The sequence below is a fragment of the Thiohalorhabdus sp. Cl-TMA genome, assembly GCF_041821045.1.
Taxonomy (GTDB): domain Bacteria; phylum Pseudomonadota; class Gammaproteobacteria; order Thiohalorhabdales; family Thiohalorhabdaceae; genus Thiohalorhabdus; species Thiohalorhabdus methylotropha.
Genome location: NZ_JBGUAW010000004.1, coordinates 1 through 54,512, shown reverse-complemented (window position 1 = coordinate 54,512; position 54,512 = coordinate 1). Strand labels below are relative to the sequence as shown.

55 protein-coding genes, 1 pseudogene and 2 riboswitches (1 of these 58 running past the window's edge) are annotated in these 54,512 nt (G+C 68.8%); of the genes and pseudogenes, 40 read left to right on the top strand and 16 right to left on the bottom strand.

Annotation, left to right across the window (positions count from 1 at the left end; translation table 11 throughout):
• The 19 genes and pseudogenes from purE to cobJ all read left to right on the top strand — a co-directional run.
• On the top strand, positions 1-388 hold the 3' portion of the coding sequence (gene purE, locus ACERLL_RS06425; RefSeq protein ID WP_373655248.1) for a 5-(carboxyamino)imidazole ribonucleotide mutase. 107 nt of this gene lie to the left of the window's left edge; 388 of the gene's 495 nt are visible here — the last part of the coding sequence; its start codon lies off the left edge, out of view; the stop codon is at positions 386-388.
• Position 389: 1 nt separating this feature from the next.
• Entirely contained in the window at positions 390-1,475 is a 1,086-nt protein-coding gene (locus ACERLL_RS06420; protein WP_373655247.1) for a 5-(carboxyamino)imidazole ribonucleotide synthase, read from the top strand.
• A gap of 89 nt (positions 1,476-1,564) precedes the next feature.
• Positions 1,565-1,780: riboswitch (cobalamin riboswitch) on the top strand.
• Between the two features lie 113 nt (positions 1,781-1,893).
• Positions 1,894-6,351 carry a cobaltochelatase subunit CobN gene (locus ACERLL_RS06415; RefSeq protein ID WP_373655246.1) on the top strand — a complete coding sequence of 1,486 codons (4,458 nt, stop codon included), beginning with the start codon at positions 1,894-1,896 and terminating at the stop codon, positions 6,349-6,351.
• A complete protein-coding gene (locus ACERLL_RS06410; RefSeq protein ID WP_373655245.1) occupies positions 6,344-6,796 on the top strand; it encodes a MotA/TolQ/ExbB proton channel family protein in 453 nt (150 codons plus the stop codon). The genes ACERLL_RS06415 and ACERLL_RS06410 overlap by 8 nt, the downstream gene beginning before the upstream one ends.
• Positions 6,783-7,124: a DUF2149 domain-containing protein gene (locus tag ACERLL_RS06405; protein WP_373655244.1), complete on the top strand. Its 342-nt coding sequence runs from the start codon at positions 6,783-6,785 to the stop codon at positions 7,122-7,124. The genes ACERLL_RS06410 and ACERLL_RS06405 overlap by 14 nt, the downstream gene beginning before the upstream one ends.
• A pseudogene (gene bluB, locus ACERLL_RS06400) lies at positions 7,121-7,771 on the top strand (5,6-dimethylbenzimidazole synthase). The gene ACERLL_RS06405 and the pseudogene bluB overlap by 4 nt, the downstream one beginning before the upstream one ends.
• 30 nt (positions 7,772-7,801) lie before the next feature.
• Positions 7,802-8,707, top strand: coding sequence for a hypothetical protein (locus ACERLL_RS06395; protein ID WP_373655243.1), 906 nt, complete (start codon positions 7,802-7,804; stop codon positions 8,705-8,707).
• Positions 8,708-8,736: 29 nt separating this feature from the next.
• Entirely contained in the window at positions 8,737-9,342 is a 606-nt protein-coding gene (cobO, locus tag ACERLL_RS06390) for a cob(I)yrinic acid a,c-diamide adenosyltransferase (RefSeq protein WP_373655242.1), read from the top strand.
• Between the two features lie 82 nt (positions 9,343-9,424).
• Entirely contained in the window at positions 9,425-9,646 is a 222-nt protein-coding gene (locus ACERLL_RS06385) for a ribbon-helix-helix domain-containing protein (RefSeq protein WP_373655241.1), read from the top strand.
• A complete protein-coding gene (locus ACERLL_RS06380) occupies positions 9,643-10,008 on the top strand; it encodes a type II toxin-antitoxin system VapC family toxin (protein ID WP_373655240.1) in 366 nt (121 codons plus the stop codon). The genes ACERLL_RS06385 and ACERLL_RS06380 overlap by 4 nt, the downstream gene beginning before the upstream one ends.
• A gap of 658 nt (positions 10,009-10,666) precedes the next feature.
• The gene (locus ACERLL_RS06375) at positions 10,667-11,968 is read left to right on the top strand and encodes a cobyrinic acid a,c-diamide synthase CobB (protein ID WP_373655239.1); all 1,302 of its coding nucleotides are present in this window, start codon (positions 10,667-10,669) and stop codon (positions 11,966-11,968) included.
• Entirely contained in the window at positions 11,965-12,789 is an 825-nt protein-coding gene (cobA, locus tag ACERLL_RS06370; RefSeq protein WP_373655238.1) for a uroporphyrinogen-III C-methyltransferase, read from the top strand. The genes ACERLL_RS06375 and cobA overlap by 4 nt, the downstream gene beginning before the upstream one ends.
• A gap of 22 nt (positions 12,790-12,811) precedes the next feature.
• Complete coding sequence (locus tag ACERLL_RS06365; RefSeq protein ID WP_373655514.1) at positions 12,812-13,921, top strand: cobalt-precorrin-5B (C(1))-methyltransferase; 1,110 nt, start codon at positions 12,812-12,814, stop codon at positions 13,919-13,921.
• A complete protein-coding gene (locus tag ACERLL_RS06360) occupies positions 13,918-14,835 on the top strand; it encodes an ABC transporter ATP-binding protein (protein WP_373655237.1) in 918 nt (305 codons plus the stop codon). Before ACERLL_RS06365 ends, ACERLL_RS06360 begins: the two co-directional genes overlap by 4 nt.
• A complete protein-coding gene (locus ACERLL_RS06355) occupies positions 14,835-15,608 on the top strand; it encodes an ABC transporter permease (protein WP_373655236.1) in 774 nt (257 codons plus the stop codon). Before ACERLL_RS06360 ends, ACERLL_RS06355 begins: the two co-directional genes overlap by 1 nt.
• A gap of 10 nt (positions 15,609-15,618) precedes the next feature.
• Entirely contained in the window at positions 15,619-17,016 is a 1,398-nt protein-coding gene (gene cobG, locus ACERLL_RS06350; RefSeq protein ID WP_373655235.1) for a precorrin-3B synthase, read from the top strand.
• Positions 17,006-17,647, top strand: coding sequence for a precorrin-8X methylmutase (locus ACERLL_RS06345; RefSeq protein ID WP_373655234.1), 642 nt, complete (start codon positions 17,006-17,008; stop codon positions 17,645-17,647). The genes cobG and ACERLL_RS06345 overlap by 11 nt, the downstream gene beginning before the upstream one ends.
• A complete protein-coding gene (locus ACERLL_RS06340) occupies positions 17,644-18,387 on the top strand; it encodes a precorrin-2 C(20)-methyltransferase (RefSeq protein WP_373655233.1) in 744 nt (247 codons plus the stop codon). The genes ACERLL_RS06345 and ACERLL_RS06340 overlap by 4 nt, the downstream gene beginning before the upstream one ends.
• The gene (cobJ, locus tag ACERLL_RS06335) at positions 18,384-19,151 is read left to right on the top strand and encodes a precorrin-3B C(17)-methyltransferase (protein WP_373655232.1); all 768 of its coding nucleotides are present in this window, start codon (positions 18,384-18,386) and stop codon (positions 19,149-19,151) included. Before ACERLL_RS06340 ends, cobJ begins: the two co-directional genes overlap by 4 nt.
• Here cobJ and ACERLL_RS06330 read toward each other — a convergent pair.
• Complete coding sequence (locus ACERLL_RS06330; protein WP_373655231.1) at positions 19,148-19,900, bottom strand: cobalt-precorrin-6A reductase; 753 nt, start codon at positions 19,898-19,900, stop codon at positions 19,148-19,150. The two genes, cobJ and ACERLL_RS06330, sit on opposite strands and share 4 nt — an antisense overlap.
• 34 nt (positions 19,901-19,934) lie before the next feature.
• On the opposite strand from ACERLL_RS06330, the gene cbiE reads away from it, so the two are divergent.
• The 3 genes from cbiE (at position 19,935) to cobM (ending at position 22,597) form a co-directional block, all read left to right on the top strand.
• Entirely contained in the window at positions 19,935-21,182 is a 1,248-nt protein-coding gene (cbiE, locus tag ACERLL_RS06325; protein WP_373655230.1) for a precorrin-6y C5,15-methyltransferase (decarboxylating) subunit CbiE, read from the top strand.
• Positions 21,179-21,568 carry a cobalamin biosynthesis protein gene (locus ACERLL_RS06320; RefSeq protein WP_373655229.1) on the top strand — a complete coding sequence of 130 codons (390 nt, stop codon included), beginning with the start codon at positions 21,179-21,181 and terminating at the stop codon, positions 21,566-21,568. The genes cbiE and ACERLL_RS06320 overlap by 4 nt, the downstream gene beginning before the upstream one ends.
• 270 nt (positions 21,569-21,838) lie before the next feature.
• Positions 21,839-22,597 (top strand): precorrin-4 C(11)-methyltransferase, encoded by a 759-nt coding sequence (cobM, locus tag ACERLL_RS06315; protein WP_373655228.1) that lies wholly within the window; start codon positions 21,839-21,841, stop codon positions 22,595-22,597.
• Here the strand turns inward: cobM and ACERLL_RS06310 are convergent.
• Both ACERLL_RS06310 and ACERLL_RS06305 read right to left on the bottom strand, forming a co-directional pair.
• Positions 22,594-22,995, bottom strand: a complete 402-nt coding sequence (locus ACERLL_RS06310; protein WP_373655227.1) for a PIN domain-containing protein — start codon at positions 22,993-22,995, stop codon at positions 22,594-22,596. The two genes, cobM and ACERLL_RS06310, sit on opposite strands and share 4 nt — an antisense overlap.
• Positions 22,992-23,228, bottom strand: coding sequence for an AbrB/MazE/SpoVT family DNA-binding domain-containing protein (locus ACERLL_RS06305; RefSeq protein ID WP_373655226.1), 237 nt, complete (start codon positions 23,226-23,228; stop codon positions 22,992-22,994). Before ACERLL_RS06305 ends, ACERLL_RS06310 begins: the two co-directional genes overlap by 4 nt.
• Positions 23,229-23,440: 212 nt before the next feature.
• Positions 23,441-23,671: riboswitch (cobalamin riboswitch) on the top strand.
• A 107-nt stretch (positions 23,672-23,778) separates the two neighbouring features.
• Here ACERLL_RS06305 and ACERLL_RS06300 point away from each other — a divergent pair.
• From ACERLL_RS06300 to ACERLL_RS06260, 9 genes are all read left to right on the top strand, one after another.
• The gene (locus ACERLL_RS06300; RefSeq protein ID WP_373655225.1) at positions 23,779-25,608 is read left to right on the top strand and encodes a TonB-dependent receptor domain-containing protein; all 1,830 of its coding nucleotides are present in this window, start codon (positions 23,779-23,781) and stop codon (positions 25,606-25,608) included.
• Between the two features lie 11 nt (positions 25,609-25,619).
• A complete protein-coding gene (locus ACERLL_RS06295; protein ID WP_373655224.1) occupies positions 25,620-26,498 on the top strand; it encodes an ABC transporter substrate-binding protein in 879 nt (292 codons plus the stop codon).
• Positions 26,495-27,499: a FecCD family ABC transporter permease gene (locus tag ACERLL_RS06290; RefSeq protein WP_373655223.1), complete on the top strand. Its 1,005-nt coding sequence runs from the start codon at positions 26,495-26,497 to the stop codon at positions 27,497-27,499. The genes ACERLL_RS06295 and ACERLL_RS06290 overlap by 4 nt, the downstream gene beginning before the upstream one ends.
• Complete coding sequence (locus ACERLL_RS06285) at positions 27,496-28,269, top strand: ABC transporter ATP-binding protein (protein ID WP_373655222.1); 774 nt, start codon at positions 27,496-27,498, stop codon at positions 28,267-28,269. Before ACERLL_RS06290 ends, ACERLL_RS06285 begins: the two co-directional genes overlap by 4 nt.
• 80 nt (positions 28,270-28,349) lie before the next feature.
• Positions 28,350-28,610, top strand: coding sequence for a DUF6364 family protein (locus ACERLL_RS06280; protein WP_373655221.1), 261 nt, complete (start codon positions 28,350-28,352; stop codon positions 28,608-28,610).
• Positions 28,607-29,125: a bifunctional adenosylcobinamide kinase/adenosylcobinamide-phosphate guanylyltransferase gene (gene cobU, locus ACERLL_RS06275; RefSeq protein ID WP_373655220.1), complete on the top strand. Its 519-nt coding sequence runs from the start codon at positions 28,607-28,609 to the stop codon at positions 29,123-29,125. Before ACERLL_RS06280 ends, cobU begins: the two co-directional genes overlap by 4 nt.
• Positions 29,126-29,256: 131 nt before the next feature.
• Entirely contained in the window at positions 29,257-30,303 is a 1,047-nt protein-coding gene (cobT, locus tag ACERLL_RS06270) for a nicotinate-nucleotide--dimethylbenzimidazole phosphoribosyltransferase (RefSeq protein WP_373655219.1), read from the top strand.
• A gap of 34 nt (positions 30,304-30,337) precedes the next feature.
• Positions 30,338-30,946: a histidine phosphatase family protein gene (locus ACERLL_RS06265; protein WP_373655218.1), complete on the top strand. Its 609-nt coding sequence runs from the start codon at positions 30,338-30,340 to the stop codon at positions 30,944-30,946.
• A 2-nt stretch (positions 30,947-30,948) separates the two neighbouring features.
• Positions 30,949-31,686, top strand: a complete 738-nt coding sequence (locus tag ACERLL_RS06260; protein ID WP_373655513.1) for an adenosylcobinamide-GDP ribazoletransferase — start codon at positions 30,949-30,951, stop codon at positions 31,684-31,686.
• A gap of 6 nt (positions 31,687-31,692) precedes the next feature.
• Here ACERLL_RS06260 and ACERLL_RS06255 read toward each other — a convergent pair whose 3' ends face one another.
• Positions 31,693-33,150, bottom strand: coding sequence for a cobyric acid synthase (locus ACERLL_RS06255; protein ID WP_373655217.1), 1,458 nt, complete (start codon positions 33,148-33,150; stop codon positions 31,693-31,695).
• 54 nt (positions 33,151-33,204) lie between these two features.
• Between ACERLL_RS06255 and cbiB the strand changes: the two genes are divergently transcribed.
• Together cbiB and cobD are read left to right on the top strand one after the other, a co-directional pair.
• Positions 33,205-34,110, top strand: coding sequence for an adenosylcobinamide-phosphate synthase CbiB (cbiB, locus tag ACERLL_RS06250; RefSeq protein WP_373655216.1), 906 nt, complete (start codon positions 33,205-33,207; stop codon positions 34,108-34,110).
• On the top strand, positions 34,103-35,077 hold the full coding sequence (gene cobD, locus ACERLL_RS06245; protein ID WP_373655215.1) for a threonine-phosphate decarboxylase CobD: 975 nt from the start codon (positions 34,103-34,105) through the stop codon (positions 35,075-35,077). The genes cbiB and cobD overlap by 8 nt, the downstream gene beginning before the upstream one ends.
• A 22-nt stretch (positions 35,078-35,099) precedes the next feature.
• On the opposite strand, the gene ACERLL_RS06240 is transcribed toward cobD, so the two are convergent.
• Positions 35,100-35,525: an EamA family transporter gene (locus ACERLL_RS06240; RefSeq protein WP_373655214.1), complete on the bottom strand. Its 426-nt coding sequence runs from the start codon at positions 35,523-35,525 to the stop codon at positions 35,100-35,102.
• Between the two features lie 191 nt (positions 35,526-35,716).
• Complete coding sequence (locus ACERLL_RS06235; protein ID WP_373655213.1) at positions 35,717-36,145, bottom strand: hypothetical protein; 429 nt, start codon at positions 36,143-36,145, stop codon at positions 35,717-35,719.
• Between the two features lie 154 nt (positions 36,146-36,299).
• On the opposite strand from ACERLL_RS06235, the gene ACERLL_RS06230 reads away from it, so the two are divergent.
• From ACERLL_RS06230 to ACERLL_RS06215, 4 genes are all read left to right on the top strand, one after another.
• Positions 36,300-36,659, top strand: coding sequence for a PepSY domain-containing protein (locus ACERLL_RS06230; protein ID WP_373655212.1), 360 nt, complete (start codon positions 36,300-36,302; stop codon positions 36,657-36,659).
• Positions 36,656-37,327: a winged helix-turn-helix domain-containing protein gene (locus tag ACERLL_RS06225; RefSeq protein ID WP_373655211.1), complete on the top strand. Its 672-nt coding sequence runs from the start codon at positions 36,656-36,658 to the stop codon at positions 37,325-37,327. The genes ACERLL_RS06230 and ACERLL_RS06225 overlap by 4 nt, the downstream gene beginning before the upstream one ends.
• The gene (locus tag ACERLL_RS06220; RefSeq protein ID WP_373655210.1) at positions 37,324-38,661 is read left to right on the top strand and encodes a sensor histidine kinase; all 1,338 of its coding nucleotides are present in this window, start codon (positions 37,324-37,326) and stop codon (positions 38,659-38,661) included. The genes ACERLL_RS06225 and ACERLL_RS06220 overlap by 4 nt, the downstream gene beginning before the upstream one ends.
• Positions 38,662-38,848: 187 nt before the next feature.
• Positions 38,849-39,187 carry a hypothetical protein gene (locus ACERLL_RS06215; protein ID WP_373655209.1) on the top strand — a complete coding sequence of 113 codons (339 nt, stop codon included), beginning with the start codon at positions 38,849-38,851 and terminating at the stop codon, positions 39,185-39,187.
• 80 nt (positions 39,188-39,267) lie between these two features.
• On the opposite strand, the gene ACERLL_RS06210 is transcribed toward ACERLL_RS06215, so the two are convergent.
• From ACERLL_RS06210 to ACERLL_RS06175, 8 genes are all read right to left on the bottom strand, one after another.
• Entirely contained in the window at positions 39,268-39,693 is a 426-nt protein-coding gene (locus tag ACERLL_RS06210) for an EamA family transporter (protein ID WP_373655208.1), read from the bottom strand.
• 139 nt (positions 39,694-39,832) lie between these two features.
• Positions 39,833-40,153: a hypothetical protein gene (locus ACERLL_RS06205; protein ID WP_373655207.1), complete on the bottom strand. Its 321-nt coding sequence runs from the start codon at positions 40,151-40,153 to the stop codon at positions 39,833-39,835.
• A gap of 24 nt (positions 40,154-40,177) precedes the next feature.
• Positions 40,178-41,611, bottom strand: a complete 1,434-nt coding sequence (locus tag ACERLL_RS06200; protein ID WP_373655206.1) for an ammonium transporter — start codon at positions 41,609-41,611, stop codon at positions 40,178-40,180.
• 246 nt (positions 41,612-41,857) lie between these two features.
• Positions 41,858-43,213 (bottom strand): FMN-binding glutamate synthase family protein, encoded by a 1,356-nt coding sequence (locus ACERLL_RS06195; RefSeq protein ID WP_373655512.1) that lies wholly within the window; start codon positions 43,211-43,213, stop codon positions 41,858-41,860.
• A 21-nt stretch (positions 43,214-43,234) separates the two neighbouring features.
• Positions 43,235-43,960 (bottom strand): GltB/FmdC/FwdC-like GXGXG domain-containing protein, encoded by a 726-nt coding sequence (locus ACERLL_RS06190; protein WP_373655205.1) that lies wholly within the window; start codon positions 43,958-43,960, stop codon positions 43,235-43,237.
• Positions 43,948-44,841, bottom strand: a complete 894-nt coding sequence (locus ACERLL_RS06185) for a class II glutamine amidotransferase domain-containing protein (RefSeq protein WP_373655204.1) — start codon at positions 44,839-44,841, stop codon at positions 43,948-43,950. Before ACERLL_RS06185 ends, ACERLL_RS06190 begins: the two co-directional genes overlap by 13 nt.
• 17 nt (positions 44,842-44,858) lie before the next feature.
• Positions 44,859-46,193, bottom strand: coding sequence for a type III glutamate--ammonia ligase (glnT, locus tag ACERLL_RS06180; RefSeq protein ID WP_373655511.1), 1,335 nt, complete (start codon positions 46,191-46,193; stop codon positions 44,859-44,861).
• Between the two features lie 526 nt (positions 46,194-46,719).
• The gene (locus ACERLL_RS06175; protein WP_373655203.1) at positions 46,720-47,391 is read right to left on the bottom strand and encodes a helix-turn-helix domain-containing protein; all 672 of its coding nucleotides are present in this window, start codon (positions 47,389-47,391) and stop codon (positions 46,720-46,722) included.
• 260 nt (positions 47,392-47,651) lie between these two features.
• Between ACERLL_RS06175 and ACERLL_RS06170 the strand changes: the two genes are divergently transcribed.
• From ACERLL_RS06170 to ACERLL_RS06160, 3 genes are all read left to right on the top strand, one after another.
• On the top strand, positions 47,652-48,350 hold the full coding sequence (locus ACERLL_RS06170; protein ID WP_373655202.1) for a sulfite exporter TauE/SafE family protein: 699 nt from the start codon (positions 47,652-47,654) through the stop codon (positions 48,348-48,350).
• 44 nt (positions 48,351-48,394) lie between these two features.
• Positions 48,395-49,351 (top strand): sigma-54 interaction domain-containing protein, encoded by a 957-nt coding sequence (locus ACERLL_RS06165; protein ID WP_373655201.1) that lies wholly within the window; start codon positions 48,395-48,397, stop codon positions 49,349-49,351.
• 140 nt (positions 49,352-49,491) lie between these two features.
• Positions 49,492-50,850 carry a phosphohexomutase domain-containing protein gene (locus ACERLL_RS06160; protein ID WP_373655200.1) on the top strand — a complete coding sequence of 453 codons (1,359 nt, stop codon included), beginning with the start codon at positions 49,492-49,494 and terminating at the stop codon, positions 50,848-50,850.
• 30 nt (positions 50,851-50,880) lie between these two features.
• On the opposite strand, the gene ACERLL_RS06155 is transcribed toward ACERLL_RS06160, so the two are convergent.
• Positions 50,881-52,233 carry a sigma-54 interaction domain-containing protein gene (locus tag ACERLL_RS06155; protein WP_373655199.1) on the bottom strand — a complete coding sequence of 451 codons (1,353 nt, stop codon included), beginning with the start codon at positions 52,231-52,233 and terminating at the stop codon, positions 50,881-50,883.
• Between the two features lie 61 nt (positions 52,234-52,294).
• Positions 52,295-54,367, bottom strand: a complete 2,073-nt coding sequence (locus tag ACERLL_RS06150) for a cytochrome c peroxidase (protein ID WP_373655198.1) — start codon at positions 54,365-54,367, stop codon at positions 52,295-52,297.
• Between the last annotated feature and the right edge of the window lie 145 nt (positions 54,368-54,512).

Here is a 54,512-nt window from a genome sequence, read left to right as displayed (position 1 = left end):
GGTCTCCGCCCATCGCACCCCGGACCTGCTGTTCGAGTACGCCAGCGGGGCCGAGGAACGGGGCCTGGAGGTGCTCATCGCCGGGGCCGGCGGCGCCGCGCACCTGCCCGGTATGGCCGCCGCCAAGACGGTTCTTCCGGTGCTCGGCGTGCCGGTCCAGTCCAAGGCCCTGAACGGCATGGATTCGCTGCTGTCCATCGTGCAGATGCCGGCCGGGGTGCCCACCGGCACCCTCGCCATCGGCCGCTCCGGGGCCATCAACGCCGCGCTGCTGGCGGCGAGCATCCTCGGCAACAAGCACCCGCAGTTCCGCGAGGCCCTGCAGGCGTACCGCCAGGAGCAGACCGACAACGTACTGTCGCGGCCCGATCCGCGGGAGGAAACCTGAGATGCGGGTGGGAATCCTCGGAGGCGGCCAGCTTGCCCGCATGCTGGCCCTCGCCGGCCATCCCCTCGGCATCGAATCCACCGTGCTGGACCCCGGGGAGGGGGTCTGCGCCGGGGCCGTGGCCACGCACCTGGTCGGCGGCTACGAGGACGCGGACCAACTGGGGCGGCTGTCCGCCGCCGCGGACGTGGTGACCTACGAGTTCGAGCAGGTGCCGGAGACCGCCACCACGGAGCTGGCCAGGCACAATACCGTGCACCCCGCGCCGCAGGCCCTGGCCACCGGCCGCGACCGTCTGAACGAGAAGCGGCTCTTCCAGGAGCTGGGGATACCCACCGCCCGCTTCGCCGCCGTGGATTCCTACGAGGCGCTCGAAGCCGCGGTGGCCGACATCGGCCTCCCCGCCGTGCTCAAGACCCGGACCCTGGGCTACGACGGCAAAGGTCAGGCGGTACTCCGGGAGAGCGGGGACATCGAGCCCGCCTGGAACCAGATCGGCGGCGTGCCGCTGATCCTGGAGGCCGTGGTGCCCTTCGGGCGCGAGGTGTCCATGGTGGCCGTGCGGGGTACGGACGGCGAGAAGCGCTTCTATCCGCTGGTGGAGAACCTCCATCGCGAGGGCATCCTGAAGGAATCCCGGCCCCGGTTCGGCGATCCGCTCCACGGCACCGCCGTGGACTACGCGGGACGGTTGCTGGACCGGCTGGGCTACGTGGGCACCATTGCCCTGGAGATGTTCCAGGAGGGCGACCGCCTGCTGGCCAACGAGATGGCCCCGCGGGTGCATAACTCCGGGCACTGGACCATCGAGGGCGCCGAGGCCAGCCAGTTCGAGAACCACCTGCGCGCCGTATTCGGGCTGCCGCTTGGCTCCACCGAGCCGGTGGGCTCTTGCTTCATGTTCAACCTGGTCGGCCACTTGCCGGATCCGGCCAGCGTCCTCGCCGTACCCGGCGCCCATCCCCATTACTACGGCAAGGCCGTGCGCCCGGGCCGCAAGGTGGGGCACATCACGCTCCGCGCCGAGACCGAATCCCTATTGGAAGAGCGGCTCGAGCAGATGCGCCGGGTGCTGCCCGCCGATTGAGGCGGCCCCTGACGGGGATGAGCAGGTTGACCCGCTCGATCCCGGTCCGTAGGCTAGTCACGCTTCCCGGCGTAAGACGCCGGGAACATTTTGTATTTTTCGCTCCAGGTGCCCCGCGCCTTCGTGGCCGGGGTGAAACGGGAAGTCCGGACGGCCCGAGGGCCGAACCGGCGCTGCCCCCGCAACGGTAAGCGAGTGAAGGACGGTCCGATGCCACTGCGTCCCCGGGACGCGGGAAGGCGACCGACCGGCGGCTCCGCCGCCAGCTCGTCAGCCCGGAGACCGGCCTGGAGTGCCGACCCCCAACGGCGTCGCGGGGTGCGACGTGCGGGTCCGGTCCCTCCGGCCGTCCCGCCTGTTTATTTTCCCCGCGCTGCCCGGAATCGCCCATACCTGAAACCGGTGCAGCGGAGGCTCCATGTTTACCCGTTTCGCGGCGCGCTGCGCTGTCCCGATCCCGTATCTGTCTACGATTCTGCTGTTGTTGGCCCTGCTGGTACCAGGGTCGGCACACGCCGCCAAGCTGGTGGGCGTGGTATCGGAGCGCTCGGCGGCCACGCTCGCCGCCGGGGCGCATCGCTATCTGGACCGGCATCCCGCCCACGAGGTGGTGCTGCGCACCCGGGCCCAGCTCGCCGATCTGACCGACGCCCAGGTGACGCGGTTGTGGCGCGACGCCGATGCGGTGTTCATGGCCGGGGTGTTCGGCGACGCGGCCCCGCGCCTGCGCCGCCTGATGCGGCAGACCCCGCCGCCGGACGGGGCACCGGTGCTGATCGTCAGCAGCACCCGCTCGGTGGTGCGGATGTCCCGCTTCGAAGGTGAGCGGCCACTGATCGGCCTCTCCGGGGACGATCTGGAGGTCATCAGCGCCGATCCTTCCGCCGATGCGGATCCCAAGGCCTTCATGGAAAAGCTGGCCGCCGAGCATCCGGAGCAGTCCGAATGGCTGCGCGGTCGGGCCTACTGGCGGGGCCGGGGAGCGGAGAACGCCGCCAACCTCATCGCCTGGCTCCTGGGCAGGGGGGGCGCGGATGTAACCGCCGACCCACCCCGACCGGCGGCGCCGCTGCGCTACTATCGGGATGGACAGGTGGTGTCCGCCGGAGGGCTGGATCTGTCCGAAGGCGACTCGGCGGTGGCGGTGCTGGCCTATGACGACGGCGACCAAGCGGGCAAGCGCGCCCTGCTGGATAGCCTGTGCAGCGCCGTGGAGGATCAGGGTCCCGCCTGCTTCGCCGTTCTGGCCCGCTGGGGCGAGGCCAGCAAGCAGGCCGTGCAGCGGTTGGAACGGGTCACCGCCCCCGCCGAGCTGGGGGCGGTGATCAGCCTGCAGAACTTCGTGGTGGGCGGCAGCGACGGGCGCAAGGCGGTGACGGAGCGCTTGAAGGGGCTGGATGTGCCCGTACTCAAGGGCATCCGCCTCACCGACCGCACCCGCCAGGAGTGGCGGGTGTCCGCGGACGGTCTGCCCCAGGATTCCATCCACTACCGGGTGGGCATGCCCGAGCTGCAGGGCGTCAGCCAACCGCTGGTGCTCGCTGCCGCCGAGCCGGAGCACACCGACCCGCGTACGGGCCTGCGCTTCGCAACCACCCGGCCGGTGGATCGGGAGGTGGCGGCAATGGCCGAGCGGGCCGCCAACTGGATCGCCCTCCGGAGCAAGCCCAACGCCGAAAAGCGCGTCGCCGTCCTGTATTACAACCATCCGCCGGGCCGGCACAACATCGGCGCCGACAACCTGGACGTGCCGCGCTCGCTCATGCGCATCCTGCGCAATCTCAAGCGGGCCGGCTACACCACTGGTCCGCTGCCCGAGTCCCACCAAGCCCTGCTCGATCGCATGCAGGACCGGGGTGTGAATCTGCCCGAGAACCGCGCCGAGCTGGCGCGCATCCATGGCAAGGTGCCCACGCTGTCGGCGGCGGATTACCGGGGGTGGTTCGAGACCCTGCCCCGGGCCATTCGTGCCGAGATGACGGACGGGCCGCTAGGGTATCTGCACGAGACGCTACGGGAGGCGGAAGAAGCGGGGCGGCCGGACCTGGGTCGGGGCCTGCTGGCGCGCATGCACGGCGACCTGCGCCACCTGCTGGAGGGTGCCGACCACCCGGCAACCGAGCGGGCCCGCGACCTGCTGGATCAGCTGCGCGCCGAGTATGAGGCCCTGCTGGCTGAAAAAGTGGACGCCAGCTGGGAGCAAGCGCAAAAGCTGGTGGCCGGCCTGCGCGATACCGGCATCGAGGGCCTCAAGGGCTGGGGCGAGGGGCCCGGCCGGGTCATGGTTCACGATGGCGATATGCTCCTTCCGGGGCTGCGCTTCGGCAACATCTGGATCGGCCCCCAGCCGCCCCGCGGCTGGGAGGTGAACGAGGAGCTGCTGCACGCCAATCTGGCCGTGCCGCCGCCACACCAGTACCTGGGCTACTACCACTGGCTCAAGGACGAGTTCGGCGCCGACGCCCTGGTGCACCTGGGGCGCCATTCCACCTACGAGTTCCTTCCGCGCCGGCGGGTGGGACTCACCGACACCGACTACTCGCGCCTCATCGCCGGCACCCTGCCGGGCGTCTACCCCTACATCGTCGATGGCGTTGGCGAAGGATTGCAGGCCAAGCGACGGGGATTGGCGGTGATGGTGGACCATCTCACCCCGCCGCTTTCCACCACGCCGCTGTACGACGAGCTGCTGCAGCTCCGCGGGCTGGTGGAGAGCTTCGAGTCGGCCGAGGGGCAGGGCAATACCCCCGCCCGCGGGCGGGCCCTGGACCGCATCCGCGACAAGATCGCCGAGCTCAACATGGTCTCCGAGCTGGAGTCCGAGCTGCGCGCCGAGCACGGCAATCCGGGGCTCAGTCTGGACGAGGTGGGCGGCGACCTCCTGGTGCACGAGGTGGGACACCATCTCACCGAGATGCAGGAGGACTTCATGCCGCGCGGCCTGCACGTCTTCGGTGCGGACTGGTCCGCCGAGGAGCGACGGATGATGCTCAAATCCATGGCCGGGGCCGGCGAGATCCGCGACGAATGGCGGCAAGAGCTGCGGCGGTCGCCCGAACGGGAGATGGAGGCCCTGCTTGCCGGCCTCGACGGTGAATTCGTCGCCCCCGGCAAAGGCAACGACCCCATCCGCACCCCGGAGGTTCTGCCCACCGGCCGCAACTTCTTCGGCCTCAACGGCAACCTGCTACCCTCTCGCGTTGGCTGGGAGATGGGCGTGCGCATGGCGGAAAATGCCCGGGCCAAGGGCAGTGGCGCGCCGCAGGGCAGCGAGGCGGTGGTGCTGTGGGCCTCGGACACGGTGCGCGACGAGGGCGCCATGGTGGCCTTCGGCATGGACATGCTGGGCGTGAAGCCCGTCTGGAACAGCCGCGGTATCGTGGAGGGCATCGAGCGGCAGTCGCTCGAGAAAGGCCGCTACCGCCGCGATGTCATGTTCACCACCTCCGGCCTGTTCCGGGACCTCTACGGCCAGCTCAACGGTTGGCTGGACAAATCCGTGCGTCTGGCCCTGGACGGCGCCAGCCAGACCATCCGCGAGAAATACCCCGAGCTGACCCCGGCCCTGGAAGCGGCGCTCAATCCTTTGGGCGAGCTGCGCAATTCCGGCACCGAGTCGCTGAAGCGCAATCTGGTGGCCGCCCATTGGGTGGCCGACGCCCGGCGTGCCGTGGAATCCGGTGCCGAACCGGCGGCGGCCGGCCAGGACGCCATTTACCGCATCTACGGGGACGCCCCGGGCAGCTACGGCGCCGGGGTCAACCGCATGGCGGAGCGTTCCGGATCGTGGAAGAAGCGGGGCCAGATCGCCGACGCCTACATGCACCGCATGGGCCATGTCTACGGTGCCAAGGCGGGCGGCGACTCCGCCCACGAGGGGCTGACGCGCAACCTGGGCCGGGTGCAGCGCACCTACCTGGGCCGGGCCTCCAATCTCTACGGCCTGCTGGACAACAACGACGCCTTCGACTACCTGGGCGGGCTGTCCATGGCGGTGGAGAAGGTCTCCGGCACGGCTCCGGACAACCGCATCATCGACCATTCGGATCCGGACAATCCGCAGATGCAGCCCCTGCAAAGCGCCCTGCTGCAGGAGCTGCGCGGCCGCTATTTGAACCCGGCCTGGCTCAAGGGCCAGATGGCGCACGGCTACAGCGGTGCCCGCACCATGGGCTCCAAGTTCATGGAGTACCTGTGGGGCTGGCAGGTCACCAATCCCGGGATCATCAACGACTGGGTGTGGGGGGAGGTGAAGTCGGTCTACATCGATGACAAGCACGACCTCCAGCTCGACGAATTCCTGGCCGAGGGCAACCGGGCGCACGTGCGCACCAACATGCTCGCCATCATGAACGTGGCCATCGCCAAGGGCTTTTGGGACGCTTCCCAGTCGACGCAGAAGGCGCTGGCCCGGAAGCTGGCCGAAGCCGTCGTGGCAAACGGGCTGCCTGGATCGGGGCATACCCGGCCGAAGCATCCGGTGTTCGACCATGTGAAGGCTCGGATCGGTGACGGGCTGACCAAGGCCCTGGACCGGAAGCTACGGGCCGCCGGCGGCAAGCAGCCGCAGGACCAGGGCTCGGCCGTGCGCTCGGTGACCGAGGTCAAGCAGGCGCAGAAAGCCTCGGAGAAGGCACCATCGGCGCAGCAAAAGGAGGCGCGGGCGCCGGATCAGGCCACAGCCGGGAAGCCCGCCAGCGCCAAGAAGCCGGATCAGAAGAACCGAACGGATGCGCAGAAACAGACCCGCAGCCCGGACAAGCCCACGCGGGACAGCCATATCCCCTGGTTCCTGTGGGTGATGGGTGGCCTGGCCGGCCTGGTGCTGATCGGCGGTTTCGCCAACGGACTGCGCAGCGGAGGCGGAAATGTTTGATGGCGTACTGGTGCAGTGGATCCACGCCGGGGTGAGCTGGCTCCTGGAGCCGGTGCTCGCCGCCCTGGCCGTATTGGTGGCCCTGGCGGTGTGGGAGGTGGGGCAGGCCCTCGGGGAGGGCCTGGGTGGCCTGGCCCGTCTCCGCCGCACCGGCGACCGCGACGCGGTGGGCCGGCTGGGCCGGAGCCGCATCGAGCGGGCCGATCTCATCGCCCGCGTGGGCCCCATGCTCGGCCTCATGGGTACGCTGATACCGCTGGGGCCCGGTCTGGCGGCCCTGGGCCGCGGCGAGCTGCAGGCCTTGGCCCAGGCGGTGACGGTGGCCTTCGACACCACGGTGCTCGGCCTGCTGGTGGGCATCGTGGGCTTCATTCTCGGCCGGGTGCGCCGCCGCTGGTACGATCACCTGCTCGATACGCTGGAGGGGGCCCATGGCCGGGCGTGACTGGGCCAAGGGGCGCTTCGACGAGGCCGACGCCGAGCCCATGGGGCCCATGGCCAATCTGGTGGACATCATGCTGGTGTTCGCCGTGGGCCTGATCGCGGCCCTGGCCGCCAGCCAGGGCGGCAAGGAGTCGCCCCTGAAGGAGCTGTCGCCCCGGGAGGTGACCGAAGGACGCGAGCTCCCCGAGGTGCCCGAGGGCGTGGGCGGCGCGGGATCCGGCTACGAGCCCATGGGCGAGGTCTACCGCGACCCGGAGACCGGGAAGCTCATCATGATCCAGAGCGGCGGCGGGCAGGGCGGCTCCGGAGCCGCGGGAGCGGCGGAATGAGCGGCTTTTCCTCGGCGGAGATCGCCGCCGTCTACCGCGCCATCGAGCAGCGACGCGACATGCGCCACTTCCGGCCCGACCCGGTGGATCCGGCCGTGCTGCGCCGGCTGCTGGAGGCCGCCCACCGGGCCCCGAGCGTGGGCTTCATGCAGCCGTGGCGCTCCATCCGCGTCACCGATCCGGCGGTACGGGAACGGATCGCCGGTTTGGTGGAGGCGGAGCGCAAGCGCACCGCCGAGGCCATGGATGACCGCAAGGCCGAGTTCCTGCGCCTCAAGGTGGAGGGCGTGCGGGAGGCGGGCGAGCTGCTGGTGGCGGCCCTCGCCGACGGCCGGGAGCAATTCGTCTTCGGCCGGCGTACGCTTCCGGAGATGGATCTCGCCTCCGTGTCCTGCGCCATCCAGAACCTGTGGCTGGCCGCCCGCGCGGAGGGGCTCGGCATGGGCTGGGTCTCCTTCTTCGACCCGGAGGCGCTGGCCCGCCTCCTGGCCATGCCCGAGGGCGGTCATCCGGTGGCGGTGCTGTGCCTTGGGCATGTGCAGGACTTCTACGACGAGCCCATGCTCTAGCAGGAGGGGTGGGCCGAGCGCGAGTCGCTGGAAGACCTGGTCTACGCCGATGGGTGGGGCAAACCCGGTTGGCCTTGACGAATTATCTTGCCTCCTAAGGGGGTGGTCGTGAAGTTTGGATTTTTGATTGATGAAAGGGTAGTAACGGTTAGAGATGTCGAAGTTCGCCCGCTCCCTCAATACGAAGGCGCTATTGAGGAGTTTTATGCAAATTTTCGAGTGAGCCGTGGGTGGGTCCTACCGCACTTGGAGCCTGCTCCGATGGAGCCCGAGGAACGGAAACGATTTAAGAAGAAGGATGGACTAAAGCCCAGATTCCCTTTTGATCTTCCGCTTACTCATGACATTCAAACTGAGTCGGCCGATCCTGAAAAAGAAAAATTCCTCATCCTTGCCTACGGGTTTTTGCAAGGGTTGTACTTGCTGCCAGAGAGTCATATATACCTTTGGCAAGTCCCGTACAAACCTGGAAAACTGACTGGCCTGATTCCTTTAGGAAAAGATTATGAAGATGGCCTTGAACAGATATCCTATATATATGATTCCCAAGGAATTGATGAAAGTTGTCAGTTATTCGGTATTATTCATTGGTTCTTGGTAGGGCAGGCCTGCCAGTTCTTGTGGGATTATTTTGATGCCCAATACAAGGTTCTTGATGCCATATGGAAATTTTCCCGATTAGAAAATGTTCCTCACTCAAAAAGGCCCGAAAAACTTGCAGAGCATTTTGGCGTTTCTGTTCCTGGATGGGCCCAGACTTATGAAAGTGATAAGGGAAAGACAGAGTCTCGGCTTTCAAAATTGCGCAACGATTTGGTACATGAAGCTCGATTCGCGGATGCTCCGCTTGGGTATGCCCTCCCTGAAGAAAATTTCCGGCTTGAATTTTCGGCTTTTAACCTGAAGTTGATTTGCGCACTTCTCGGTTTGGAAACGCCGTATAAGCAGGTGCCCCTAGGAGACCGTGGTGGCTTAGGGGCGTGGGATTTTGGAGATGGCGTGCCTGGAAATTGAATTTCTTCTTTGATCGTAAAGGCCAATAAATGAGCGAACAGCAATCCGACGTCCGCTATCGCGAGCGCATGCAGAAGAAGAAGGAGATCATGGACGCCCGCATCCGGGAGTCCAGCGAGGAGCGGGGCGTGGTCATCGTCAATACCGGCACCGGCAAGGGCAAGAGCAGCGCCGGCTTCGGCATGGCGGCCCGTGCCCTGGGGCACGGCCAGCGCGTGGGCGTGGTCCAGTTCATCAAGGGCAAGTTCGCCACCGGCGAGGAGGCCTTCTTTCGCCGCTTCGACGAGGTGACCTACCACGTCATGGGCGAGGGCTACACCTGGGAGACCCAGGACCGTGAACGGGACACGGAGATGGCGCAGGCGGCCTGGGAGCGGGCGCGGGCGCTGCTGCGGGACGAGTCGGTAAACCTGGTGCTGCTCGACGAGCTCAACATAGCGCTCAAGAAGGAATTCCTGGACCTGCCCACGGTGCTGGAAGACTTGGCCAGCCGGCCGCCCATGCAGCACGTGGTCATCACCGGCCGCGGCGCGCCTCAGGACCTCATGGACGTGGCGGACACGGTCACCGACATGCGCAAGGAAAAGCATGCCTTCGAAGCGGGAGTGAAGGCGCAGCAGGGAGTGGAGATGTAGGAGGCTGTCACCAAGGGTGCGCTTGTAGCTTCCGCCCAAATGATGCATGATGCCGTCATCAGATATCACCTAGGGGGGCATAATGCGTACGATCGTGGATCTTCCAGAAGAAGAGCTTCGAGCCCTTAAAGCCGCCGCCAAGCGGGATGAGGTCTCCCAAGCCGAAGCCATACGGCGTGCAATCCGGGCCTATCTTGCCGCTCGGCCGGCACCGGACCGTGAGTCCCCTGCCTTCGGGCTGTGGACGGACCGGCAAGAAGGGGTGGCCCATCAGCGGGCCCTCCGGGATGAATGGACCGAATGAACGCGGTATTCGATACCAACATCCTTGTGGATTACTTAAACGGTGTTCACCAAGCCGCTGAAGAGCTACAGCACTACAGCCAGCGCCTAATCAGCCAAATTACCTGGATGGAAGTCATGGTGGGCTGCCGGACCGTCGAAGAGGAAAATATAGTCCGGGGATTCCTGGAAACCTTTGATGTCATCCCGCTGGAAGCGAAGGTTGCGGAATCGGCGGTGATGTTGCGACGGGGTAACCGGCTCAAGCTACCGGATGCTGTGATTTTGGCCACGGCGGAATGCCGGCAGGCTTTGCTGGTAACGCGGGATAGTAAGGATTTTCCGGTGGACGGCCCCGGTATTCGCATACCGTACCAATTGTAAGAGGTTCCCCTCCCTCCATGGGAGGTCGGGCTGGCAATCATTCTGAGCCACCTCGCCCGAGGGCTCGCTCCATTTCCTTGATGCTCACCGGTTGTTCCGGCTTGGGAACGGTCCCTTTAAGTGCTTTTAGGGAGGCGTGCTTGGGGATCGGGTGAACGGAGCTGTCCTGCTTCATGAGGAAGATGAGCCGGTTGCCGGCGGCAAGGTGCAGTTGCTACCACAAATCTTTGGGCAGGGTGACCCGCCCCTTGCTGGTGATCGAGGCTTCCAGGGTCTTATTCACTTCGGTGCTCTTTACTAATACTACTCTGCTGGATGGGCCCCGACTCCTGTAGGAGCCCGCTTTAACGGGAGATTCCTTGGGTCGGCGAGGGGCTTTATCCAGGTCGCCCGGCAAAGCCGGGCTCCGAAGCTAGGTTGTCCCGAGGTCTTGTCTTGGACCCCGAGGGTGCGCCACGGGCTCCGGTGACAAAGTTGTACTTACCAGACGAGAGGTAAAGCCCCGAGACGATCCACAGATGCCCACAGATAGAACGCCGTTTTTGGCGGTTTGGCGTTTTCTTGGGTGTTTTGGGTCGGTGTCGGTGAAGCTCTGCTTTTGATCCTCTTAGTACTTGTACGTTCCTTGCCTCCTCACCCGACAAGGATGAAATCGGATATGCATCAAGGAACCGCCACCTGTCCGGCGGTATTCATCGCCGCCCCGGCCTCCGGCCAGGGCAAGACCACCGTCACCGCCGCCCTGGCGCGTTACCACCGCGACCAGGGCCGCACGGTGCGCGTCTTCAAGATGGGACCGGACTTCCTCGATCCCATGATCCTGGAGCGGGCCTGCGACCATCCGGTGGACCCGCTCCACCTGTGGATGGTGGGCGAGGAGGACTGCCGGGCCATGCTGCGCGCCGCCGCGGAGACGGCCGACCTGATCCTGGTGGAGGGCTCCATGGGGCTCTTCGACGGCGATCCGTCGGGCGCCGATCTGGCGGTGCGCTTCGGACTGCCGGTGCTAGCGCTGCTCGACGGCAGCGGCATGGCCCAGACCTTCGGCGCCGTGGCCAACGGGCTGGCCACCTGGCGGGCGGACCTGCCCTTCGCCGGCGTCATCGCCAACCGCGTGGGCAGCCCGGGCCACGGCCGCATGCTGGGCGCCGCCCTGCCGGAGGGAATGCGCTACTTCGGCGCGATTCCCCGGGACGCCGAGGTGGGCCTGCCCGACCGGCATCTGGGCCTGGTGCAGGCCGCGGAGATCGACGATCTGGAGCAGCGCCTGGCGAAGGCCGCCGCCACCGTGGCCGAGGCCGGGGTGACCGGGCTCCCGGAGCCGGTGGCCTTCGAGCCGCAAGCCCTGCCGGCCCCCGAGCCGCGGCTGACCGGTGTCCGGATCGCCGTTGCCCGCGATGCGGCCTTCGCCTTCCTGTACCCCGGCAACCTGCGGCTGCTGGAGGCCCTGGGCGCGGAGCTGCGCTTCTTCTCCCCCCTCGCCGGGGAGGGCCTGCCCGAGGCGGATGCCGTCTGGCTTCCCGGCGGCTATCCGGAGCTCCACCTGGAGACCCTGGCCGCCAACACCGACCTCAAGGCCGACCTGCACGAGCACCACCGCACCGACAAGCCGGTCCTGGCCGAGTGCGGCGGCTTCCTCTACCTCCTGGACGGTCTCGCCAACATCGACGGGCCCCGGCACCCCATGGCGGGGCTGGTCCCCGGAAGCGCGCGGCTGGAAGAGCGCCTGCAGGGCATCGGCCTGCAGGCCGCCCCCCTGCCCGAGGGCGAGCTGCGCGGCCACACCTTCCACCATACCCGCGCCGAGGTGGACCTGGAGCCCCTGGCGCACTGCGTGCGCGCCCGCGACCGGGGGACCGCCGCCGAGGCCATCTACCGCGAGGGTCGCCTTACCGCCACCTACCTGCATGCCTGGTTCCCGTCCAATCCGGAAGCCGTGGCGGAGCTGTTCCGGCCATGAGCCCGAAGGAAGCCCTGACCGTGGAGATTCCGGCTCGTTTCCTCGCCGGGTCGGCGGAAAGCGGCTCGGGTCGGGTGGACCTGGTGGGCGCCGGGCCGGGCGACCCCGGGCTGCTGACCGTGCATGCGGTGGCCGCCCTGCAGCGGGCGGAGGTGGTGCTCCACGACCGCCTGATCCCGCAGGAGGTACTGGATCTGGCCAATCCGGCCGCGGAGCGCGTCTACGTGGGCAAGGCTCGCTCGCGCCACCACTATCGCCAGGAGGAGCTCAACGCCCTCATGATCGACCGGGCCCGGTCGGGGCATTACGTAGTCCGGCTCAAGGGCGGCGACCCGTTCGTGTTCGGCCGCGGCGGCGAGGAGGCGGAGGCCCTGGCGGCGGCGGACATTCCCGTGGGCGTCATCCCCGGCATCACCGCCGCGGGCGGCTGCGCCGCCTATGCGGGGATCCCGCTCACCCACCGCGACCACGCCTACCGGTGCCAGTTCGTCACCGCCCACCGCCGCAGCGGCGGCACCGAGCTGGATTGGGCGGCCCTGGTGCAGCCGCAGCAGACCGTGGTGGTCTACATGGGGCTGCACGGACTGGACAAGGTCTGTACCGAGATGGTGGACGCCGGCGCGCCGCCGGCCATGCCCGCGGCGCTGGTGGAGCAGGGGACCCTGCCGGAGCAGCGGGTGGTCACCGGGACCCTGGGCGACCTTCCCGAGCGGGTGGCAGGGCTGGAGATCCAGTCCCCCGCGCTGCTCATCGTCGGCGAGGTGGTCCGTTTGCGCGAGGCCATCGCCCCGGGCGGGGGAGGCCCGGATGGCGGCGCCTGAGGGCACCGCGGAGCCGGGCGGCATGCGGCCCGAGACGCGGGAGGGGGCCGGGCCCCTGCGCACCGGGCTCACCACCGGGACCTGCGCCACCGCCGCCGCGGTGGCGGCGGCCCGTCTGGCCCTCGGCGCGGCCGCGCCGGATCCGGTGCCCGTTACGCTGCCCCGCGGCGAGGCGGTGACGCTTGCCCTCCTGGACGCGGGAACCGTGGCCGGAGGCGGTGAGGCGGGCGTCCGCAAGGATGCCGGCGACGATCCCGACGCCACGCACGGGGCGCGGGTATGGGTCCGGGTGGAGCCGCGGGTGGAGAGCGGCGTGGCCTTCCACGCCGGGGCGGGGGTGGGCACGGTCACCCGTCCCGGTCTCCAGGTTCCCGCCGGGGAGCCGGCCATCAATCCGGTGCCGCGGCAGATGATCGCCGCCCACCTGGAGGCCGTGGCCGGGGAGCTGGACCACGCCGGCGGCTTCGCGGTCACGGTGGGCGTGGACGGCGGCGAGCGCATCGCCGAGCGCACCATGAACCCGCGTCTGGGGATCGTGGGCGGCCTCTCCATTCTGGGGACCACCGGCATCGTGCGGCCCTTCTCGTGCGCCGCCTATATCGCCTCCATCCACCAGGCCATCGACGTGGCCCGCTCCAACGGGATTCGGCGGGTGGCCTGCTGCACCGGGGGCACCAGCGAGGCGGCGGCCAGCGACCGCTACGGCCTCGACGACATGGCGCTCATCGAGATGGGGGACTTGTTCGGAGCGGCGCTGAAGTACCTCCGGCAGCACCCCATTCCGACCGTGGTCCTGGCGGCGGGCTTCGGCAAGCTCAGTAAGTTCGCGGCCGGACATCTGGACACCCATAGCCGCAAGTGCGCCATCGACCTGGCCGGGCTGGCGACCGAGGCGGCGGACCTGGGGGCGGACAACGCGCTGGCGGAACGGATCGCCGCCGCCAACACCACCATGGAGGCCCTGGAGGCCTGCCGGGAGGCCGGCGTGCCCCTGGCCGACCGCATCTGCGCCCGGGCCTGGGACCAGGCCCGGCGGCGGCTGTCCGACCACAGCGGGCTGGAGGTCTGCGCCGTGGATCGGGATGGCCGGGTGCTGGGCCACGCCGCGGGCGGCACGGAGGCGCGGGCGTGAGCGGGGCCGCCATTGCCCTGGAGGGCGCGGCCAAGCGCTACCCCGGCGGCCGGGTGGGCTTGGCGGGGGTGGATCTGACGGTGCCGGCGGGGAGCTTCTTCGGCCTGCTCGGGCCCAACGGCGCCGGCAAGACCACCCTGATCGGCCTGCTCACCTCGCTGGTGCGGCCGGATGGCGGCCGGATCCGCGTGTTCGGCCACGACCTGGACGGCGACGCCGTCGCCGCCAAGGAATGCATGGGCGTGGTGCCCCAGGAGGTGAACTTCAACAGCTTCGAGCCGGTGGGCGAGATCGTCGAGACCCAGGCGGCCTATTACGGGCTGACCCCACGCCGCGCCCGGCAGCGCGCCGGCGAGGTCCTGGAGCTGGTGGGCCTGGGTGACCGCCGTCGGCAGACCGCCTGGGGCCTGTCCGGCGGGCTCAAGCGGCGCCTGATGATCGCCCGCGCCCTGGTGCACGAGCCGCGCCTGCTGATCCTCGACGAGCCCACCGCCGGCGTGGACCTGGAGGCCCGCCATGCCACCTGGGACCTGCTGCGCGGCCTGAATGCCGAGGGCGTCACCGTGCTGCTGACTACCCACTACCTGGAGGAGGCCGAGGCGCTGTGCGGCGAGCTGGCCATCCTCGACGGCGGGAAAGTGCTCGCCCGGGGCGGGACCGCCGACATGCTCCACGGTCTGCGCTACCAGACCCTGGTGCTGGAGCTGAGCTCGCCCATAACGGAGGTGCCCGACCTGGCACCGGCCGTGGCGCGGCGCACGGATGCCTGGACCCTGGAGGTGGACATCCCGCACGACCACAGCATCAACGACCTGTTCGCCCGCCTCAGTGCGGCGGAGGTTCGGGTGGCCGGGCTCCGGCAGAAGCAGAACCGCCTGGAATCCCTGTTCCTGCAGCTGGTGGGGTCGGAGTGATGCGCGGCGCCCGTTACTGGTACGCCTACCGCGGCATGGTGGTGAAGCAGGTCCGGCGCTTCCTGCGTGCCTGGGTGCAGAACCTGCTGCCCTCGGTAGTCACCGCCGTGCTCTTCCTCACCATTTTCGGACACCTGGTGGGGCGCGAGCTGAGCGGCATGGGCGGGGTGCCCTACGCGGACTTCATCCTGCCCGGCCTGATCATCCTGGCGGTGGTCACCAACGCCTATAGCAACGTCACCCTGGCCTTCTACGGGGCCCGCCTGCAGCGCCACATCGAGGAGCTGCTGGTGGCGCCGCTGCCGGCCTGGCTGATCGTGGCCGGCTTCGCCACGGGCGGCGTGCTGCGCGGCCTGCTGGCGGGAGGGCTGGTGGCCCTGGTGGCGCTGCCCTTCACCACGCTGGAGGTGCACCATCCGGCGGCCACCCTGGGCATCGCGGGACTGAGCGCCCTGCTGTTCGCCCTGGCGGGACTGGTGAACGGGCTTTTCGCCCGCAGCTTCGATCACACCTCGGTGATCTCCAATTTCGTGCTTACCCCGCTCATCTACCTCGGTGGGCTGTTCTATCCCATCGAGCGGCTGGCGGAGCCGTGGCGGACCGTGGCCGCGGCCAACCCCATGCACTACATGATCTCCGGCTTCCGCCACGGCTTGCTGGATACCGGCGATTTCTCCGCCCCGGCCACCTTCGCCGTCCTGGCGGTGGTTACGGTGGTGGTGGGCATCCTGGCCTGGGGGCTGGTGGCCCGGGGCGTCCGCATCCGGGCCTAGGGAGGGCACCATGGCAACGGAGAACGGAATGACCCCCCGGGTGCGCGAGGCCTGTCCCGGCGTGGCGGCGCCCATGGAGACGGCGGACGGACTGCTCCTGCGCCTGCGCCATCCCATCGGCGGGCTGGACGCCGGGCAGGCCCGGACCGTCGCCGAGGTGGCCCGCCGCCACGGCTCCGGGCAGCTGGAGCTCACCAGCCGGGGTAACCTGCAGCTCCGCGGCTTCACCGCGGCGGAGCTGCCCGCCGCCCGCCGCCGGTTGGAGGAGACCGGCCTGACGGACGCGGATCCCCGGCGCGAAGCGGTGCGCAACGTGGTGGCCGCGCCGGTGGCGGACCGGGACACCGAAGCGGTGGCGGACGTGCGTGCCGTGGCTCAGGACCTCTCGGCGGCGGTCACCGGCCGGCCGGCGCTGCGCGAGCTGCCGGCCAAGGTGGGCCTGCTGGTGGACGGCGGTGGACGGGCCCGATTGGATGCCCTGGCCGCGGACCTGCGCCTGGAGGCGGTGGCTACCCCGGAGGGCCTCCGCTACCGCCTGGCCGCGGGGGGTACCGCGCGGACGGCGGTGGTGCTGGGCTGGGTTACGGAAGCGGAGGCCGTGGCGTCCGCCGTACGGGTGCTGGAGCGCTTTCTGGCCCTGCGCGAAGGGCAAGCGGAGCCGCCCCGGCGGCTGGCCGAGGCGGTGGCATGCTTCGGGGCCGGGCCGCTGGTTGAGGCGGCCGGGGCGGACGCGATCGCGGGATCGGACCCGGTGGCGAGCCGACCCTCCATCCGCTATCGGGACCTGCTGGGCCCGGAGCCCGGGGGAGGCTGGGTGGGCGCCGCTTTCCCGTTCGGGGCGCTCACGGCCGACCAGCTTGACGGCTTGGCGGAGCTGCTGGACCCGGAGGCAGGCGGCTCCCTGCGGCTTACCCCTTGGCGCGCCGTTCTGCTGGTGGGGGCGCGATCGGGGGCCGGAGAGGCGCTGCGCGCCCTGGGGGCCGTGACCGACGGCGGCGACCGCCGCCTGGCCCTGAGTGCCTGCGTCGGCGCCCCGGGGTGCGCGGCGGGCAGCACGGCCACCCGGTCCGACGCCCGGGCGATGGGGGAGGCCGCCGGGGTGCTGCTCGGTGCCGGTGGGAGGCTCCACGTGAGCGGTTGCGACAAGGGCTGCGGCAAGCCGGCGCACCCGGCGGCGACCCTCACGGCCGAGGAAGGCCGCTACACGCTGCGCGTGGCCATGGGCCCGGAGGAGGTGCCGCTGCGCTCGGAGCTCACTCCCGAGGCGGCACGGCGATGGATGGCGGCCCTGGCCCGGGTGGTGGCCGAGGAACGACAGGAGGAGGAGCAGGTGGAGGAGACCATGCAGCGACTGGGAAAGGCGGTGCTCGCCGCCCGGGTGGCGAGCGAGGTGAAAGATGCCGGATAGCCAGCCTACGGATTACATCCGCGATGGCGGGGCGATCTATCGGGAGTCCTTCGCCATCATCCGGGCGGAGGCGGATCTGGACCGCTTCCCCGGGGACCTTACGCCGGCGGTGGTGCGCATGATCCACGCCTGCGGTATGACCGACCTCGCCGCGGATATCGGCTTCTCGGCCACGGTGGCCGGGTCGGCCCGCACGGCCCTCGACGCCGGTGCCCCCATCCTCTGCGACAGCGAGATGGTGGCGCACGGCATTACCCGGGCCCGCCTGCCGGCGGACAACAGCGTGATCTGCACCCTGCGGGACGAGCGTGTTCCCGGCCTCGCCGAACGGCTCGATAACACGCGCACCGCCGCCGCCCTGGAGCTCTGGCGCCCCCACCTGGACGGGGCGGTGGTGGCCATCGGCAACGCCCCCACGGCGCTTTTCCGCCTGCTGGAGATTCTGGGCGAGGAGGCGGCGCGGCCGGCCGCCGTTCTCGGCATCCCGGTGGGCTTCGTGGGAGCCGTGGAGAGCAAGCAGGCCCTGGCGGCGAGTCCGCTGGGTCTGGATTACCTGACCGTTTTCGGACGCCGCGGCGGCAGCGCCATTACCGCCGCCGCCGTCAATGCCCTCGCGAGTGACCGGATATGAGCAACGACCATCCCATCCAGCCTGGCTGTCTCTACGGCGTGGGCACCGGCCCCGGGGATCCGGAGCTTATTACCCTGAAGGCGGCGCGCCTCATCGGCGAATGTCCGGTGGTGGCCCATTTCTGCCGCCGCAACGGGGGCGGCCAGGCACGCCGTATCGCCGAGGCCCACCTGCGGGCGGAACAAGTGGAGCTGCCGCTGGCCTATCCGGTAACCACCGAGCTGCCCCACGGCTCCGATACCTACCGCGAGCGGATCGAGGCCTTCTTCGACGAGTCCGCCGACGCCCTGGCCGAGCATCTGGCGGCCGGCCGCTCGGTGGCGGTGCTGAACGAAGGCGATCCCTTCTTCTACGGCTCCTTCATGCACGTCTACCTGCGTCTCAGGGACCGCTTCCCCACCCGGGTGATTCCCGGGGTGCTGTCGGCCACCGCCGCCGCGGCCCAGCTGCCTACGCCGCTGACCATGCGCGATGATGTGCTCACCGTGATCCCCGGCACGCTGCCAGAGGCGGACCTGCGCGACGCCCTGGCGGACACGGACGCCGCGGTGATCATGAAGGTGGGCAGCCACCTGGGCCAGATCACCCGGGTCCTGGAGGAGCTCGGCCTGCGGGAGGGCGCCTGGTACGTGGCCAAGGCGAGCATGGAGGCCGAGGAGGTCCGGCCGCTGGCTGAAGCTCCGGAACGGGCCCCCTACTTCTCCATGATCGTGCTGCCTGGCCGGGGTGAGCGCCGATGAGCGCCGAAGGCTGGGTGGCGGTGGTTGGGACCGGACCGGCGGGGCCCGAGTGGCTGACGCCGGAGGTCGCGGACATCCTGGAGCGAGCTACGGACCTGGTGGGCTATGGACCCTATCTGGAGCGTGTGGCCGGCGACCGGCAGCGGCGGCACGCGTCGGACAACCGGGAGGAGCTGGATCGGGCGGGCCACGCCCTGGACCTGGCCGCCGCGGGCAAGCGGGTGGCCGTGGTCTCCGGCGGCGATCCCGGCGTATTCGCCATGGGCGCGGCGGTGCTGGAGGCCCTGGACAGGGACGCCGAGGGGCGCTGGCGGGAGGTGGCCGTCACGGTCCACCCCGGGGTCTCGGCCCTGCAGGCCGCAGCGGCCCGACTGGGGGCGCCGCTGGGTAACGACTTCTGCGCCATCTCGCTGTCGGACAACCTCAAGCCCTGGTCGTTGGTGGAGCGCCGGGTGCGCCTGGCCGCCGAGGCGGAGCTGGTCATGGCGCTGTACAACCCCGCTTCGCGGGCGCGGCCCTGGCAGCTCGGCCGGGTGCTGGAGGTCATCGGCGAGGTCCACCCGGCGGAGACGCCGGTGATCTTCGCTACCGCCGCCGGGCGGGGCGACCAGGAGCGGTTGACCATCACCACATTGGGCGAGGCCGACTCGGCGCGGGCGGATATGCGCACCCTGGTGCTGGTGGGAGTGCCCGCCACCCGGGTCCTGCGGCGCGGCGACGGCTCTTCCCTGGTCTATACGCCCCGTCACTGCGAGGGCGGCTAATGCGGTGCGCCGGCCCGCTCCTCCAGCCAGCGCAGCACCGCGGCCGGGTCGTGGAGGGCCGGGACCGCTTCCGGGCGGGCCGGGCGCTGCACCATCACTACCGGCACGCCGCGCTCGCGGGCCACGTCGATCTTGCCCCGCGTGGCGTCGCCGCCACTGTTCTTGGTGACCAGCACCTCGATGCCGTGCTCCGCCATCAGCGTCGCTTCGCTGTCCATATCGAAGGGGCCTCGGCCCTGCAGGAAGACCGCATCCGGGAGGTCCGGCGGCGGTTCCGGCGGGTCCACGGTCCGGACCACGTAGTGCTTCTCGGGTACCCGCTCGAAGGGCGCCAGCTCCTGGCGGCCGGTGGTGACCAGTACCCGGTGTCCCAAGGGGCGCAGGGCCTCCGCGGCAGCGTCCAGGCTGTCCACGGGTACCCACCGGTCCCCCGCCTGCGGGGTCCAGGGCGGGCGCGTCAGCGCCACCAGCGGGATGCCGGCCGCCGCGGCCGCCGGCTCGGCATTGGCGGAGATGCGGGCGGCAAAGGGGTGAGTGGCATCCACCAGGGCACCAACGCGGTTACGCCGCAGGTAGTCGGTAAGGCCCGCCACGCCCCCGAAGCCGCCGCTGCGGCGGGGGAGGGTGGAGCGGGCCGGCCGGGTGGTGCGCCCGGCCAGGGAAAGGGTAGCCTCGAGCACGGGGTGGCCCTCCAGAAGGCGGGCCAGGGCGGTGGCCTCGGCGGTGCCCGCGAGGATCAGTACCTGCATAGTGACGTGCTCCGCTGGCGCATGGGAGGGAACGATGCCGGAAGCCGCTAATGGTGGCGCGCCGGAGGCGGAGAAACAACCCTGGCTGGCGCTGGTGGGCCTCGGTGAGGATGGCGTGGCCGGCCTGGGCCCGCAGGCCCGTGAGGCTCTGGAGCGGGCCGGGACCGTGCTCGGCGGTGACCGCCACCTCGCGATGATCCCAACCGTTCCCGACCAGGAGCGCATTTCCTGGCCGTCACCGCTTACCGAGGCGCTGCCCTGGATCGAGGCGCGCCGCGGTCAGCCCGTATGCGTGCTGGCCAGCGGTGACCCCTTCTGGTTCGGCATCGGCGCCACCCTGAGCCGCCGGATAGCTCCCGAGGAGATCGCGGCCCATCCGGCGCCTTCCGCCTTCAGCCTGGCGGCGGCGCGCATGGGCTGGCCGCTGCAGGAGACGTGCTGCCTGTCCGTGCACGGCCGCGATCTGGAGCGGGTAATTCCGTGGGTTCAGCCCGGCGCCCGGCTGCTGCTCCTGAGCTGGGACGGCACGACGCCGGCCAGCATCGCCCGGCTTCTGGAGGATCGGGGCTTCGGGGACTCCACCCTGACGGTCCTCGCCCGCATGGGCGGGCCCGGGGAGGATCGGATGGAGGCCCGGGCGGCGGACTGGAGGGTGGCGGAGGTAGAGGCGCTGAATACGGTGGCCGTCACCTGCCGGGCCGCTCCCGGGACGCGGGGTATCGCCCGGACGGCCGGACGCCCGGACGAGGACTTCGCCCACGACGGCTCCATCACCAAGCGCGAGGTAAGGGCCGTGACCCTGGCCCATCTGGCTCCGGGCCGCGGCGAGCTGCTGTGGGACATCGGCGCCGGCTCCGGGGCCGTCGGCGTGGAGTGGATGCTCGCCGACCCGTCCAACCGGGCGGTGGCCGTGGAGGCGCGGCCCGAACGGGCGGAGCGCATCCGAGCCAACGCCCGGGATCTGGGCGTCCCGGAACTGGAATGCGTGGAAGGCCGCGCCCCCGAGGCGCTGGCGGGGCTGCTGGCGCCCGATGCGGTCTTCATCGGCGGCGGGCTGAGCAGTCCCGGGCTCGTGGAGCGCTGCCGGGAAGCACTCCCGCCGGGCGGGCGGCTGGTGGCCAACAGCGTCACCCTGGAGGGCGACGCCGCCCTGGCGGCGGCCCACGAGCGCTTCGGCGGCCAGCTCGTGCGCCTGGAGGTGAGCCGTGCGGAGCCCCTGGGCGGCTTCAGCGGCTGGGCGCCCCTGCGTCCGGTGACCGTCTGGTCGCTGGTGGTGGCGTGATCGTCCTCGGCGTGGGGTTCAGCGCCCGGTGCGATGTCGGCGAGCTAGTGGACCTGGCCCAGGGTGTTCTGGAACGAGCCGGCGTTGAAGCAGGCGCTACCGGGGCCGTTTGCATGGCCACGCTGGACCGCAAACGCGGCGACGGGCTGCTGGAGGCTGCGGCGGAGCGCCTGGGGTTGGAGCCCCGATTCCTGACGGCAGACGAGCTGGCCACGGTCCGGGAAGGCGTGCAGCCCTCCGCCCGCGCCCGGGCCGAGGTGGGGGTGGATTCCGTGGCCGAGGCGGCGGCCCTGGCCGCCGGCGGTCCGGGGAGTCGGCTGGTGGTGGGCAAGACCACCAGCCACCGCGCTTCCTGTGCGGCCTCGGTGGTCCGAGTGTCTGGCTGATTCGGGCTCCACGGTAACCCCCGCTAGGCTTGAAAGCGCGGTGGAGAGGCCTCCGGCCGCGACCGGGTGCTGGTAGGGTCCGAAGGGCGGGGCAAGGCCTCCGAGCTCCAAGGGGACCCTGTCCTGCGGACTTCCCTTCAGTCGCCCTCCGACCTCGCCCCGCCCTTCGTCAATCGCGGCCGGAGGCCGCTCCCATAGGGTGCCGTACGGAGGCCCATTGGCCCGGCAAGGCCCCACTGAACAACCGCTATAATCGTTTCTGGAGGCTCCATGACCGTCCATTTCGTCGGCGCCGGCCCCGGCGCCCCCGATCTCCTGACCCTGCGCGGCCGCGACCGCATCGCGGCCTGCCCGGTGTGCCTGTATGCGGGCTCGCTGGTGCCCGAGGCGGTGCTGGATCACGCCCCCGAAGGGGCGCGGGTGGTCAATACGGCCCCCATGACCCTCGACCAGATCATGGCGGAGATCGAGGAGGCGAATGCGGCGGGGCAGGACGTGGCCCGGCTGCATTCCGGGGATCTCTCCGTTTACAGCGCCGTGGGCGAGCAGGTCCGCCGCCTGGAGGCGGCCGGGATCGACTACACCATCACCCCCGGGGTGCCCGCTTTCTCGGCGGCGGCCGCCTCCCTGGGGCGGGAGCTCACCGTTCCCGAGGTGGCGCAGTCCGTGGTCCTGACCCGCACCCAGGGGCGGGCCTCCTCCATGCCCTGCACCGAGACCCTGGAGGCGTTCGCCGCCACTGGCTCCACCCTGGCCATCCACCTCTCCCTGCACAACATCGAGGACGTGGTGGCGCGGCTGCTTCCGTATTACGGCGCCCAGTGCCCCGCGGCGGTGGTGCTGCGCGCCAGTTGGCCCGACGAGACCGTCCTGACCGCGCCCCTAGAGCGCATCGCGGCCGAGGCGGAAGGGTTGCCGGTACGCCGCACCGCGCTGATCCTGGTCGGGCCCGCCCTGAGTCCGGGCGATTTCCGGGACAGCGCCCTGTACGATCCGGATCATGTCCGGCGTTTCCGGGGACAGGATTAATCCCCGGGCGTCGCTACTCCTGGGCTGCGGGCCAGCTTGCGATCAAAGGAATAGACCGTTTCGCAGCCAGCTTCCCGGCTGGAGAACAAAATGCAGTAGTCGGCGAAATCGGCCGGCCCGTTTCGGTAGGCCATCAGGGCACGCCAGGCGATCTCCTCTTTCTCCACGGTCAGCTCTGCGACAGTGAGGATGCGCTCCAGGGTGGCGGCAATCTGTTCCTTGCCGTAGCCGTAGGCTCCTCTAAGCACCCATACAAGCTCGCAAAGAACTACCTGAGCAATATAGCCGGGCTTCTCGGTGGAGCATTCCCGCTCGAGCACCTGAGCGGCTGCCTCGGATTGCTCCGGGGCATCCGCAACCAGATAGCGAACGAGGATGTTGGTATCCAGGCCGATCATTGGCCGGAGCCGCCCTGCTCGATGGCCCGTTCCATCTCTTCGATGCTGACCGGCCGTTCCGGTTTGGGCAGGCTTCCCTTGAGGTCCTTTATGGAAACCTGCTTTGGGATCAACCTGATGGAGCCATCTTCCTCCATCAGGAAGGTGACCCGGTCGCCTGTGGTCAAATGAAGCTGGTCCCGGAGGACCTTGGGGAGGGTGATTTGCCCCTTGCTGCTGATGATGGCGTCCATGGAATCTTACTTTTGCCGGATTTCCTTACATCTTGGTAAGATTATTCGACGGAACCGGAAGGGTCAATGTTCCCGGCCCTTGTGCCCGTTCTCTCGCCTTAAGCTCACGGGGGCTATTGCCAAGCGGGAGAAAACGATTTTGACCTCCTCCGGTAGGGGGTGTAGCTTATAGTTCCCTTTCTATCCGGACCAATGTCCGGATATGCACATTACGGTTTTACCCCGCCTCAGGTGTTCCGCGAGCTTGGCAGGCTCGCGGAATGAAACGGGAAGTCCGGTATGGCCAAGTCGGCCAAAGCCGGCGCTGCCCCCGCAACGGTAGGCGAGTGACGGGACGCCCCCAAGCCACTGCGCGACAGCGCGGGAAGGCGGTGGTCCCGGCGGTTCCGCATCGAATCCGCCAGCTCGCCAGCCCGGAGACCGGCCTGAGGTTTTGGCTACGGCACTGCGGAGGGCGGCGCCGGCGTGGACCTTCCGTATCCTTCCGTCCCGCCCTTTCGTCCTCCCACCGCTCCGTCGCCAAGTGCGGGTGCGCACATTGGGAGGCATCATGCGCAAGCTCACCCCCGGCCTCGCGGCCTGTACCGGATCCCTGCTGGCCCTGACGGGTACGCCCGCAGCCGGACAGACCGTGGCCGCCCTGGACGAGATCACCGTCACCGCCACCCGGACCGCCCAGACCGTGGACGATGCCCTGGCTCCGGTCACCATCATCGACCGCGAGGATATCGAGCAGTCCCAGGCGCAGGATTTCCAGGACCTGCTCCGTGGCCGGGTCGGCGTCGGCACGAGCAACCAGGGCGGATACGGCAAGCAGACCAACGTCTACCTGCGCGGTACCAACCCGGAGCATGTGCAGGTGCTGGTGGACGGCGTGGAAATGGGCTCCGCCACCGCCGGGCGTCCGGCCTGGGAGTACCTGCCCCTGTCTCAGGTGGAGCGGGTGGAGGTGGTCCGCGGACCGCGCTCCAGCCTGTACGGGTCCGACGCCATCGGCGGCATCGTGCAGATCTTCACCAAGGAGGGGGAGCCGGGCATCCATCCGTATGTATCGGCGGGGGCGGGCTCCAACCGGACCCGCAAGGCCCGGGCGGGCGTTTCCGGTGCCGCCGGGGACTTCCACTATGCCCTGAACGGCGGCTATTTCCGTACGGAGGGGTTCGATTCCTTAATCGGCAATGAGCCGGACGACGACGGCTACCGCAATGCCAGCGGGAGCCTTCGGATCGGGTACGATCCGGGCGGGTTGCTCGGCGTGGACGCCTCCTTCCTGCGCGCCGAGGGCGAGAGCGAGTACGATCGGGCTGCAGGATTCGGCGGTCCCAACGAGACGGAGTTCGTGGAGCAGGCGGCGAATACCACCTTTACCCTGCGTCCCGCCCATATCTGGACGGCCCGCCTCAAGCTGGCCGAAAGCCGGGACCTGCAGGACAATTTCTCCGACGGCGTGGCGGGGGACACCTTCGACACCATTCGCCGGCAGGCCAGCCTGCAGAACGACCTGGCGCTCGGCGCGGACCAGCTGTTGACCCTCGGTGCCGACTATCAGCGGGACCTGGTGGACAGCACCAATGATTTCACCGAGGACGCCCGCTGGAACTACGGGGTGTTCGCCCAGCACCAGGCCCGGTTCGGCAGCCACGACCTGACCGCCAGTGTCCGGCGGGACGAGAACGAGGCCTTCGGCGCGCATACCACCTGGAACGCCGCCTGGGGCTACCAGATCGATGCCGTCTGGCGGGCCACCGCCAGCTACGGCACCGGTTTCCGGGAGCCCACCTTCAACGACCTGTACTATCCCGATGTGGGCTATTTCGAGGGCAACCCCGACCTGGAGCCCGAGAAATCGCGCAGCGCGGACATCGGGCTGGTCGCCACGCCGGACTGGGGCCGGGTGGAGCTGCACGCCTTCCGCACCGATATCGACGATATCCTCGTATTCAGCGGCACCCGGATGCAGAACCTGGACGAGGCTCGGATCACCGGGGCGGAGGTGGCGGTGCGCACCGATCTGGGCCCCTGGCGGGTAAGCACCGATGTTACCCTGCTCGATCCCATCGACGAGGAGACCGGCAACCTCCTGCCGCGACGCAGCCGCAGTTCGGCCCGGATCGATGCCCGGCGCACCTTCGGGCCGGTCACCGCCGGCGCCCAGTGGATCGCCCAGGGCTATCGCTACGATGATGCGAGCAATGACACCCGGCTTCCCGGCTACGGCCTGATCAACCTCTACGGCTCGGTGGCCCTGGGCGATTCCTGGAAGGTGAACGCCCGCGTGGAGAACCTGTTCGACAAGGACTACCAGGAGATCGCCGACTACCGCACCCGGGGCCGTTACGGGGTGGTGGAGCTGAGCTACGCGCCCGCGGGCGGGGTGTGAGGGAGCGCGGGATGTCGGGTGGCCGGAAGGGCTTGGCGATCCTCGCGGTACTTCTGGGCTGCCTTGCGGGGACGGCCCGGGCGGCGCCCGAGCATCCCACCGTCGCCTCCATCAACGCCTGTACCGACCAGCTGGTGCTCAAGCTGGCGGACCCCGAGCAGGTGCTCACCGTCTCCGAGTACGGCCGCAGTCCCTCCTTTTCCTACATGGCCGAGGCGGCGGCCCGCTACCCCGTGAACCACGGCCACGCCGAGGAGGTGCTGGCCCACGATCCGGATCTGGTGATCTCCGGTCCCTACACCAACCGGGAGACCTCCCGGCGCTTGGCGACCTTCGGCTATTCGGTGGTAACCCTGCAGAGCCCCGATACCTTTCCGGGCATCCGGGCCAATATCCGCAAGCTGGCCGGGCTGCTGGGCCACCCGGAGCGGGGGGGGCGCCTCATCGAGCGGATGGACCGCACCCTGGCGGCGGTGGCCGAGCGGCTGCCCCCGGAGGAGCGCCGACTCCGGACGCTCGCGCTGCGTCCCAACGGGGTGACGGTGGGGAAGGGCTCCCTGCTGGACACCATCATGCACAAGGCGGGCCTGAAGAACCTGGGCCGGGCGCTGGGCGCCGGCTCCTACCGTGAGGTGCCCCTGGAGCATCTGGTGCGCACCCGGCCGGACATGCTCATTCTCGCGGCCTTCGCCGACGGTCAGCCCTCCCTGGCGCAGGGGATCCTGCACCACCCCGTATTCGACGCGCTGGAGACGGAGCGGCAGCCGGTCTGGCTGCCGGGACGGCTGTGGACCTGCGGTGGCTGGTTCAACGCGGAGGCGGTCGCCCGCCTCGCGGAGCACGCCTACGGCATCCGGGTGCCGGATCCCGAGGAGAGGACGGTTCAATGACGATTCAGGCAGCGGGCCGCTCCTGGCTGTTGGCGACGCTTGGCGCGGTCCTGGCGGTGCTGGTGGCGGGCAGCCTCATGCTGGGCTACGTGGCCATACCGCTTACGCAGGTGTGGGCGGCCCTGTTCGCGCAAGAGAGCACTCCGCATTCCCTCATCGTCCAGGAGCTGCGCCTGCCTCGCACCCTGCTCGGGGTGGCTGTGGGGGCGAGCCTCGGCATCGCCGGGGCCGGCCTGCAGGGGCTGCTGCGCAACCCCCTGGCGGAGCCCGGCGTGCTCGGCATTTCCAATACGGCGGCGCTGGGCGCCGTGGCCACCATCTACACGGGGATCGCCGCCTCGGTGCCCCTTGCCCTGCCGGCCGCGGCCATGGCCGGAGCGCTGCTGAGCATGCTGGTGCTCTACGGCCTGGCCGGCCGCGAGGCCAACGTCCAGACCCTGATCCTGGCGGGCGTGGCCATCTCCAGCCTGGCCGGCGCGTTGATCTCCGTGGCGCTCAACCTGGCGCCGAGCGCCCACGCCACCACGGAAATCCTGTTCTGGCTGCTCGGCTCGCTGGCCGATCGCGGCATGAACCACGTGCAGTGGGGTCTGCCGTTCATGGCGGCCGGCGTGGCGCTGCTGCTCTCCGCGGGCCGCGCCCTGGACGCCCTGAGCATGGGGGAGGAGACGGCCCGCAGCCTCGGCTTCAACCTGAATGCCCTGCGCTTCCGGGTGATCGCCGGTGCCACCCTGGCCGTGGGTGCCGGCGTGGCAGTGAGCGGCAGCATCGGCTTCGTCGGGCTGGTGGTGCCCCATCTGCTGCGGCCGCTGGTGGGCTATCAGCCGGCCCGGCTGCTGCCGGCGAGCGCCCTGGGCGGCGCCATCCTGCTGCTGCTCGCGGACATGGGCCTGCGCCTGGCGAGCGGCCAGGTGGACCTCAAGCTGGGCGTGGTCACGGCCCTGGTGGGGGCGCCGTTCTTCCTCCACCTGGTGCTCAAGACCCGGAGGATGACTATATGACGCTAGAGGCCCGCGACCTGACCCTGGAGCAGGGCAGCAGGACGGTGGTGCACGGGGTGAGCCTGGACCTGGAGCCTGGGCGGGTGGCGGGCATCCTGGGGCCCAATGGGGCGGGCAAGAGCACCCTGCTGCGGGCCCTGGCCGGCCTCCATGCCCCCGCAGGGGGCGAGGTGCGCCTGAACGGCGAGCGGCTGAGTCGCCTGCGCGGCCACGACCGGGCCCGGGAGCTGGGCTACCTGCCGCAGGCCGCCACCGTCCACTGGCCGCTATCCGTGGAGCGGGTGGTGGCCCTGGGCCGTCTGCCTCACCTCGGCCCCTGGCAGCGCCCCGGGGCGGAGGATGGTTACGCGGTGGACCGGGCGCTGGCGGCCACCGGAGTCGAGGGGCTCCGTCATCGCCCGGTCACGCAGCTGTCGGGCGGCGAGCGCGCCCGCGTCCTGCTGGCCCGGGTGCTGGCGGGGGAGCCCTCCACGCTGCTGGCGGACGAGCCGGTGGCCGGCCTCGATCCCTACCACCAGGTCCACTTCATGGAGCTGGTGCGGGACTATGCCGGACAGGGACGCACGGTGGCCCTGGTGCTGCACGACCTGAACCTGGCCGCCCGCTTCTGCGACCGGCTGTACCTGCTGGACGAGGGCGCGCTGGTGGCCCAGGGGACGCCCCGGGAGGTGCTGGACCCGCGCCACCTCGGCGAGGTCTTCGGCATCCGGGCGGTGTACGGCGAGCAGGACGGCGAGCCCTACGTGGTGCCGTGGGGACGCGCTTTGTAGAAAATTGGAACCTTAACTCGTGCTCCAATATGCACGAAGCTGGTAGAACGATGAAAATCGTGCAGCATGAGGGCCGTGCCATGAAAAACGTAACCATCTCCCTGGACGAGGAAACGGCACATTGGGCCAAGGTCTGGGCGACGGAGCACGACACGAGCGTTTCCAAGCTCGTGGGGGACCTGTTGCAGGAGCGCATGCAGGAGGACGCCGAATACCGGGGGATCATGGAGCGTTTTCTTACCCGCGAGCCCCGCAAAATGCGCTCAAGAAGGGCAGGAGCTGATGGGAATCCGGGTCGTGAACCCCTGCGTCCAAGGCCCGGAAAGCGTCTAGGACGATGAATCACCTCATCCTGGGCGGCGCCCGGAGCGGCAAGAGCCGGCTGGCCGAGGAGCGGGCCGCGGCTGTGGGCGCCGGCGGGGTAGTCTACGTGGCCACGGCGACGGCGGGGGATGGCGAGATGGCGGAGCGCATCGCCCGGCATCAGGCCGATCGACCGCCCGAGTGGGGCCTGGTGGAGGAGCCGGTTTCCCTGGGGCGAGTGCTGCGGGAGGAAGCTCGGCATGGCCGCTGCCTGCTGGTGGACTGCCTGACCCTGTGGCTCAGCAACCTCCTGACTGCGGGCGAGGAGACCCTGGCGCGGGAGCGGGCCGATTTCCTGGCAGCCCTGGAGGTGGTTACCGGCGACGTCCTGCTGGTGAGCAACGAGGTGGGGCAGGGCGTGGTACCGGCGGATCCGCTGTCCCGGCGGTTCGTGGACGAGGCGGGCCGCCTCCATCAGGCCGTGGCGGCCCGCTGCGAGCGCGTGACCTTCGTGGTGGCGGGGCTGCCCTGGGCCTTGAAGGGGCCGGCGTAGACTACCGGCCGCACAGTCCTTTTCGACATGTCGTGGCCGGAGGCCGCTCCCCCTAAACACCTCTTACCCGTGTAAGGCCGGTAGGGGAGCGGTCCCGGCCGCGAGGGAATGGCACGACAGCAAGGATTTCCATGATCGATTCCTGGTACCACCGGCCCGTGGCCGCGATCGACGACCAGGCCGCTCGGGCAGCGCTCGAGCGTCAGGCACAGCTCACCAAGCCGCCCGGATCCCTGGGCCGCCTGGAGGAGCTGGCCGTGCGCCTGGCGGGCTGGCAGGGGGTCGCGCAGCCGGTGCTCGATACGGTCTGGATCACCGTATTCGCCGCCGATCACGGCGTGGCCGAGGAGGGGGTTTCGGCCTTCCCGCAGGCGGTGACCACCGAGATGATCCGCAACTTCAGCCGGGGCGGCGCCGCGGTCAGCGTGCTGGCGCGGGAGGCGGGCGCCCATATGGAGGTGGTGGACCTCGGTGCCGTGGAGGCGCCGGGGCCGCTGCCCGGGGTCCATTCCGCGCGGATCGCCGCGGGAACCGCCAATCTGCGCCGTGAGCCCGCCATGACGGCGGAGGGGCTGGAGGCCGCGCTGGCCGCCGGCCATGCCGCCGTGGACCGGGCAGTTGCTGAGGGCGCGCACCTGTTCGTCGGCGGCGAGATGGGCATCGCCAACACCACCGCCGCAACGGCTGTGGCCTGCGCCCTCACGGGGCGGGATCCGGAATCCCTGACCGGGCCCGGCACCGGGCTGGACACCGAGGCCGTGGACCGCAAGGCCGGGGTGATCCGCGAGGCGCTGGCGCTGCAGATTCCGGACGGCGCCGATCCCGCCGAGGTCCTGCGCAGGCTCGGCGGCTTCGAGGTTGCCGCCCTGGCGGGGGCCTACATTGCCGCCGCGCAGGCCGGCACACCGGCGCTGGTGGACGGCTTCATCGCCAGCACCGCGGCGCTGGCCGCAATCCGCCTGAGTCCGGGGGTGGCCGATTGGCTGCTGTTCGGCCACTGCTCCGCGGAGCCGGGCCACGCGGCGGTCCTGGAGGCGCTCGGCGCCGAGCCCCTGCTCGCCCTGGACATGCGGCTGGGCGAGGGCAGCGGCGCGGCCACGGCCGTACCGCTTTTACGACAGGCCGTGTCCCTGCACAATCGAATGGCTACCTTTGAAGAAGCCGGTATCTCCTCCTGAGGACCGAGGAATCGCCATTAGCCCAGAGGGAGCCATGAATCAGTCCGGAACGGTTGTTGACCTGATCCGCCACGGAGAGCCCGAGGGCGGCCGCATGTTCCGCGGCCGTACCGATCATCCATTGAGCGACAAGGGCTGGGGCCAGATGCGGCTGGCCTCGGCGGGGGAGGAGGGCTGGGAAGCGGTGGTCTCCTCGCCGCTGCTGCGCTGCAGCGAGTTCGCCCGGGACCTCGCCCATGCCCGCGGTCTCCACCTGCAATACGAGCCCCGCCTGCGCGAGATGGACTTCGGCGAATGGGACGGGCGAACCGCCGAGGATGTGCTCGCCAACGGTCCGGGCGACCTGAGCGCCTTCTGGGCGGATCCGCCCAACGCCCAGGCCCCGGGCGGCGAGGCGCTAACGGATTTCGCCGAGCGCGTCCTGGCCGGCTGGGAGGACATCGTCCGGACATACACCGGCCAGCACGTCCTGGTGGTGGGACACGGTGGCGTCATGCGGGTGCTGATCGCCCATGTCCTGGGCATGCCGCTGGAGAACCTGTTCCGCATGGAGGTGGGCTACGCCTGCCGGACCCGCATCCGGGCCCATGCCGACGGCGAACAGATCACCGCCCGACTGGTGGCGCACGGAGTGATCGTCTGATGCTGGTACCGCTGCGGATCGCCATTCAGCTTCTGACCCGGATCCCGGTGATCGTGCCCGAGGAGGTCGCGCCGGAGGACTGGGGCCGCTCCGTCCTGTTCTATCCCGTGGTGGGCCTTCTCATCGGCCTCCTGCTGCTCGGCGCTGCGGCGCTCCTGGGCGCGGACCACCCGGGGCTCACCGCCGCACTGGTGGTGGCGCTGTGGCTGCTGGTTACAGGGCTCCTGCACGTGGACGGGCTCGCGGACAGCGCCGATGCCTGGCTCGGCGGCCACGGCGACCGGGAGCGCACGCTCGCGCTCATGAAGGATCCCACCACCGGTCCCGCGGGCGTGGCGGTGTTGGTCCTGATGCTGGCCGTCAAGGTGGCGGCGGTGGCGGCCCTGATCCGGACCGGCGGCACCATCGGCTTGGTGGCGGCTCCGCTGCTGGCCCGGGCCGGGAGCGTCTGGCTGCTCCTGACGCTGCCCTACGTGCGCTCCCAGGGCCTCGGTGCCGGCCCGGCCGAGCACCTGTCCGTTCGCTGGGGCTGGGGGGTCTTCGTCGCCGCGCTGCTGGTGGGCCTGCTCCTCACCGGGGGCATCGGCTTCGCCGGTCTGGTGACCGGGGCGATCGTACTGATCTTCCTACGCTGGATGATGGAGCGCCGCCTGGGCGGCCTGACAGGGGATACCATCGGTGCCGCCATCGAGGTGGTCGAGGCGGCATTCCTGGTGGGCCTGGTCTACGCGGTGGGCTAGGGTCTCCTATAGGCCCAAGCAGCGCCGCAGCGGTTCGGTCCACAGGTGAGCGTCCACGGCGTCGGCCAGGCGCTCGATGCCGCCCTCGCGCAGGGCGTCGTAGTCCACCGTTTCCGGGTCGGTCAGCCCGGCCCAGCGCAGCAGGGCGGCGCAGGCGGCGCTGTCGTCGAAGAGGCCGTGCAGGTAGGTGCCCCGCACCCGGTCGTCTTTGGATCGGGCGCCGTCCGTGCCGTCGGCCCATTCCGCCAGGGGCCGCTCCAGGTCCGGTCCCCGGGAAATGCCCATGTGGATCTCGTAGCCGGCTACCGGTGCCTCCTCCAGCGCCAGACGGCCCCGGACGCGGGTGAGGTGCTTCTCCGGTGCGAGGGTGCTCTCCAGGTCCAGGACGCCGAGGCCCGGCGCGGAACCGGGTGCCCCTTCGAGGCCGTCCGGGTCGTGGAGGGTCCGGCCGAGCATCTGGAAGCCGCCGCAGATACCGAGCACCCGGCCGCCGTAGCGCAGATGGCGCTGGATCTGCGGCTCCCAGCCCTGTTCGCGCAGCCATTCCAGGTCGTCCCGCACGCACTTGGAGCCGGGCAGGAGGATCAGGTCGGCCCCCTCCAGCTTCTGGCCGGGCCCGATGACCCGCAGATCCACCTGCGGATGGTGGCGCAGGGGGTCGAGGTCGGTGTGGTTGCTGATCCGTGGCAGGGCGGGCACGTGGACGCGGAGCGCGTCAGCCGCCGCGCTGGGTGCGGGAGCGCCGGCCATTCGGTCCTCGGCCTCCAGGTAGAGGCCTTCCAGATAGGGTAGGACCCCCACCACCGGAATGCCGGTGTGGTCCTCCAGCCAGTCCAGGCCGGGATCAAGCAGGCCCTTGTCGCCCCGGAACTGGTTGATGACGAAGCCCGCCAGACGGGCGCGCTCGGAGGCCGACAGCAGCTCGTCGGTGCCCACCAGCTGGGCGAAGACCCCGCCCCGGTCGATGTCCGCCATGAGCAGCACCGGGCAGTCCACCGCCTCGGCGAAGCCCATGTTGGCGATATCGTGCTCGCGGAGATTGATCTCGGCAGGACTGCCGGCGCCTTCCACCACCACCACGTCGAATCGCTCGGCGAGCCGGGCGTGGGCGGCGAGCACCGCCTCGCGGGCGGTCCGCTTGTAGCGGTGGTAGTCGAGGGCCTCCATTGTGCCCACGGCGTGGCCGTTGACGATCACCTGGGCCCCGGTGTCGGTGTTGGGCTTGAGCAGCACCGGGTTCATGTCCGTGGCGGGCTCGAGACCGGCGGCCTGGGCCTGCACCGCCTGGGCCCGGCCGATCTCGCCGCCGTCGGCGGTAACCGCGCTGTTGAGGGCCATGTTCTGGGGCTTGAAGGGGGCCACGCGCACGCCGCGGCGCTGGAGTGCCCGGCAAAGACCGGTCACCAGGGCGCTCTTGCCGGCGTCGGAGGTGGTCCCCTGAATCATGAGGGTTGTGGCTGGCATGGACGGATTGTCGCATACATCTCGCCGCGCTTCGCGGGCCGGGAGGCCGAGGGGATGACCCTGCTGGCGGTGGTGCTGGCCGGGCTCCTGCTGGATGCCCTGCTCGGCGATCCGCGGCGCCGGCATCCGCTGGCCGCTTTCGGCGCGCTGGCGGCCAGGGTAGAGCGGCGTCTGAACCGGGGCGCCGGGCGTCGCTTTCGCGGCCTGGTGGCCCTGCTCCTGCTGGTGCTGCCCTTCGTGCTGGTGGCCTGGTGGCTGGGACGGCTCCCGGTGGCGGGTCCGCTGCTGGCCGTCGTTCTGTTCTATCTCGCCTTCGGGGGGCGGAGCCTGGCCGAGCACGCCCGGGCGGTGGCAGGACCGCTCGCCGCCGGCGATCTGGAGGCCGCCCGGCGGTCCGTAGGCCTTCTGGTGAGCCGCGACACGGAGCGGATGAGCGGCGCGGAAGCGGCCCGGGCGACGGTGGAATCGGTGCTGGAGAACGGCAGCGACGCGGTGTTCGCGAGCCTGTTCTGGCTGCTGGTCCTGGGACCCGGCGGGGTGGTGCTGCACCGACTGGTGAACACGCTGGACGCCATGTGGGGCTATCGCACGGCGCGGTTCCGGGGCTTCGGCTGGGCGGCGGCGCGCCTGGACGATCTGTTGAACGCCCCGCCGGCGCTGCTCACGGCCCTGACCTACAGCCTGCTGGGCCGCACGGGTGCCGCCCTGCGGAGCTGGTGGACGCAGGCGGGGACCTGGAAGAGCTGGAACGCCGGCATGGTTATGGCGGCGGGTGCCGGGGCCCTCGGGGTGCGCCTGGGCGGCGCGGCCGCCTATCATGGCGCCGCGGAGGCGCGTCCCCCGCTCGGAGAGGGCGGCGAGCCGGACGCGACGACCATCCATGCCGCGGTGGCCCTGGTGCGGCGGGGCGTGGCGCTGTGGGTGGGGCTCCTCGCCGCGGGAGTGCTGGTCCTTGATTGAGCACGGCGGCGATCTCAAAGAGGCCCGGCGTCGCCACGGCGAGCCGCGAGGCGGTTGGGTGGACCTGTCCACCGGCATCAATCCCCGCGGCTATCCGGTTCCGGCGGTGGACGAGCACGCCTGGCACCGCCTTCCGGAGGGCGACGACGGCCTCCTGGAGGCGGCGGCCGCCTACTACGGTACGGCGGAGCTGCTTACCGTGCCCGGATCCGAAGCCGCCATCCAGCTGCTGCCCCGCCTGCGCCGGCCCGGCAGCGCGGCGGTGCTCTGGCCCACCTACGGGGAGCACGCCTGGCGCTGGGCGCGGGCCGGTCATCGCGTGGAGCGGCCCCGCGCCGCGGACCTGGAGGCGGCGTCCCGGAGCGCCGACGTGCTGGTGGTCACCAATCCCAACAATCCCGACGGACAGCGGTTTCGCCGCGAGGAGCTGCTGCGCTGGCACCGCAACCTGTCGGGCCGCGACGGGTGGCTGATCGTGGACGAGGCCTTCGCCGACGTGGCCCCCGAGCACAGCCTGGCCGCGGAGGCGGGAAGGCCGGGTCTGCTGGTGCTGCGCTCGCCGGGCAAGTTCTTCGGGCTGCCGGGGGGCCGGGTGGGCTTCCTGGCCGCCGAGGCCGCGGTGCGGCAGGCCCTGGCCGAAGAGCTTGGACCCTGGCCCGTTTCCGGACCGGCCCGTACGGTGGTCCGAGAGGCCCTGGCGGACGGGGCCTGGCAGGCGGCGGCCCGGCAACGATTGGCGGAGGAAGGGCAAGCGCTTTCCGCGCTGCTGGCGGAGGCCGGTTGGAGCCCCGCGGGCGGGACGCCGCTGTTCCAGTGGCTGCCCGGAGGGGCTTCCGCGGAGCGCCATCGCCTACTGGTCGAACGGGGACTCTGGACCCGCCTGTTCGCGGAGCCCGCCGGGCTGCGCATCGGGCTGCCCGGGGAAGCGAAAGGTTGGGTCCGCCTGCGTGCGTCCCTGGGCATGTAAAGGTCGTCGGGCGCCTGCTCGATTATTGGCTGGTTAGCAGCACCACGCCGCCGGTGACCATGAGCAGCCCCAGAACATGGACCCACTGGAAATGCTCCTTGAGGAAGAAGACCCCCATGAGGGCGCCGAAGGCCACGGAGCCGCCGATGATGATGGGGATGCCGATGGCGGCGGGGACGCCCCGGGAGAAGACGAAAAAGGAGGTGATCTCCGCGAGGCCCACGAACAGGCCGGCCAGCACGGCGAACAGAAAGCCCTTCGAGGAGACCTCCAGGGAGGCGTGGGTAAAGCGCAGGTAGCCCAGTATGACGCCGCCCACTAGGGCCGCGACTATCTGGAGGACCAGCGCGCCGACGATCTGGTTGATGTGGCCGGAGGCCACCTTGATGAAGACGTTGTAGGCGCCATAGAAAAAGGCCGTAAGCACGGCCAGGAGGATCCAGTTCATGGGCCGCCCTTCCCGGGATGGAGCGTCTCGAGGGATCGGTTCGGGAATCAACCGGAGGTCGAGGGGCAGGGTGCCCGGCCCTCCTGGCGGGCACAAACCAACGGGACCCGGGGTAGGCCACGAGGCGGCCGGGCCGGAGGGAGAAGGGTGCCCGACCCCCTCCCCGGGGGCGCGGGCACTTGAAAGGCGGGCTATTCGGCCGCCCGGAAGCGCAGGTCAAGCTCCTCACCGCGATCGTCGTCCCCCTCGACCTCCACGTAGCCGTTGGGGGTCATCTGGATCTCCTCAAGCTTCGTCACGCCCTTCTGGGTAGCCTTTTCGGCCAACTGGCGCACCTGTTCGGCGGTCATGCCCCAGGGACCGTCAACCCGCTTCTCCCGCTCTTCGTGGCCCACCTCGCCGGAGTTTTCGATGCGCACTTCCGCGTGCCATTGATCGTCCAGCCAGCCTTCCACCTCCACGGCTCCGTTGTCTTCGAAATCCAGCTCCGTGAACTGCGTGATGCCATACTCCTGCGCGCTCGCGAGGTTTCGGTCCAGATCCTCCATGCTGCCGGCGGCGTGCGCGCCAGCCGGCAGGCTAAGTGCCGCGGCGAAGGCCAGGCCCGTGATTACTTTCATGATCGCCTCCTTTATGATCGATTCTGGTTATGGGCCGTCGAATCGGAATGTGTGCCCGACGGTTTCCGCAGCCTAGCGGGAAGCGACTGACGACGGGATTAAGCCGCCATTCATCCTTTGTTCATCTGCAGCCGGGCTATATTGAAGGCCCATGATGAAGACACGATTCCCTCCATCTATTCGCGGTTTTGCACTCCTCGGGCTGGCCGGCCTGGTATGCCTGCTGCTTGTGAGCCTCCCGCTGCTTGCCGACGAAACGGAATGGCGCGAGCTGCACGAGCAGGTGGAATCCGGAGAGCTCCGTCCCCTGAGCGACATCATCGGCGAACTGAAGAAGCGTTACCGCGGCCAGGTTATCGATGTGGAGCTGGAGGGCGGCGAAGGGGACCGCGTCTATGAGATCGAGCTGCTGGGCGCCGACGGCCAGGTGGTCGAATTCGAGGTGGATGGACGAAACGGTGAGATCCTCGGCATCGAGGGTACCGACATCGATGATATGCGGATCGAGGAATGAAGGTTCTCTTGGTCGAGGATGATGACGCGCTGGCGCGGGTCCTCGGGGAGGACCTGCAGCAGGCGGGCCTCATCGTCGAACGGGTGGCAACCGGGGGCGAGGCGGATTTCCAGGTCATGACCCAATGCTATGACGCGGTGATCCTCGATCTAGGACTGCCGGATGGGAATGCGGTGGGCTGGCTCGAATCCTGGCGCGAACAGGGCCTGGCCCTTCCCGTCCTGATCCTGACGGCCCGCGAGCGCTGGTCGGACAAGGCCGCCGGATTCTCCGCCGGCGCGGACGATTACGTCACCAAACCCTTCGAAACCGCGGAAATCCTGTTCCGGCTGCGGGCCCTGGTCCGGCGGAGCCATCAGCATTCCCATCCCCAGATCCAGGTGGGCCGGCTGGTTCTGGACACACACAGCGGCCAGCTCAGCCAGGCCGGATTGCCCGTCGCCCTGACGGCGCAGGAATTCCGGCTGGTATCGCGTCTGATGCACGCCGCGCCGCGCATCGTCACGCGCCAGGAGCTCGCCGAATATACCTACGAGAGCGACGGGGAGCCGGATTCCAACGTCATCGATGTCCAGATCAGCCGGTTGCGGCGCAAGCTGGGGTCGGAGGCCATCGAAACGGTCCGGGGGCGCGGCTATCGGATGATCGATGCGGATGCGGAAGCTTGAGCCGACTTCCGCGCATGCCCCGCTCCATTCACGCCCGGATGCTTGTCGCCTCGGTGGCGGTGATCGTCCTGGTGCTCCCGGCTGCGGGCGCGCTCCTTTCCTACAATTTCCGGCAGTCCGTCCAGTCCGCCCTGGATCAGCGCCTCGAATCCTTGTTGAGCGTCGTCCTCGCCAACATCGAGTACGATCCCCGCCGGGACCGGGTCACCGTGACCGGCAACCTGGGGGAGCCCCGGTTCACGCGGGTGTTCTCGGGCTGGTACTGGCAGGTTAGCGGGCCCAAAGCGGTGCTTTCCTCCCGGTCGCTCTGGGACGAACGGCTCCCGGAAACCGCCTCCGGGGGCCTGGTTAAACGCGATATAACCGGCCCTTCCGGAGCGCCGCTGCGTCTGGTCCAACGGCGGGTTCAGCTCCCGAAGATGAACGGCCCCACCACCGTCATGGTGGCCGCCACCTATCAGCCCATCCAAGCCGAGATCCGGCGCTTTAACCGGCTGCTCTGGCTCTCCCTGGGCATCCTGGCCCTGATCCTGCTCGCCGGAATCACCCTTCAGGTGCGCTGGGGCCTGGCCCCGCTGCGACGGGTGCGGGCCGAACTGAACGCCGTCGAAAGCGGCCGCAAGGAGGAACTGGATACCGATCTCCCCGCCGAGCTGGCGCAGCTCGCCGAGGCCATGAATGCGGTGCTGCGCCGCGATCGAGCCCTGATCGAGCGGGGACGCCAGGCCGCCGGTAACCTCGCCCATGCGCTGAAGACCCCCATGGCCGTACTTCGGACCCTAGCGGATCGGTTGCCCGAAGCGCACCGCGATACCCTCGTTCAACAGGTGCAGCGGATGGATGGCGCCATAAGGAATCACCTCGCCCGGGCGTCCGCGGCCGGCCCGGCACCCATGGGGGCTTCCACGTCCCTGCACGCGGCCCTGGGTCCTCTGGTGGAGGGGTTCGGCCAGCTCGCCCGGCGTCGTGGTTTGGAATTCCGGCATGACATTCCCGGGGATCTCGCCGTCCGTGCCGACCCGCAGGACCTGGAAGAGATAGTGGGCAATCTGTTGGACAACGCCACGAAATGGGCGGAGCGCCGCTTCGAGCTGACCGCTTCCCAGGAGGCGGGGAACGTTCTTATCCGGGTGCTTGACGACGGGCCGAGTATGACCGATCAAGAAGCCCGAACCGCCATGGGGCGCGGGGTGAAGCTGGATGAGACCAGCCCCGGTTCCGGCTTCGGTCTGGGGATCGTGCAAGAGCTGGTCGAGCTCTACAGCGGTCAGTTGACCCTTACGCGGAGCGGATTGGGAGGGCTCGCGGCTGAAGTCGCGTTACCCGCCGGATGAAGAATGGCCGTCAATTGCTGGACTGGGCACAGGAGCCATTTCCCTCCAGTTGCTGGCCTCGTGCTGCAACTCAGCGGTCGACTGGACAGCGACGGGTCGGTGCCGGTCGGTCCAGGGGGAGGCAGGGTTTACGGACCGGCGAATCTTGGCGAGGATTGTCGCAGTTTCCTTCAAGGAGTGTGTTCCATTGTCCAGGCTATGGTCGTCTTCCTGGCGGGAGCTGCTCGCCCGGCTCATCATCGCCTCGGGCGTCTTCGCCACGGCCAATCATTACCTCCTTCCCCCGCACCGCTTCTACGACAATCCGTACAAGGCGGTGGCCGCCGATTTCCTCGTCCACGAAGTGGTCCTCCTCGTGCCGCTGGCGGCCGTGTTCCTGGCTATCTGGGGCGGGAGCAAGCTGTTCTCCGCTTGGCGGGGGACTCCGTTGCTGCGGCTCGCGGACGTATCCCTGGCCATTGGGCTGGTCCTGTGGTTGCTCCGGACCCTCGCCATCGGCTACGCGGCCACCGCCGCCTCGGCCTAGGCGGGCCAGGCTTCCCAGCGGTAGGCATACGAACGTGTCGGCGGACTTTTCGCTGACACGGCCCTTCCGCCGTGTCTCCTCTACTGGCTGGTCAGCAGCACCACGCCGCCGGTGACCATCAGCAGTCCCAGCACGTGGACCCACTGGAAGTGCTCTTTCAGGAAGAAGACCCCCATTAGGGCGCCGAAGGCCACGGAGCCGCCGATGATAATGGGGATGCCGATGGCGGCGGGGACGCCCCGGGAGAAGACGAAAAAGGAGGTGATCTCCGCGAGGCCCACGAACAGGCCGGCCAGCACGGCGAACAGAAAGCCCTTCGAGGAAACCTCCAGGGAGGCGTGGGTAAAGCGCAGGTAGCCCAGTATGACGCCGCCCACCAGGGCCGCGACTATCTGGAGGACCAGCGCGCCGACGATCTGGTTGATGTGGCCGGAGGCCACCTTGATGAAGACGTTGTAGGCGCCATAAAAAAAGGCCGTCAGCACGGCCAGGAAGATCCAGTTCATGAACCGCCCTCTTCGAGCGCTGTGAGCGGGGAATGCCCGGTTCGTTGACTATGGGGTGTGCGTCGCGGGCAGGGTAATGGCCTTCCTGGGCGGGAACAAATAAAAGGGGGCACAGGGCGTGCCCCCTTCCTTTTCCCGGCTACTGCGAGGAGGTTTCTTCCGGTTTTTCCTTTTCCTTCGCCGGGGCTTCGTGGTTGTTGTTCTGGACCTGGTTCAGGGAAGTCGCCGGATGGCCCAGGGGAGTGATGTTCTCGCTAAGCACCTTTTCCAGGACCTTGGGATCGGAGAGGCGCTTTGTGCCATTCCGGTGGGTCCTTGCCTCGAACCGGGCCTGCCAGACGAACCACAGGATGAAGCCGGCAAAGACCAGGATCGTCCAGAACATCTCGGTACCGACGAAGGGGTAGATGGGTCCGAGGTTGTCCAGGTTGCCCCATTGTTCAACGGATGTCGTGCTCATTGCTTCTTCCTCGCGTTCAAGTGGTTACGGGGTGGATCGGGGGAGGTAGCCTTCCCGGCGTGCCTGCTCCACCTCGGCCAGGGCCACCTCGGAGTCGGTCTGGTACCGGTAGTCGTATTCCTCCAGATCCAGACCCACCAGCTCCACGGACCGCGGGATACGAAGCACCCCGAAGGCCTGCATGATGGAGGCCACGATGTAGGCGGGCAGGAAGCCGAGAACGCCGAACATGATCACCGCACCCAGGAATTGGCCCCAGGGCGTGATGTTGGCGTAGCCCTCGAAGGCGGAGGCGGGGTGCCCCCACAGCATGAAGCCGCAGGCGATCAGCCCGAATACGCCCGCGTAGCCGTGCACCGCTACGGCGCCCACGGCGTCGTCCACCTTGAACTTGCGCTCCACCCAGAAATGCAGCTTGTAGGCCACCACCGTGCCCAGGGCGCCCAGCAGGCAGGCCTGCAGCGGGTTGTAGAGGTCGTTGCCCGCGGAGGCCGCGATGACCCCGGCAAGGCCGCCGGAGTAGGTCCAGAAGGCGTCGCCCTTGGAGACCGCGTAGCCCGCCAGCAGGCCCCCGGACAGGGACATGAGGAAGTTGAATACGATGGCGGACAGGGTGGTCGGCGTCAGATAGATGTTGGTGGCGGTGAAGGAGTCGCCCTCCATGCCGATGCCGCTGGCATTGATGATCGGCACGTTGCAGGCGACGTAGAAGCCCCAGAAGCCCGTGTAGATGAGGAATAGCCCCACGGTCACCATCCACGGGTTGTGGGGGACGATGTCGCGGGGGGTGCCGTCCTCGCGGAACTTACCGATGCGCGGGCCCAGTTTGAGCAGCACGGCCAGGGCGGCACCGCCGGCGATGGCGTGCACCACGCCCGAGGCGTAGGCGTCATGGTAGCCGAGCAGCTTCACCATCCAGCCGTCATAGTGCCAGCCCCAGGCGGCGTCGGTGATCCAGGTCACGGTTCCCACCATGGTGGCGATCACCCAGAAGGCGAAGTTCCGGATGCGCTCGATGACCGCGCCGGAGATGATGGAGGCCGTGGTCCAGGAGAACAGCAGGAAGGCCGCCCAGAAGACGCCATTCAGCCGCGCCCAGTAGCCCACGCCGAGGCTGGAGTCCTCCATGGCCTGCGTGGAGGCGGAGCCGCCCAGGTGGGTGCCCATCATCTCGCTCCAGGGAACCGCCCAGGGCGCATCGATGAGGCCTTTCCCCTCGTAGATGAAGGGACCGTTGGGGAAGGCGAAATAGATCCACCAGCCGAACAGGAAGAATCCGACGGTAATGAGGGGGATGGCCATGGTGTTCTTCATGAGGGTGTGCATCATGTTCTTTTCCCGGGATGCACCCACCTCGTAGACACAGAACCCTACGTGGATCAGAAACATCAGGGGGACGGTGGCCCAGTAGTAGAACTCCGTGAAAACTACCGTTAAAGCACCGAGCTTATCTTCCATAATTCCTTCACCTTGTTCGGGAAATGGTTGTTTGGTTACTCGGGTTTACGGGGCTTTGCGCGATCTCGTTTGGTTGCGTCCTCCATGAGCGGTATCAAGGTTCCGGGGCGTAGGGATCGTGGCGTAGGTCCGATAAACGATGCGCTGGACTCCTTCGTTCTGTTCCGTACAGGGCTCCTCCTCTGGAAGCATTGCGGGCTGCCCGGCACGCGCCGGACGCCACGGGACTTGGCGCCGGGTGAATGGTCATTGCCCGGCTCCTCCAGGGATCCAGTCGGTGCCCGCCAGTGGGACCTTGGCCATGGCCGCGGCTTCCACGGTCAGGGCGACGAGGTCCTCGGGCTCCAGGTGGTGGACATCGGACTTGCCGCAGGCCCGGGCCAGGGTGGTGAGCTCCATGTTCAGCGTCTGCAGGTAGCGGCGGACCCGCTTGGCGCCCTCCTCGAGGTCCACCCGCTGCTCCAGCTCGGGATCCTGGGTGGTGATGCCCACCGGGCATTTGCCGGACTGGCAGTGGTGGCAGTAGCCGGGTTTGGTGCCCAGGGCCTTGTAGTCCTCCAGGGCGGAGACCGCCTCGCCGTTCTGCCAGTAGTGGGGGCTGTTGCAGCCGAGCGCCATCATGACCCCCTGGCCGATGGAGACGGCGTCGGCCCCCAGGGCGATGGCCTTGGCCACATCGGCTCCGGTGCGGATGCCCCCGGAAGCGATGAGCTGGACCGTGCCCCGCATGTCGAGGTCCTCCAGGGCCTCGCGGGCTTGGCGCACGGCGGCCAGCGTCGGGATGCCGGTGTCCTCGATGAATACCTGCTGGGTGGCGGCGGTGCCGCCCTGCATGCCGTCGACGACAATGGCGTCCGCACCGGCATGCACGGCCAGCTTGACGTCGTTGAATACCCGCGTGGCACCGAACTTGATATAGATGGGCACCCGCCAGTCGGTGATCTCGCGCAGCTCCCGGATCTTGATGGTGAGGTCGTCCGGGCCGGTCCAATCCGGGTGGCGGCAGGCGGAGCGCTGGTCGATCCCCGGCGGCAGGGTCCGCATGCGGGCCACCCGCTCGCCCATCTTCAGGCCCAGCAGCATGCCGCCACCGCCGGGCTTGGCGCCCTGGCCAACCACCACCTCGATGGCATCCGCCTTGCGCACGTCGTCGGGGTTGAACCCGTAGCGCGACGGCAGGCACTGGTACACGAGGGTCTCGGAGGAGGCCCGTTCTTCCGGCGTCATGCCGCCGTCGCCGGTGGTGGTGGAAGTGCCCATCTCCGAGGCGGCATGGCCGAGGGCGTCCTTCACCGTGGCCGACAGGGCGCCGAAGCTCATCCCGGCGATGGTGATGGGGATGTCGAGCTCGATGGGGTTCTCGGCGTGGCGGGTGCCGATGGCGGTCCTGGTGACGCACTTCTCACGGTAGCCTTCGAGGGGGTAGCGGGACATGGATCCGGTCAGGAACGTCAGGTCCTCGAACCCGGGAAGGCTGCGCTTGGCGCCGAGTCCCCGGATGTCGTACATGCCGTAGCGGGCGGCCCGCTGGATGTAGTTGAGGGCCTCCTGGTCGTAGGTGGCGTTCTCCTCCAGGGCCAGCCCTTCCAGGCGATCAGCCATGTCTTGATCACTGGGGCTCATTCAGTACTCCTGCTCGGCATCGGCATTCCAGTGGTACAGGGTCCGGCCGGAAGCGATGCGCCGGAACTCGCTAGGGGCATAGTCCAACCCCGCCTTCTCCAGGAGCCCGGCCACCTTGCGGCGATCGGTTTCCTCCATGGGCTCCTCGCGGGCATCCGCGCCCAGGCCGTGGTCCTTGCCGCGGATATAAATCACCGCCTCGTACAAGGAATCCCCCAGGCCGTGACCGGCATCGCCGCAGATCACCATGGTGCCCAGCTGGGCCATGAAGCCCGACATGTGGCCGACACTGCCCCCGACTACGATATCCACCCCCTTCATGGAGATGCCGCAGCGCGAGGAGGCGTCTTTCTCGATCACCACCAAGCCGCCGTGGCCGGAGGCCGCGGCGCACTCCGAGGCAAAGCCTTTCACCCGGACCGTGCCGGACATGATGTTCTCGCCGACGCTCCAGCCCACGTTGCCGTGCACCGTGATCTCCGCCTGCTGGTTCATGCCGCCGATGAAGTAGCCGGCGTGGCCTTGGATGTCGATGTTTACCGGGGCGTCCACCCCCACAGCCAGGTTGTGGGCGCCGTCGGGATGGTCGATGGCCACGTGCCGTATCCCGGAAAGGTCCCCGTGCAAGCGCCCATTGATATGGCGGACGGAGTGCTCGCGCAGATCGAAGCGGAGGTCCGACTCGCCGTTCGATTCCGGGGCTTTGCCTTCGCTTATACCTGCCATACGTAGATCTCCTCGGGGGCTGGCTCGAAGATCTCGGCGTCGGCGATACCCGGCAGCCGGGCCAGGGAGTGGAATTCCGAGGCCACGGCCACGTAGTCGTCGGTCTCCGCAGCCACGGCCGGCTTGCAGGCGAAGGAGTCGCGTACCAAGGCCAGCTCGTGGTCATTGGCCATGAGCAGGGTGTAGAAGCCGTCCATCTCGCCGAATCCGTATTCGAGGGCCGCGTGGAGGTCATCGCCCTCCGACAGCCGCCACTGGATCAGGCGAGCAGCCGCCTCGGTGTCGTTGTCGGTGAGGAACCCGACCCCCTTGCGCTCCAGCTTCCGCCGCAGGCTGTTGGGATTGGAGAGTGAGCCGTTGTGAACCAGGCAGAAGTCGTCCCCCGCCACGAACGGGTGGGCGTGGAGCGGCGTCACGGCCGATTCGGTGGCCATGCGGGTGTGGGCCACCGCGTGGGTGCCTTGCATGGCCTCCAGGCCGTACTGCTCCGCCACGGCGCGGGGATGGCCCACGTCCTTGAAGACGTCCATGGCGCGGCCGGTGGACAGCTCTACCAGCTCGGGATGGTGGTGGTGCAGCCAGGTCCGCGCCCGGGCCGGAGGGTCCGGGGTAACCAGGATGCCGTGGCGGCCGAGCGATCGGACCTCTCCGGAGGGTCCTTCGGCGTGCGCTAGGGCGTCCGTAAGCGGGCGCCAGTCGTAGTCGGGGGTGAGGGCGAACAGGTTGATGCGCCACAGCTCGTCCTGCGCCTCGCCGAACACCGCGAAGCCCGCCGAGTCCGGGCCACGGGTAGCCATGGCATCCAGCATGGGACTCGTATAGGCGCCGAGCTGGTCGCGCAGTTCCGGCCGCTTGGCCAGAAAGCCGACGATTCCGCACATGGGAACGCTCCTGGCAGTTAGGGGTACTGGAGGTACTGATCGAGCTCCCAGTGGGAGACTTGGCGGTGGTACTCCACCCACTCCTGGCGCTTGAGGTTGATGTACTCCCGGATGAAGTCCTGGCCAAGCTGCTCGGCGAAGAGGGTGTCCGCCTCCAGGGCGTCCACGGCGTCGGATAGGTTCTGGGGCAGGGTGGGAATCCCCTTGGCCTCCATGTCCGCCGGCTTTTCGTTGTAGAAATTGAGCTGCTGGGGATCACCCGGATCGAGCTCCCGCTCCACGCCGTCCATACCGGCGACGATGTGGGCGGCGGTAACCAGGTAGGGATTGGCGGCCCCATCGGCGATGCGGTTCTCCAGGCGGCCGCCGGGCACCCGCACCATGGCCGAGCGGTTGTCGGCGCCGAAGGAGACATAGGCGGGGGCCCACGGGGCGCCGGACAGGGACTGGCCGATCACCAGCCGCTTGTAGGAATTCACGGTGGGGGCGCTCAGGGCGCACAGGGCCGGTGCGTGGTGCATGAGCCCGCCCAGGAAGTTGTAGGCCATCCGGGAGAGGTCCATGCCGCGCTCGTCGCCGGTGTCCTCGAACAGGTTGGTTCCTCGCTCATCGCAAAGCGACAGATGGAAATGGAGGCCGTTGCCGGTGCGGTCGGTCATGGGCTTGGGCATGAAGGTTCCGATCATGCCCAGCTCGTGGGCGATCTCGGTGACGGCCATCTTGATGAACACCAGTCGGTCCGCGCTCTCCAGGGCGTCGGCGTACATGGTGTTCACCTCGAACTGGCCGTTGCCGTCTTCGTGGTCGGCCTGCACCACGTCGATTCCCACCGCTTCCATGGCGTCGACGAAGCGGTCCAGGAATTCGCGGTTGCGGCTGAGGGAACGGTAGTCGTAGCAGGGCTTCATGAGCTGGTCGGTTGGATCGGCCGGCGCCACCCCACCGTCCTCGGTGCGCCGCAGGAGCATGAATTCGGGCTCGATGCCGGTGTTGAGGTCCATGCCCCGGTCGTGCAGGCGCTTTAGCTGGGTCTGGAGAATGTTGCGGGTGTCATAGGGCCAGGGCCTGCCCTGCACGTGGCCGGAGCAGATGATCCGTGCATAGCCGGGCTGCCAGGGCAGTAGGCAGAGGGTGGAGAGGTCCCCGATGGCCTCGAAGTCCGGGTCCTGTGGCTCCATGCCCAGGCCCCAGGCGGCGAAGCCGGCGAATCCGGCACCGTTGGTGATCACGTCCTCCAGGTGGGCGATGGGGACGGATTTGGTCTTCGGGGCGCCGTGGATGTCCACGAATTGGGCGAGAACATTGCGCACCCCGTGCTCGCGCAGGAAGGCCCGCGCCTGCTCCACCGACATGTCGGGAGGTGTGGCCAGGGCCCCGGGCTGAACCTGAAACGCACCGCTTTGCACCATGGTTGTTCCCTCTTCCCGTTGGAATGGGTGGCCCCCTCGGAAAACCCCCGCCCCGCGGCGGCTAGCCGAGCGGGCATTGCACGTAGTGCAAATCTTTTTCTTAAACAAATTTATGCGGTGGCGTAAGCAATAGGTCAACCCATATTGGGGTAATCCCGTATAGCACTTTAGAGGTATATGGATACTTTTTATTTCAGAAAAGATAATTACATTAAATAATAATTATTATTTTCTATTTGTTGATTTTTAATAAAGAATTGGATCGGAAAGGAGGGGGGAAAGGTGGGATAGCCGATCGTAGGTACGGGGTTTATCTCAAAAAGGGTACGCGTGAATCGGTACTGGCCCGTAAGGGGGGAAGCCTGCTTGAAGTTTTTGGCGGGGGATTCGGGGAGGAATGGGGTAGCAATAAAATGCTACTCCTTTATAGGTAATTTTTATCTCCGGTGGAATGGACGGGCGGGCTCGACTACTCCGCCTCTTCGCCCGACGCGTATTCGATGATGGAGATGAACCGGATGGGGATGCGCAGGAGGGTTTCCGGGCCGTGCATGACAGTGCCGTCGAAGGTCAGTGCGTCCCCCGGCTTGACGTGGTAGAGGTTCTGGCCGTGCCGGTACTGCATCTCGCCTCGGATCATGTAGAGGAATTCCACGCCGGGATGCTTGAACCGGGGAAACACCTCGCTTTCATCGTCCATGCTGACCAGGAAGGCCTCGAAGCTCTGTTTGGGGCCGCGCTCGTAGGAGAGCAGGTGGTAGGTGTGGCCGCGGCTGGTTCCCGTTCGCACCACCTCCAGACCCTGTCCCGCCTCCACGTGCAGGGCCCCGCCCTCTGGGCTCTCGTAATCGAGGAAAAGCTCGGATAGGGACAGGCCCAGGACGCGGGTGATGCGGACCAGGGTGCTGAGGCTGGGGGAAACTTGCCCGGTCTCGATGCGGCTCAGCATGGCGTTGCTGACTCCCGAGGATTCGGAAAGCTCGGACAGGGTCAGGGACAGGGCGGTACGCCGTTCCCGCAAGGTATGCCCGATCAGCTCGTCCAGGCGGTCGCTGTCCTCTCGGGGCTCGCGGACGGTCTCCGCCTGGTTCTCCCGAAGGGCCCCCTTCCGGGAGCCACTTTGCTCATCGTTGCGGCCCATGGCCGAGGCCTTTTGTCGGTAGCGTGAAAAACCTGGAGGGACCGGCGCGGCGCCGGTGAGCTGTTTTTCCGGTGCGGAAGGTCCCTCGCGCCCACGTTTGCACCAAAATGGTTCAAAAAGGAAGCCTAGCCGGAGCACCTCCAAAGGGCAAGCCTCCCCATGCTCCCCCGAGCGGGAAAACTGCGCCGAAAGGGGAAGATGGGCGGCCCCATGCCGGATGCCGTATCCTATCGGGGAATTCCGTAGCCCTGGATCGCCCCTTGCTGTACGCCTTGCCCGCCGCCCTCGTTCTCGGCCTGTTCAGCTCTCTGCACTGCGTGGGCATGTGCGGGGGCATCATGGGTGCCCTGACCATGGGCCTATCCCCGGAAGTGCGGGACGATCGCCGCCGTCTGCTCCTGTACGTGGCGGGATACAACCTCGGACGGATCGCTAGCTATGCCCTCATAGGCGCCCTGGTGGGGGGATTGGGGGGCGGTCTGTTCGCCTTATTGGACCCCGAACGGGGCTTGGTGGTGCTGCGGGCGCTGGCGGCGCTCATGGTGGGGGCGGTCGGTCTCTATCTGGCCGGGTGGTTCCCGCGCTTCGCCGTGGTAGAGCGCCTCGGGGCGCCCCTGTGGCGGCGGCTGGAGCCGCTGGGGCGCCGCCTGTTCCCCATTACCCGGGCCTCTTCCGCAATTATTTTCGGCATGATCTGGGGGTGGCTGCCCTGCGGCATGGTGTACTCGGCCCTTCTGGTGGCGGCCGGGCAGGGCGGGGCCCTTCCGGGAGGGCTGTTCATGCTGGTCTTCGGGCTCGGCACCCTTCCCGCCGTCGCCGGAGCGGGGGCCGCCACGGGGCTGATGACGCGGCTGCGCCGGATTCCGCATCTGAACCGGGTCCTCGGCCTGCTCCTGGTCGTTCTGGCCCTCGGGGGCTTCTGGTATAGTACGAATCACCCAAACCCATTGGGGACTTAGCCGGTCCGGGGCGGGACCGGCTCCACGGGCGAAAGGTATCGGATATGCGCAATGCCTTCGAGCGGACCCTCCCCGGCGCGGCGCCTTCCTTTCAGGCCGCCCTGCGCACCGCCGCCGTTGCGGCGGCCACGGATGTCTCGGTGCTGGTGCTGGGGGAGACGGGGACGGGCAAGGAGCTGCTGGCCCGGGCGCTGCATGCGGAGAGCCCCCGCTCCCGGGGGCCGTTCGTCTCGGTGAATTGCGCCACCCTGCCGGACGGGCTCGCCGAGGCCCAGCTGTTCGGGCACCGCAAGGGGGCGTTCACCGGGGCCGTTGACCACCGCCCCGGCTTGGCGGCCTCCGCCGCGGGCGGAACCTTGTTCCTGGACGAGGTGGGCGAGCTCTCCGCCGCGGTGCAGGCCAAGCTGCTGCGCTTCCTGGAGGCCGGGGAGTATCAGCCGGTGGGCGCCACCGCGCCGGAACGGGCCGACGCCCGCGTGGTGGCCGCCACCAACCGGGACTTGCCCGGCGAGGTGCGCGCCGGTCGCTTCCGGGAGGATCTCTACTACCGCCTGCACGTGGTTCCCGTGGAGCTCCCGCCGCTGCGCGAGCGGCAAGGGGACCTCCCCCTGCTTCTGGAGCGGCTGACGGCCGACCTGGCGGCGCGCCACGGCGTGGCGGCGCCCACCTTCAACCGGGCCGCCCGCGCCCTCCTGGAGGCCCACCCTTGGCCGGGCAACGTCCGCGAGCTGCGCAATCTCTGCGAGCGGCTGGTAATCCTGCTGCCGGGCCGCGAGATCGGCCCGGCGAACCTTCCCGCCGATCTGCAGCGGGCAGGGGCCGCGGGAGAAGGGCCCTTCACCCTTCCGGAGGGGGGCTTGCGCCTGGATGCGCTGGAGGCCGACCTGATCCGGCAAGCCCTGGCGAAGACCGCCGGTAACCGCAGCCGGGCGGCGCGGCTCCTCGGCTTGACCCGGGACACGCTTCTCTATCGGCTCAAGAAATACGCCATCCAGGGCTGATCGGCACCATTCCGGCTTCCGCGAACAATTGATCGATGTCGCCCGGGCGCCTCGTTGCGGGCCTGCCGGGCGGGCATTATGGTTATGCGGTCCGGGACGCGGTCCCGCACTTTTCGTTCAATCGTCTACGAGGAGGAGCCATGGGCGAACCGATCACCTGCTTCAAGGCCTATGATGTACGCGGGCGAGTACCCGGGGATCTGAATCCGGGAGTGGCCTACCGTATCGGCCGGGCCTTCGCCGAGGAGCTGGATGCCCGCCGGGTGGCAGTGGGCCGCGACGTGCGCCTGACCAGCCCGGAGCTGATCCAGGGGCTGGCGGCCGGGCTGGAGGACGGCGGCGCCGAGGTGCACGACATCGGCCTCGGCGGTACGGAGATGATCTATTTCGCCACCTTCCATTACGGCATGGACGGCGGAATCATGGTCACGGCCAGCCACAATCCCATGGATTACAACGGCCTGAAGCTGGTTCGGGAGGAAGCCAGGCCCATCAGCGGCGATTCGGGGCTCCGGGAGATCCAGGAACGGGCCGACGCCTTAACGGCCCCCACCACTTTCGAGCCGGAGCCGCGGACGCTGAATGTGCTCCCCGACTACGTGGCGCACCTCCTGGGCTATCTGGACAACGCCGACGCCCTACGGCCCCTGCGCATCGTCACCGACGCCGGCAACGGCGGCGCGGGGCCCGTGATCGACGCCCTGGAGCCGCATCTGCCCTTCCAGCTCATCAAGATCCACCATGAGCCCGACGGGCACTTCCCCAACGGTATCCCCAACCCGCTGCTGCCCGAGAACCGCGAGGCCACCGCCCGGGCGGTGCGTGAGTACGGCGCCGACCTGGGCATCGCCTGGGACGGCGACTTCGACCGCTGCTTCCTGTTCACCGAGGACGGCACCTTCGTGGAGGGCTACTATCTCATCGGCCTGCTGGCCCAGTCCTTCCTCCGCAAGCAGGCCGGCGAGCGAATCATCCACGAGCCGCGCCTCACCTGGAACACCATCGAGACGGTGCGGCGGGGCGGCGGAACGCCGGTGCAGAGCAAGACCGGCCACGCCTTCATGAAGGAGAGCATGCGCCGAGTGGATGCCGTGTACGGCGGCGAGATGTCGGGGCACCACTTCTTCCGACGGTTCGGCTACTGCGACAGCGGCATGATCCCCTGGCTGCTGGTCACCGAGCTCATGAGCGTGGCGGGCAAGCCGCTCTCCCAGCTGGTGGCGGAGCAGCAGGCGGCCTATCCGTGCAGCGGCGAGATCAACTTCGAGGTGGGTGACCCCCACGCGGTCATGGAGGCGCTGGTTACCGCCTACGAGGACGAATACCCCGCCGTGGACCGTACGGACGGGGTTAGCGTGGAGCTGGACCGGTGGCGGTTCAACCTGCGCCCCTCCAACACCGAGCCGCTGCTTCGCCTCAACGTGGAAACGCGGGCCGACGAGGCCCTGCTGCGGGAAAAGGTGGAGGAGCTGAGCCGTCTGATCCGGGAGAACGGCTGACCGGACGGGTCCGGTACGGGGTAAGCCTTCCTAGCGTAGGCCGTAGCGCTTGAGCTTGCGGTAGAGCGTGCGCTCGCTGACGCCCAGGGCCTCCGCCACTGGCTTGCGCTGACCATCGTAGCGGCTCAGCAGCTCCTGGATGGAGCGCACTTCCAGGTCGCGGAGCGACAGGGGCTCCTCGCCGTTCTCCGGAACGCTGGTGGCCGGTTGCGGTGCGGCGGCGCCCCGGGAGCGGGCCTGCGGCGCGTGGTCGAGGCCAAGATCCGCTACCTGGATGGTCCCCTGGCCGCACAAGGCCACGGCCCGGCGCAGGATGTTGCGCAGCTCCCGGATGTTGCCCGGGAAATCGTATTCCGAGAGGCGGGCCAGCGCCGCTCGCGACAGGGTGCAGTGGGTACCGTTGTCGCGGTTGATGCGCGCCAGCAGGAATTCCGCCAACGGCTGGATGTCCTCGCGGCGCTCGCGCAGCGTGGGCAGCACCACCGTGATGCAGGCCAGCCGGTAGTAGAGGTCCTCGCGGAAGGTGCCCGCCTCCACCATGGCCGCCAGGTTGCGGTTGGTGGCCGTGACCACCCGCACGTCGGCCTCCAGGGTGCGCTGGCCGCCGAGCCGCCGGAACTGCCCCGTCTCCAGGGCGCGCAGGAGCTTGGCCTGCATGGACAGCGGCAGCTCGCCGATCTCGTCGAGGAACAGGGTGCCGCCGTCGGCGAGCTCGAACAGGCCCTGCTTGCGGCCGGCGCAGCCGGTGAAGGAGCCGGGCTCGTGGCCGAACAGCTCGCTCTCGAACAGGTCGGCGCTGATGGTGGAGCAGTCCACCACCTGAAAGGCCCCGCCCCGGCGCGCGCTCTCGCCGTGCACGTAGCGGGCGGCCAGGTCCTTGCCCACGCCGCTCTCGCCGATGAGCAGCACCCCGACGTCGCTGTGGGCCACCCGGCGCAGCTGGTCCACCGCCTCCAGCAGCGCCGGGGAGTCGCCGATGAGCTGCATCTCCTCGCAGTCGATCTCCAGGCCGGCGGAGAGCCGGGAGATGGACTCGCCCAGCAGCGGCTCGCCCTGCGGCCCCTGCACGGGGTGGCCGGTGATGCGCACGTGCTCGGGCTGGCCGTGGAAGTCGTAGTGGGTGTGGAAGACGGTGTGGGCTTCCTGCTCCTGGAGGACGTGCTGGAGGGGACAGTCCTCGCCGTTCAGGTGGCAGGGGCGGTCGGCGTGGTGGGAGACCTCGTAGCAGTGCCGCCCCACCACCCGCTCCGTCTCCTCTTCGCCGTAGGCCTCCCGGTATGCCCAGTTGGCCACCACGATCCGGTAGCCGCTGTCGATCAGGACGAAGGGATGGTCCAGCGCGTTGATCAGCGACTGGAGCATCAGATGGTCCTTGGGGGTCATTCACGCCCTCCTTCCACAGCCCATCCGGCCGTTCTCCCCGTTGAGTCCGCTGAACTCGCGTTCAACGATCCCCGGCGTCGGGGGTGCCTGGCCGCCCGTAGGGGATATGGTTGGGATGGGACCAGTGCGGATCCTCGGGGCCCAGGTCCCCGATCGGTGCTTCCCGGGCGGCCCGTCGAAGGAACGCGACGTTGGAGCCCGTAAGGCTTTTCAGGAAGGCCACCAGGTCCCGCACCTCCCGATCGTCCAGGCCCAGGGGGCGGATCCGCGGATCCTGCAGCTCGTATTCGTGCCCGCCCTTGTTATAGAAACGGATCACCGCCTCCAGGGACTCGAAGGCTCCATTATGCATATAGGGGGCGGTAAGGGCCACGTTTCGTAGAATGGGCGTTCGGTAATGCCAGCGGTCGGCGGGGTTGCGGGTCACTTCGTAGAGGCCGAGATCGTTGGGCGGCGCCTTGCCGAACTTGTTGATGGTGTCCGAGTCGGTTTCCACGGTGACGCCGGGCGCGAGGGTGACCTGGTGGCTGGCGGGCTCCTTGCGGTGGGAGTAGTACCAGCCGAGTCCAGTGCTGTGGACCTTCTGGTCGGTGAACAGGGCGTATTCCTCGCCGATACGATGGCAGCCGGCGCAGCCCGCCTTGCCGGTGAACAGGCGGAAGCCGCGCTTGGCCGGTTCGCTCAGGGCATCTTCCTCATCGCCGTAGTACCAACGGTCGAAGGGGGAATTCCCGGAAACCAGGGTGCGCTCGTAGCTGGCGATGGCCTGGCCCATATTCAGCAGGTTGGGTCCGGTGCCGAACGCCGCCTCGAACATGCCGTCGTAGTCCGGCATTCGGCGGATCTTCTCCAGCACCTGCCCCACGGAGGCGTTGTTCATCTCGTTGCGCGCCAGCAGCCGGCCCCAGATCTGGTTCTCCAACCGGTTCTCGCGGGCGTCGTGGAAGAAGCGCTGGTAGTAGCCCACGTTGAGGATGGTGGGGGCGTTGCGCTTGGTGCTCCGGCCGTCGAAGCCCACGGCGGTCTTCAGCTCGTTGTTGGTGAAGCCCTGTTCGGGAAGGTGGCACATGCCGCAGGAAGTGGTGTGATTCAGGGAGAGGCGCCGGTCGAAGAAGAGCTTGCGCCCGAGCTTCACCTTGGCGGTGGTAACGGGGTTGGTCTCGGGCACGGGAACGGGGGGTAGGCCGAGCGGCGGGTCCTTCACCAGGCGCACCAGTCGTTTCACGGTATCCGGCGGTTGGCGGTCGGAGGCCTGCGCGGCGGCCTCGCGGTCCGGGCGCTTGGCCAGAATGCGCGCCGCCAGGGGCTGCCGGGAGGGCGGCACTACCCGGTTGCCATCGGAGGCGGCCGCATCGCCCGCGGAGGCCAGCAGGGGCCGGGGCTCGAGGCTGGTCGTCCCCCCAAGGTCAACGGCTGCGGAGCGGTCTTCTTCGCCTTCGAGCAGGGTCAGGATGTCGTTGACCAGGATATCGGCGTGCAGGAAGGAAACGTTGTAGATGTTGCGGATGCGCTGCCGCTTGTCGATCAGGAACACCCGGAGGATGTGGTTGAATTTCCCCGTCCATTCCCCGGCTTCGTTGTACCGCTTCTCCGCCACCTGGTCGTAGCCGCCCAGGATCGGATCGAGGAATGCGCGGGCCTCGGTGGTCAGGAAGCGCCATTCCACCGGGCCCCGGCCCTTTTCCCGGAAGCGGTCGCCGTACTCGCGCATGACCTCAGGGGTGTCGCGGTCCGGGTCGAAGCTGAGCGAAACCAGTCGCACCTGCTCGGCGAGGCCGGGGGCGGTTTCCTCCAGCCGCCGCTTGGTCTGGGAGAGGACGAAGCTCGCCAGCGGACAGCCGTTGGTCATGCGGCAGTGGGTGTAGATGAAGCTGAAGACCACCACCTCGTCGCCGAATAGGGAGTGCAGCCGGGCGGGGACGCCGTTGGTTTGCAGGACGCGGCCGTCGGCGGCCGGTTTGACGACGGAAAGATCATAGGTGCCGGGGGCGGGGGGTTGGAAGCCCAGCCCGGTGTAGCCGGGCGCGGGGGGCTTGATCTGGGCGCCGGAGTCCCCGGCGGCCACCCAGGCGGGAAAGAGCAAACACCCGGTCAGGAAGGCCCCGACCAGGACACGCCAAGGGCTTGCAGCCATATTGGTCTCCTGAGAGGCGGACCGCCCTATGGGACGGTCCGCCCGGGTTGCACTCAGTTGCTTCCGGGGCCGGGCTGGCCGGGCAGGTCGCAGCGGCTGGCCACGGGGGTCCGATCGCCGCCGTCCTGCCGGGCGTAGAGGGCCT

What these genes read in the sequence shown, in the direction of transcription:
- ACERLL_RS06420 (WP_373655247.1), top strand. Translation starts at nt 390, where the DNA reads ATGCGGGTGGGAATCCTCGGAGGCGGCCAGCTTGCCCGCATGCTGGCC.
- ACERLL_RS06415 (WP_373655246.1), top strand. Translation starts at nt 1,894, where the DNA reads ATGTTTACCCGTTTCGCGGCGCGCTGCGCTGTCCCGATCCCGTATCTG.
- ACERLL_RS06410 (WP_373655245.1), top strand. Translation starts at nt 6,344, where the DNA reads ATGTTTGATGGCGTACTGGTGCAGTGGATCCACGCCGGGGTGAGCTGG.
- ACERLL_RS06405 (WP_373655244.1), top strand. Translation starts at nt 6,783, where the DNA reads ATGGCCGGGCGTGACTGGGCCAAGGGGCGCTTCGACGAGGCCGACGCC.
- cobO (WP_373655242.1), top strand. Translation starts at nt 8,737, where the DNA reads ATGAGCGAACAGCAATCCGACGTCCGCTATCGCGAGCGCATGCAGAAG.
- ACERLL_RS06385 (WP_373655241.1), top strand. Translation starts at nt 9,425, where the DNA reads ATGCGTACGATCGTGGATCTTCCAGAAGAAGAGCTTCGAGCCCTTAAA.
- ACERLL_RS06380 (WP_373655240.1), top strand. Translation starts at nt 9,643, where the DNA reads ATGAACGCGGTATTCGATACCAACATCCTTGTGGATTACTTAAACGGT.
- ACERLL_RS06375 (WP_373655239.1), top strand. Translation starts at nt 10,667, where the DNA reads ATGCATCAAGGAACCGCCACCTGTCCGGCGGTATTCATCGCCGCCCCG.
- cobA (WP_373655238.1), top strand. Translation starts at nt 11,965, where the DNA reads ATGAGCCCGAAGGAAGCCCTGACCGTGGAGATTCCGGCTCGTTTCCTC.
- ACERLL_RS06365 (WP_373655514.1), top strand. Translation starts at nt 12,812, where the DNA reads ATGCGGCCCGAGACGCGGGAGGGGGCCGGGCCCCTGCGCACCGGGCTC.
- ACERLL_RS06355 (WP_373655236.1), top strand. Translation starts at nt 14,835, where the DNA reads ATGCGCGGCGCCCGTTACTGGTACGCCTACCGCGGCATGGTGGTGAAG.
- cobG (WP_373655235.1), top strand. Translation starts at nt 15,619, where the DNA reads ATGGCAACGGAGAACGGAATGACCCCCCGGGTGCGCGAGGCCTGTCCC.
- ACERLL_RS06345 (WP_373655234.1), top strand. Translation starts at nt 17,006, where the DNA reads ATGCCGGATAGCCAGCCTACGGATTACATCCGCGATGGCGGGGCGATC.
- ACERLL_RS06340 (WP_373655233.1), top strand. Translation starts at nt 17,644, where the DNA reads ATGAGCAACGACCATCCCATCCAGCCTGGCTGTCTCTACGGCGTGGGC.
- cobJ (WP_373655232.1), top strand. Translation starts at nt 18,384, where the DNA reads ATGAGCGCCGAAGGCTGGGTGGCGGTGGTTGGGACCGGACCGGCGGGG.
- ACERLL_RS06330 (WP_373655231.1), bottom strand. Translation starts at nt 19,900, where the DNA reads ATGCAGGTACTGATCCTCGCGGGCACCGCCGAGGCCACCGCCCTGGCC.
- cbiE (WP_373655230.1), top strand. Translation starts at nt 19,935, where the DNA reads ATGCCGGAAGCCGCTAATGGTGGCGCGCCGGAGGCGGAGAAACAACCC.
- cobM (WP_373655228.1), top strand. Translation starts at nt 21,839, where the DNA reads ATGACCGTCCATTTCGTCGGCGCCGGCCCCGGCGCCCCCGATCTCCTG.
- ACERLL_RS06310 (WP_373655227.1), bottom strand. Translation starts at nt 22,995, where the DNA reads ATGATCGGCCTGGATACCAACATCCTCGTTCGCTATCTGGTTGCGGAT.
- ACERLL_RS06305 (WP_373655226.1), bottom strand. Translation starts at nt 23,228, where the DNA reads ATGGACGCCATCATCAGCAGCAAGGGGCAAATCACCCTCCCCAAGGTC.
- ACERLL_RS06300 (WP_373655225.1), top strand. Translation starts at nt 23,779, where the DNA reads ATGCGCAAGCTCACCCCCGGCCTCGCGGCCTGTACCGGATCCCTGCTG.
- ACERLL_RS06295 (WP_373655224.1), top strand. Translation starts at nt 25,620, where the DNA reads ATGTCGGGTGGCCGGAAGGGCTTGGCGATCCTCGCGGTACTTCTGGGC.
- ACERLL_RS06290 (WP_373655223.1), top strand. Translation starts at nt 26,495, where the DNA reads ATGACGATTCAGGCAGCGGGCCGCTCCTGGCTGTTGGCGACGCTTGGC.
- ACERLL_RS06285 (WP_373655222.1), top strand. Translation starts at nt 27,496, where the DNA reads ATGACGCTAGAGGCCCGCGACCTGACCCTGGAGCAGGGCAGCAGGACG.
- ACERLL_RS06280 (WP_373655221.1), top strand. Translation starts at nt 28,350, where the DNA reads ATGAAAAACGTAACCATCTCCCTGGACGAGGAAACGGCACATTGGGCC.
- cobU (WP_373655220.1), top strand. Translation starts at nt 28,607, where the DNA reads ATGAATCACCTCATCCTGGGCGGCGCCCGGAGCGGCAAGAGCCGGCTG.
- cobT (WP_373655219.1), top strand. Translation starts at nt 29,257, where the DNA reads ATGATCGATTCCTGGTACCACCGGCCCGTGGCCGCGATCGACGACCAG.
- ACERLL_RS06265 (WP_373655218.1), top strand. Translation starts at nt 30,338, where the DNA reads ATGAATCAGTCCGGAACGGTTGTTGACCTGATCCGCCACGGAGAGCCC.
- ACERLL_RS06255 (WP_373655217.1), bottom strand. Translation starts at nt 33,150, where the DNA reads ATGCCAGCCACAACCCTCATGATTCAGGGGACCACCTCCGACGCCGGC.
- cbiB (WP_373655216.1), top strand. Translation starts at nt 33,205, where the DNA reads ATGACCCTGCTGGCGGTGGTGCTGGCCGGGCTCCTGCTGGATGCCCTG.
- ACERLL_RS06240 (WP_373655214.1), bottom strand. Translation starts at nt 35,525, where the DNA reads ATGAACTGGATCCTCCTGGCCGTGCTTACGGCCTTTTTCTATGGCGCC.
- ACERLL_RS06235 (WP_373655213.1), bottom strand. Translation starts at nt 36,145, where the DNA reads ATGAAAGTAATCACGGGCCTGGCCTTCGCCGCGGCACTTAGCCTGCCG.
- ACERLL_RS06230 (WP_373655212.1), top strand. Translation starts at nt 36,300, where the DNA reads ATGAAGACACGATTCCCTCCATCTATTCGCGGTTTTGCACTCCTCGGG.
- ACERLL_RS06225 (WP_373655211.1), top strand. Translation starts at nt 36,656, where the DNA reads ATGAAGGTTCTCTTGGTCGAGGATGATGACGCGCTGGCGCGGGTCCTC.
- ACERLL_RS06210 (WP_373655208.1), bottom strand. Translation starts at nt 39,693, where the DNA reads ATGAACTGGATCTTCCTGGCCGTGCTGACGGCCTTTTTTTATGGCGCC.
- ACERLL_RS06205 (WP_373655207.1), bottom strand. Translation starts at nt 40,153, where the DNA reads ATGAGCACGACATCCGTTGAACAATGGGGCAACCTGGACAACCTCGGA.
- ACERLL_RS06200 (WP_373655206.1), bottom strand. Translation starts at nt 41,611, where the DNA reads ATGGAAGATAAGCTCGGTGCTTTAACGGTAGTTTTCACGGAGTTCTAC.
- ACERLL_RS06195 (WP_373655512.1), bottom strand. Translation starts at nt 43,213, where the DNA reads ATGGCTGATCGCCTGGAAGGGCTGGCCCTGGAGGAGAACGCCACCTAC.
- ACERLL_RS06190 (WP_373655205.1), bottom strand. Translation starts at nt 43,960, where the DNA reads ATGGCAGGTATAAGCGAAGGCAAAGCCCCGGAATCGAACGGCGAGTCG.
- ACERLL_RS06185 (WP_373655204.1), bottom strand. Translation starts at nt 44,841, where the DNA reads ATGTGCGGAATCGTCGGCTTTCTGGCCAAGCGGCCGGAACTGCGCGAC.
- glnT (WP_373655511.1), bottom strand. Translation starts at nt 46,193, where the DNA reads ATGTCGGTGGAGCAGGCGCGGGCCTTCCTGCGCGAGCACGGGGTGCGC.
- ACERLL_RS06175 (WP_373655203.1), bottom strand. Translation starts at nt 47,391, where the DNA reads ATGGGCCGCAACGATGAGCAAAGTGGCTCCCGGAAGGGGGCCCTTCGG.
- ACERLL_RS06165 (WP_373655201.1), top strand. Translation starts at nt 48,395, where the DNA reads ATGCGCAATGCCTTCGAGCGGACCCTCCCCGGCGCGGCGCCTTCCTTT.
- ACERLL_RS06160 (WP_373655200.1), top strand. Translation starts at nt 49,492, where the DNA reads ATGGGCGAACCGATCACCTGCTTCAAGGCCTATGATGTACGCGGGCGA.
- ACERLL_RS06155 (WP_373655199.1), bottom strand. Translation starts at nt 52,233, where the DNA reads ATGACCCCCAAGGACCATCTGATGCTCCAGTCGCTGATCAACGCGCTG.
- ACERLL_RS06150 (WP_373655198.1), bottom strand. Translation starts at nt 54,367, where the DNA reads ATGGCTGCAAGCCCTTGGCGTGTCCTGGTCGGGGCCTTCCTGACCGGG.